General features: G+C 69.7%; 56 protein-coding genes (2 of these 56 running past the window's edge). 16 read left to right on the forward strand and 40 right to left on the reverse strand.

Going from position 1 to position 56421, the window contains the following annotated elements; translation table 11 throughout:
- A protein-coding gene (locus L8M95_RS03540) for a MaoC family dehydratase (RefSeq protein WP_260488000.1) crosses the window boundary here: on the forward strand, positions 1–160 show its final stretch. The gene continues 308 nt to the left of window position 1, outside the view; 160 of the gene's 468 nt are visible here — the last part of the coding sequence; the start codon falls outside the window, past its left edge; the stop codon is at positions 158–160.
- 85 nt (positions 161–245) lie between these two features.
- Positions 246–995: an SDR family NAD(P)-dependent oxidoreductase gene (locus tag L8M95_RS03545; RefSeq protein ID WP_260488002.1), complete on the forward strand. Its 750-nt coding sequence runs from the start codon at positions 246–248 to the stop codon at positions 993–995.
- Positions 996–1077: 82 nt separating this feature from the next.
- Here the strand turns inward: L8M95_RS03545 and L8M95_RS03550 are convergent, their stop codons facing one another.
- The 24 genes from L8M95_RS03550 to L8M95_RS03665 all read right to left on the reverse strand — a co-directional run bounded on the left by L8M95_RS03550 (position 1078) and on the right by L8M95_RS03665 (position 27559).
- Positions 1078–2109, reverse strand: coding sequence for an MBL fold metallo-hydrolase (locus L8M95_RS03550; protein ID WP_312027442.1), 1032 nt, complete (start codon positions 2107–2109; stop codon positions 1078–1080).
- Complete coding sequence (locus L8M95_RS03555) at positions 2106–2432, reverse strand: EthD domain-containing protein (protein ID WP_260488004.1); 327 nt, start codon at positions 2430–2432, stop codon at positions 2106–2108. The genes L8M95_RS03550 and L8M95_RS03555 overlap by 4 nt, the downstream gene beginning before the upstream one ends.
- Before the next feature lie 79 nt (positions 2433–2511).
- Positions 2512–3132, reverse strand: a complete 621-nt coding sequence (locus L8M95_RS03560) for a TetR/AcrR family transcriptional regulator (protein WP_260488006.1) — start codon at positions 3130–3132, stop codon at positions 2512–2514.
- 102 nt (positions 3133–3234) lie between these two features.
- The gene (locus L8M95_RS03565) at positions 3235–4731 is read right to left on the reverse strand and encodes a class I adenylate-forming enzyme family protein (RefSeq protein WP_260488008.1); all 1497 of its coding nucleotides are present in this window, start codon (positions 4729–4731) and stop codon (positions 3235–3237) included.
- Between the two features lie 126 nt (positions 4732–4857).
- On the reverse strand, positions 4858–5925 hold the full coding sequence (locus L8M95_RS03570; protein ID WP_260488010.1) for an alcohol dehydrogenase catalytic domain-containing protein: 1068 nt from the start codon (positions 5923–5925) through the stop codon (positions 4858–4860).
- Positions 5922–6686, reverse strand: coding sequence for an SDR family NAD(P)-dependent oxidoreductase (locus L8M95_RS03575; protein ID WP_260488012.1), 765 nt, complete (start codon positions 6684–6686; stop codon positions 5922–5924). The genes L8M95_RS03570 and L8M95_RS03575 overlap by 4 nt, the downstream gene beginning before the upstream one ends.
- Before the next feature lies 1 nt (position 6687).
- The gene (locus L8M95_RS03580; protein WP_260488014.1) at positions 6688–7452 is read right to left on the reverse strand and encodes an SDR family NAD(P)-dependent oxidoreductase; all 765 of its coding nucleotides are present in this window, start codon (positions 7450–7452) and stop codon (positions 6688–6690) included.
- Complete coding sequence (locus L8M95_RS03585; RefSeq protein ID WP_260488016.1) at positions 7449–8678, reverse strand: acyl-CoA dehydrogenase family protein; 1230 nt, start codon at positions 8676–8678, stop codon at positions 7449–7451. Before L8M95_RS03585 ends, L8M95_RS03580 begins: the two co-directional genes overlap by 4 nt.
- 27 nt (positions 8679–8705) lie before the next feature.
- Positions 8706–9692, reverse strand: a complete 987-nt coding sequence (locus L8M95_RS03590; RefSeq protein ID WP_260488018.1) for a phosphotransferase family protein — start codon at positions 9690–9692, stop codon at positions 8706–8708.
- The gene (locus L8M95_RS03595; RefSeq protein WP_260488020.1) at positions 9689–10903 is read right to left on the reverse strand and encodes an acyl-CoA dehydrogenase family protein; all 1215 of its coding nucleotides are present in this window, start codon (positions 10901–10903) and stop codon (positions 9689–9691) included. The genes L8M95_RS03590 and L8M95_RS03595 overlap by 4 nt, the downstream gene beginning before the upstream one ends.
- Entirely contained in the window at positions 10900–12057 is a 1158-nt protein-coding gene (locus tag L8M95_RS03600) for a thiolase family protein (protein ID WP_260488022.1), read from the reverse strand. The genes L8M95_RS03595 and L8M95_RS03600 overlap by 4 nt, the downstream gene beginning before the upstream one ends.
- Entirely contained in the window at positions 12057–12434 is a 378-nt protein-coding gene (locus L8M95_RS03605; RefSeq protein ID WP_260488023.1) for a Zn-ribbon domain-containing OB-fold protein, read from the reverse strand. The genes L8M95_RS03600 and L8M95_RS03605 overlap by 1 nt, the downstream gene beginning before the upstream one ends.
- A 58-nt stretch (positions 12435–12492) precedes the next feature.
- Positions 12493–13281 carry an enoyl-CoA hydratase/isomerase family protein gene (locus tag L8M95_RS03610; protein WP_260488025.1) on the reverse strand — a complete coding sequence of 263 codons (789 nt, stop codon included), beginning with the start codon at positions 13279–13281 and terminating at the stop codon, positions 12493–12495.
- A 120-nt stretch (positions 13282–13401) separates the two neighbouring features.
- Positions 13402–14511 (reverse strand): ABC transporter ATP-binding protein, encoded by a 1110-nt coding sequence (locus L8M95_RS03615; RefSeq protein ID WP_260488027.1) that lies wholly within the window; start codon positions 14509–14511, stop codon positions 13402–13404.
- Positions 14512–14593: 82 nt separating this feature from the next.
- The gene (locus L8M95_RS03620; RefSeq protein WP_260488029.1) at positions 14594–16267 is read right to left on the reverse strand and encodes an iron ABC transporter permease; all 1674 of its coding nucleotides are present in this window, start codon (positions 16265–16267) and stop codon (positions 14594–14596) included.
- A 98-nt stretch (positions 16268–16365) separates the two neighbouring features.
- The gene (locus L8M95_RS03625) at positions 16366–17418 is read right to left on the reverse strand and encodes an ABC transporter substrate-binding protein (protein ID WP_260488031.1); all 1053 of its coding nucleotides are present in this window, start codon (positions 17416–17418) and stop codon (positions 16366–16368) included.
- Positions 17419–17550: 132 nt separating this feature from the next.
- A complete protein-coding gene (locus L8M95_RS03630) occupies positions 17551–18588 on the reverse strand; it encodes an ABC transporter substrate-binding protein (protein ID WP_260488032.1) in 1038 nt (345 codons plus the stop codon).
- A gap of 236 nt (positions 18589–18824) precedes the next feature.
- Positions 18825–19619, reverse strand: coding sequence for an SDR family NAD(P)-dependent oxidoreductase (locus L8M95_RS03635; RefSeq protein WP_260488033.1), 795 nt, complete (start codon positions 19617–19619; stop codon positions 18825–18827).
- A gap of 62 nt (positions 19620–19681) precedes the next feature.
- The gene (locus tag L8M95_RS03640; RefSeq protein WP_260488034.1) at positions 19682–20656 is read right to left on the reverse strand and encodes a zinc-binding dehydrogenase; all 975 of its coding nucleotides are present in this window, start codon (positions 20654–20656) and stop codon (positions 19682–19684) included.
- A gap of 70 nt (positions 20657–20726) precedes the next feature.
- The gene (locus L8M95_RS03645) at positions 20727–22694 is read right to left on the reverse strand and encodes an FAD-dependent oxidoreductase (protein ID WP_260488036.1); all 1968 of its coding nucleotides are present in this window, start codon (positions 22692–22694) and stop codon (positions 20727–20729) included.
- An 11-nt stretch (positions 22695–22705) separates the two neighbouring features.
- Positions 22706–24022 (reverse strand): FAD-dependent oxidoreductase, encoded by a 1317-nt coding sequence (locus L8M95_RS03650; protein WP_260488038.1) that lies wholly within the window; start codon positions 24020–24022, stop codon positions 22706–22708.
- Between the two features lie 85 nt (positions 24023–24107).
- Positions 24108–25754: an MFS transporter gene (locus L8M95_RS03655; RefSeq protein ID WP_260488040.1), complete on the reverse strand. Its 1647-nt coding sequence runs from the start codon at positions 25752–25754 to the stop codon at positions 24108–24110.
- Positions 25748–26434, reverse strand: coding sequence for a nitroreductase family protein (locus tag L8M95_RS03660; RefSeq protein ID WP_260488042.1), 687 nt, complete (start codon positions 26432–26434; stop codon positions 25748–25750). Before L8M95_RS03660 ends, L8M95_RS03655 begins: the two co-directional genes overlap by 7 nt.
- Before the next feature lie 3 nt (positions 26435–26437).
- Positions 26438–27559 (reverse strand): acyl-CoA dehydrogenase family protein, encoded by a 1122-nt coding sequence (locus L8M95_RS03665; RefSeq protein WP_260488044.1) that lies wholly within the window; start codon positions 27557–27559, stop codon positions 26438–26440.
- 117 nt (positions 27560–27676) lie between these two features.
- On the opposite strand from L8M95_RS03665, the gene L8M95_RS03670 reads away from it, so the two are divergent.
- Positions 27677–28054, forward strand: a complete 378-nt coding sequence (locus tag L8M95_RS03670) for a nuclear transport factor 2 family protein (RefSeq protein WP_260488046.1) — start codon at positions 27677–27679, stop codon at positions 28052–28054.
- A 14-nt stretch (positions 28055–28068) separates the two neighbouring features.
- On the forward strand, positions 28069–28437 hold the full coding sequence (locus L8M95_RS03675; protein WP_260488048.1) for a hypothetical protein: 369 nt from the start codon (positions 28069–28071) through the stop codon (positions 28435–28437).
- An 82-nt stretch (positions 28438–28519) separates the two neighbouring features.
- Here L8M95_RS03675 and glyA read toward each other — a convergent pair whose 3' ends face one another.
- Positions 28520–29824, reverse strand: coding sequence for a serine hydroxymethyltransferase (gene glyA, locus L8M95_RS03680; RefSeq protein ID WP_260488050.1), 1305 nt, complete (start codon positions 29822–29824; stop codon positions 28520–28522).
- Positions 29825–29960: 136 nt separating this feature from the next.
- Between glyA and coaA the strand changes: the two genes are divergently transcribed.
- A complete protein-coding gene (coaA, locus tag L8M95_RS03685) occupies positions 29961–30893 on the forward strand; it encodes a type I pantothenate kinase (RefSeq protein ID WP_260488052.1) in 933 nt (310 codons plus the stop codon).
- Positions 30894–30995: 102 nt separating this feature from the next.
- Here coaA and L8M95_RS03690 read toward each other — a convergent pair whose 3' ends face one another.
- From L8M95_RS03690 to L8M95_RS03730, 9 genes are all read right to left on the reverse strand, one after another.
- Positions 30996–31433 carry a nuclear transport factor 2 family protein gene (locus L8M95_RS03690; protein WP_260488054.1) on the reverse strand — a complete coding sequence of 146 codons (438 nt, stop codon included), beginning with the start codon at positions 31431–31433 and terminating at the stop codon, positions 30996–30998.
- Positions 31434–31477: 44 nt separating this feature from the next.
- Positions 31478–33040, reverse strand: a complete 1563-nt coding sequence (locus L8M95_RS03695) for an aldehyde dehydrogenase (protein WP_260488056.1) — start codon at positions 33038–33040, stop codon at positions 31478–31480.
- A gap of 57 nt (positions 33041–33097) precedes the next feature.
- A complete protein-coding gene (locus L8M95_RS03700) occupies positions 33098–34099 on the reverse strand; it encodes a PDR/VanB family oxidoreductase (RefSeq protein ID WP_260488058.1) in 1002 nt (333 codons plus the stop codon).
- Positions 34100–34127: 28 nt separating this feature from the next.
- Entirely contained in the window at positions 34128–34319 is a 192-nt protein-coding gene (locus tag L8M95_RS03705) for a ferredoxin (RefSeq protein WP_260488060.1), read from the reverse strand.
- A 31-nt stretch (positions 34320–34350) separates the two neighbouring features.
- Positions 34351–35610: a cytochrome P450 gene (locus tag L8M95_RS03710; RefSeq protein WP_260488062.1), complete on the reverse strand. Its 1260-nt coding sequence runs from the start codon at positions 35608–35610 to the stop codon at positions 34351–34353.
- Between the two features lie 56 nt (positions 35611–35666).
- Positions 35667–36137 carry a nuclear transport factor 2 family protein gene (locus L8M95_RS03715; protein ID WP_260488063.1) on the reverse strand — a complete coding sequence of 157 codons (471 nt, stop codon included), beginning with the start codon at positions 36135–36137 and terminating at the stop codon, positions 35667–35669.
- A 319-nt stretch (positions 36138–36456) separates the two neighbouring features.
- A complete protein-coding gene (locus tag L8M95_RS03720) occupies positions 36457–36822 on the reverse strand; it encodes an EthD domain-containing protein (protein ID WP_260488064.1) in 366 nt (121 codons plus the stop codon).
- 77 nt (positions 36823–36899) lie between these two features.
- Entirely contained in the window at positions 36900–38174 is a 1275-nt protein-coding gene (locus tag L8M95_RS03725; RefSeq protein ID WP_260488065.1) for a cytochrome P450, read from the reverse strand.
- Positions 38171–38560: a hypothetical protein gene (locus L8M95_RS03730; RefSeq protein ID WP_260488067.1), complete on the reverse strand. Its 390-nt coding sequence runs from the start codon at positions 38558–38560 to the stop codon at positions 38171–38173. Before L8M95_RS03730 ends, L8M95_RS03725 begins: the two co-directional genes overlap by 4 nt.
- Before the next feature lie 315 nt (positions 38561–38875).
- Here L8M95_RS03730 and L8M95_RS03735 point away from each other — a divergent pair, with 315 nt between their 5' ends.
- Positions 38876–39316, forward strand: a complete 441-nt coding sequence (locus tag L8M95_RS03735) for a nuclear transport factor 2 family protein (RefSeq protein WP_260489147.1) — start codon at positions 38876–38878, stop codon at positions 39314–39316.
- 98 nt (positions 39317–39414) lie between these two features.
- Here L8M95_RS03735 and L8M95_RS03740 read toward each other — a convergent pair whose 3' ends face one another.
- Positions 39415–40515, reverse strand: a complete 1101-nt coding sequence (locus tag L8M95_RS03740; RefSeq protein ID WP_260488069.1) for a tocopherol cyclase family protein — start codon at positions 40513–40515, stop codon at positions 39415–39417.
- A 157-nt stretch (positions 40516–40672) separates the two neighbouring features.
- On the opposite strand from L8M95_RS03740, the gene L8M95_RS03745 reads away from it, so the two are divergent.
- Complete coding sequence (locus tag L8M95_RS03745) at positions 40673–41053, forward strand: PH domain-containing protein (protein ID WP_260488071.1); 381 nt, start codon at positions 40673–40675, stop codon at positions 41051–41053.
- A complete protein-coding gene (locus tag L8M95_RS03750) occupies positions 41050–42525 on the forward strand; it encodes a PH domain-containing protein (RefSeq protein ID WP_260488073.1) in 1476 nt (491 codons plus the stop codon). The genes L8M95_RS03745 and L8M95_RS03750 overlap by 4 nt, the downstream gene beginning before the upstream one ends.
- A 42-nt stretch (positions 42526–42567) precedes the next feature.
- Here L8M95_RS03750 and L8M95_RS03755 read toward each other — a convergent pair whose 3' ends face one another.
- The 3 genes from L8M95_RS03755 to L8M95_RS03765 form a co-directional block, all read right to left on the reverse strand.
- Positions 42568–43260: an MOSC domain-containing protein gene (locus L8M95_RS03755; protein WP_260488075.1), complete on the reverse strand. Its 693-nt coding sequence runs from the start codon at positions 43258–43260 to the stop codon at positions 42568–42570.
- The gene (locus L8M95_RS03760; RefSeq protein ID WP_260488077.1) at positions 43260–44027 is read right to left on the reverse strand and encodes an isoprenyl transferase; all 768 of its coding nucleotides are present in this window, start codon (positions 44025–44027) and stop codon (positions 43260–43262) included. Before L8M95_RS03760 ends, L8M95_RS03755 begins: the two co-directional genes overlap by 1 nt.
- A 125-nt stretch (positions 44028–44152) precedes the next feature.
- A complete protein-coding gene (locus L8M95_RS03765) occupies positions 44153–45226 on the reverse strand; it encodes a 3-deoxy-7-phosphoheptulonate synthase (protein WP_260488079.1) in 1074 nt (357 codons plus the stop codon).
- A gap of 931 nt (positions 45227–46157) precedes the next feature.
- Here L8M95_RS03765 and L8M95_RS03770 point away from each other — a divergent pair.
- Both L8M95_RS03770 and L8M95_RS03775 read left to right on the forward strand, forming a co-directional pair.
- A complete protein-coding gene (locus L8M95_RS03770; protein WP_260488080.1) occupies positions 46158–47408 on the forward strand; it encodes an LLM class flavin-dependent oxidoreductase in 1251 nt (416 codons plus the stop codon).
- Positions 47405–48115, forward strand: coding sequence for a CE1759 family FMN reductase (locus L8M95_RS03775; protein WP_260488081.1), 711 nt, complete (start codon positions 47405–47407; stop codon positions 48113–48115). Before L8M95_RS03770 ends, L8M95_RS03775 begins: the two co-directional genes overlap by 4 nt.
- 120 nt (positions 48116–48235) lie before the next feature.
- Here the strand turns inward: L8M95_RS03775 and L8M95_RS03780 are convergent, their stop codons facing one another.
- Together L8M95_RS03780 and mca are read right to left on the reverse strand one after the other, a co-directional pair.
- Entirely contained in the window at positions 48236–48562 is a 327-nt protein-coding gene (locus L8M95_RS03780; protein ID WP_260488082.1) for a hypothetical protein, read from the reverse strand.
- On the reverse strand, positions 48559–49482 hold the full coding sequence (gene mca, locus L8M95_RS03785) for a mycothiol conjugate amidase Mca (protein WP_260488084.1): 924 nt from the start codon (positions 49480–49482) through the stop codon (positions 48559–48561). Before mca ends, L8M95_RS03780 begins: the two co-directional genes overlap by 4 nt.
- A 135-nt stretch (positions 49483–49617) precedes the next feature.
- On the opposite strand from mca, the gene L8M95_RS03790 reads away from it, so the two are divergent.
- The 6 genes from L8M95_RS03790 to L8M95_RS03815 all read left to right on the forward strand — a co-directional run.
- Positions 49618–50076 (forward strand): DUF4307 domain-containing protein, encoded by a 459-nt coding sequence (locus L8M95_RS03790; protein ID WP_260488086.1) that lies wholly within the window; start codon positions 49618–49620, stop codon positions 50074–50076.
- 148 nt (positions 50077–50224) lie between these two features.
- Positions 50225–50722 carry a transcription elongation factor GreA gene (gene greA, locus L8M95_RS03795; protein ID WP_260488087.1) on the forward strand — a complete coding sequence of 166 codons (498 nt, stop codon included), beginning with the start codon at positions 50225–50227 and terminating at the stop codon, positions 50720–50722.
- Positions 50723–50816: 94 nt separating this feature from the next.
- Entirely contained in the window at positions 50817–53069 is a 2253-nt protein-coding gene (locus L8M95_RS03800; RefSeq protein WP_260488088.1) for an AAA family ATPase, read from the forward strand.
- Positions 53066–54493, forward strand: a complete 1428-nt coding sequence (locus tag L8M95_RS03805) for an McrC family protein (protein WP_260488090.1) — start codon at positions 53066–53068, stop codon at positions 54491–54493. The genes L8M95_RS03800 and L8M95_RS03805 overlap by 4 nt, the downstream gene beginning before the upstream one ends.
- The gene (locus tag L8M95_RS03810) at positions 54490–55716 is read left to right on the forward strand and encodes an SGNH/GDSL hydrolase family protein (protein ID WP_260488092.1); all 1227 of its coding nucleotides are present in this window, start codon (positions 54490–54492) and stop codon (positions 55714–55716) included. Before L8M95_RS03805 ends, L8M95_RS03810 begins: the two co-directional genes overlap by 4 nt.
- Before the next feature lie 41 nt (positions 55717–55757).
- Positions 55758–56421 carry the 5' portion of an acetyl-CoA C-acetyltransferase gene (locus L8M95_RS03815; protein WP_260488094.1) on the forward strand. 557 nt of this gene lie beyond the right edge of the window, so 664 of the gene's 1221 nt are visible here — the first part of the coding sequence; its start codon is at positions 55758–55760; the stop codon falls past the right edge of the window.

The following is a 56421-nucleotide window of genomic DNA, read 5'->3' on the forward strand; positions in this document are numbered from 1 at the left end:
CGGTGACCGCATCCGCGCGCGCGGGCGGGTGGCGTGGACGCGAGAGGCGGCGGCCGACGGGGTCCTGGGATGCGTCCACTACGCGATCGAGGTCGAGGGGCGCGACACCCCGGCGTGCGTGGCAGAGGCCCTGATGGTGGTCTTTCCCCCCGGCGACTGAGTCCCATCCTCTTCTGTACTGAACTCAGTTCAACTACGCTACGCTGGCGGGACATCCCCCGAGACAGCCGGAAAGGGCCTAAGACATGGAGCGTTTCTCAGACAGGGTCGTGCTGGTCACGGGCGCGACCGGCGGAATCGGATCCGAGATCTGCCGCCGACTCGCCGCGGAGGGCGCCGTCGTCGTCGTCGCCGACCTCCCCGGCACCGACCTCGACGCGGCGGTCTCCGCCCTGCCGGCCGGTCCCCACCTGGCCGTCGAACTGGACGTCTCCGTCGAGGCGCACTGGACCGCCGCGGTCGAGCGCGTCACCGAGGCCCACGGACGCCTGGACGGTCTGGTCAACAATGCCGCGATCGGGAGCATCAAGTCCGTGGAGGACGAGACGCCGGAGCACTGGCAACGCGTCATCGACGTGGATCAGACCGGCGTGTGGCTGGGCATGAAGCACGCGGGCACGATGATCGAACGGACCGGCGGAGGCTCGATCGTCAACGTGTGTTCGATCCTGGGCAGCGTCGGCGGGTTCGGCAACAGCTTCGCCTACCACGCCGCCAAGGGCGCGGTCCGGACCATGACCAAGAACGCGGCCATCCACTGGGCCACCAGGGGCGTCCGCGTGAACTCGCTGCACCCGGGCTTCATCGAGACGCCGCAGCTGCTCGAGCGCTACGAGGGCAGCGAACGACACCGCGGGATGCTCGCGGGTACACCGATGGGTCGGCTCGGGACCCCGGCCGAGATCGCCGGCTGTGTGGCGTTCCTGGCCAGCGACGACGCCGGGTTCATGACCGGCACCGAGGTCTACGCCGACGGCGGCTGGACTGCGCGCTGACCCCGGTCCGATAGCACGCGAGCGGGCCCGCGGGGAGATTCCCCGCGGGCCCGTTGCCGGTTCACCGTGTCGACCCGGCCCGTCAGGCGGTGACGTACCGCTGGACGCCGTCCACCGTGACCTCGTCGACGACGATCTCGCCTCGCGCCACCAGGACATCCAGGTGGGCGACGGTCTCGCACACCGCGATCATCTGGTTGAAGCCGTCGAGCGAGGTGAACGCCCGCTCGCGGCGCGTCCACGGCAGCCCCGCCGCCACGTCCGCGCCGGTGGCCCCCTCGCGAGCACGCACCCGGTCGCGCGTCGCGCGCAGCCGGGCGTCGTGATGGTCCAGCAGCTCCCGCACCCGGACGTGCACGCTCCCCCCCACCGCCCCGTGGGCGGGCAGCATCTCGGTATCCGGGCGGTGCAACATCGCCTCGAGGGAATCGAGGTAGTCGCCCAACGGGTTGTCCCACCCGCCGAGCTCGAAGCCGATCGACGGGGAGATCCTCGGCAGGACGTGGTCGCCGGTGAACGTCACACCCAGTCCGGGGTCCTCGAAGACGAGGTGCCCCTTGGTGTGGCCGGCGGTCTGACGAGCCTGCATCTGTCGGCCGGCCACGGAGACCGGCCCCTGCTCGGTCCACTCGTCGGGCATCTCCCAGTCCGAGGCGATCCACGGCTCGGCGAGTGAGTCGATCCTCGATGCCTCGGCGATCTCCGCGGCGCCGGCCCGCTCCAGCACGGCGAGCGAGTCTTCCGGTACGGCGCTGCGCAGCTCATGGAGCGCGCTGAGGCCCGGGCGCTCGCCGCCACCCAGATGGATCCGGCTACCCACCCGGCGGCGGAGCTCGGGACCCATCGTGTAGTGGTCGCGGTGGATGTGCGTCACGTGGACGTCGGTGATCTCGTCCAGACCCACGTCGATGGAGGCGAGACCGTCGCGCAGGATCTCCAGGTTGCCGGGGACGTTCCAGCCGGCGTCGATCAACGAGACCCCGTCGACACCTTCGACCACGTAGACGTTGATGGCGCGCAGCCCGTCCTGCGGCATGGGCAGGGGGATCCGGTGGACCGAGTCGGTCACCGGGTGGCAGCCGAGCTCGGTCCAGTCCGCACCCACGCGGGTCACGACCCGTCGACCATGACCTGCTCTTCGCCCATCACCATGATGGCGCGACCCCCCATGGAACCCACGTGCTCGGCGGCCTTGGCCCACTCCGGGCTCTCGAGCATCGCGTCGTAGGCCTCCTTCGAGTCGAAGCTGAGCACCGACACACCGTCCCAGCCGAGCGAGTGCTTGTTCCCTCCGGTCTCCTTGACGGCCGTGTGCGACCACCGGCGCAGGCCCGGGAGCGGGTAGGTCACATCAGCGTGCTCGCCACGCCACCAGTCGATGAACTGCTCGTGCGTCCACTCCGAGGGCTTGGATGCCATGACGATGAGGTTGTACATGTGGTCCTCCATACTTGAATTCACTTCATGTTCAGCGGCCACGGTAGCACCGCGCCGTTTCCCCTGCCGGGCTACCGGGTCAGTGCACCAGCCGGATGCACGCGCCGGTCACGGACTCCGCGATCTCCGAGAGGGTCCGGTCCCTGCCCGGCCGGTACCAGTTCCACACCGAGTTGATCAGACCCAGGACGTACCGTCCCAGCTCGACCTCATCCCGCTCCGGGAAGTCACCGGACGCCATCCCCTGCGCGAGCAGCCCGCTCCAGTCCCGCTCGACGACGCGCACCATCTCGCGCGCGCGCACCCGCTCCTCCTCCTCCCGCTCCGACGAGCGCGGCGAGGCGAGCATGTCGATGTGGTGCAGCAGGATCCGAGCCTGGAGCGCCTCGCTCTCGGTGATGTCGTACGCGCTCGCGATAGCGGCCCGGAGAGCGGATTCCGCGTCGGGTGCATCCTGCACCGCCACGGCGAACCGCTCGTGATACCGGGTCAGCTCGGTGCTCATGATGGTGAGCAGGCAGTGCGCCTTGGACTCGAAGTAGTGGTAGAGCGCGGTCTGGCCGATACCCACCTCGCTGGCCACCGTGGCCCACTTGGTGTGTTCATACCCGACGCTGCCGAAATTGGCCACGGCGGCGTCGAGGATCACCTTCCTCTTGGAACGTGGCCCGTCGGTCTTGGACTTGGTGGTGGTCGCCATCGTGCATTCCCCCCGTGCTCGGTGTAGTCGTTCCAGGTTAAGCGAAAGTGAGTTCAGCTCACACGGTCTTCGACCAACAGATCCGGCGGCGGATCGCCGCCCCTACTCGTCGGTGACGAGCTCGGCCGCCAGCGAGGCCGCACCGCGGCGGTCGAGCTTGCCCACCCGGGACTGCGGGAGCGCGCTGACCGTCCGGACGTATTCCGGCCACTTGAACTTGGGGAAGTCCGCCGCCTCGAGGTGCTGACGGATCTCGTCCAGGCTCAGCGCCTCGCGTTCGGAGACGACGAGGGCCGCCGCCCGCTCCCCGAGCACGGGGTCGGGCACCGGGACCACACACACCTGGTGGATGCCGGGGATCGCCGCGAGGGCGTCCTCCACCTCGTTGATGTCGATGTTGCGCCCGCCGCGGATGATGAGGTCCTTCTCCCGGCCGCGGATGCTCACGCTTCCGTCGTCGTGGATGAGGGCGCGATCGCCCGTCGCCAGGAACCCCTCGGCGTTGACGTCGGGCGCCACCGGCACTCCCCCTCGGGCGTATCCCAGGAACAGCGAGGGGCCCTTCACCTGGAGGGATCCGGTCTCCCCGGCGCCCAGCGCGGCCCCGTCCTCGCCCACCACGCGCACCTCGGTCCCCGGGAACGGGCGACCGTCACGCCCCAGGCGGGTCTCGACGTCGTCGGACGGGGACGGCGTGGTGTGGCCCAGGCACTCGGACATCCCGAACACCCGCAGCAGGGTCGTGCCCAGCTTGACCTCCGCGCCCCGCAGGGAGTTCTGGTTCATCGGCCCGCCGCCGACCGTCATGGCCTTCATGGCCGACAGCGCCCCGTCGGCGCCGTCGACGAGCGTGAGTTGCAGCGCCATGGTCGGCACCAGCATCGTCCAGGCCACACGGTGCTCGCGCAGGAGTGCGACCGCCGCCTCGGGGTTCCACTTCTCGGACGCGATCATGGGCCCGCCGAGCATCGCCGGCAGGTACATCCCGAAGCAGATCGCGGCAGCCGAGGACAGCGGCACCAGGGCGCCCACGGCGTCACCGGCTTCCAGCCCGACGGCCTCGATGGTGGACCGCCCGGCGTAGCGCAGGGCGTCCTCGGTCTGGATGACGCACTTGGGCCGTCCGGTCGATCCGGAGGTCATGGCCGCGACGGCCCCTCCGTTCCACCGCCCGACCCCACGGGAGACCCCGTCGGCCGGACCGTGGACACCCCACCCGTCCAGGGCCTCGCCGGCCGCGACGAAGCCCTGCTCCGCCAGGCCCCACACCGCGGCGGCGTGGGAGTCGGCCACCACGATGTCCGGCTGGAGGTCCTCCATGGCGATGTCGAACTCGGAGCGCGTCGCGTGACCGCTCATCACGGCGAGCATCCCGCCGGACAGGCCCACCGCGACCGCGGCCGCGACGGTCCGCCACGAGTTGTCGGCGCGGATGAGGACCGTCGACGGGGCGTCCGCCGCGGTGTCCAGCAGCTGCGCGAGGTCGCGGGCTGCGCGCACGACCGCCTCGGTCGAGTGGGTCCCGTCGCCGTCCACGACCGCCACGGCGTCGGGGGTGTGGGCGGCGCGTTCGACGACGTCGCGGGCCAACTGCTTCATGGTGACGTTCTCCTCGGGGGTTGTGGGTGGGGTCCGCGGGCGACGGCGGGCGATGCGGGCGGGGGCGGTGCTGCTGGGGTGCGGTGTGGTTGCGGTCTGGTGTGGTGCGGTGCGCCGGGCGCGCGATCAGGGGACGACGACGAGGCGACCGGATGCCCGGCCGTGACGCAGATCCTCATACGCCTCGAGGACGTCGTCCAGGCCCCGCACCTCCACCACCGCGCTCAGGCTCCCGGCGGCGGCCAGATCGAAGACCTCCCGCAGGTGGTGATGGGGGCCCCAGAAGGGCGCGGACACGCGCCACCCGCGGGGCATCGAACCGGTCTTGTCGACGGTCAACCGCCCGCCGGCGGATCCCACGACGGCCAGTGCCCCGCCGGTCGCCATGAGCCCGGGGGCCGCGTCGAGGGTGTCGGGGGACCCGACGAAGTCCATGACCAGGTCCGCCCCGGTCCCGCCGGACAACTCGTCGACGAGCGAACGTGCCTCGGCGACCGAGCCGACCGCGTGGTGGGCCCCCAGCCGGAGCCCGAGGTCGCGGGCGGCGGCGCGCGGATCCACCGCGATCACCACCTCCGGGGACCGGGCCGCGAGCACCTGGAGCGCGAGGTGGCCGAGGCCTCCGATGCCGACGACCACCACGATCGCCCCCTCGGGGTTGAGCGGCTGGTCGGCGACGGCGTGGTAGGCGGTGAGTCCTGCGTCCGTCAGCGGCGCGAGTGCCGGCCCCGCGGCCGGGTCGACCTCGACGAGGTGGCGGGGCGACGGGACGAGCATGTAGTCGGCGAGGCCGCCGTCGTACCCCGTCCCGCCTCCGATGGGTCCGGTCAGCTCGACGCAGTAGTTGTCGCGGCCGCTGCGGCACTTACGGCACTTTCCGCACGACCAGACGCCGTGCACGCCGCAGGTGCGGCCCACCCAGTCCCCGTCGCGGTCGTCCCCGACGGCGACGACGGTGCCGACGACCTCGTGGCCCAGGGTGAACGGCAGTTCGTACGGCAGGACGCCGGCCGCCGAGTCCATAATGTGCAGGTCGGAGTGGCACAGTCCGGCGGCGTCCACACGCAGCAGCACCTGACCGGGACCGGGCGTCGGGACGGGGATCCGGTCGAGGGTGGGGGCCGATCCCCACTCGTGCAGGCGGACCGCCCGCATGACCTCGGGCAGGCCGGCGGTCCCCGTCGCCCCGGTCATCGTGCGGTCCACCCGCCGTCCACCGTGAGGACGTGACCGGTGACGTAGCTCGAGGCGCCCGAGGCGAGGAAGAGCACCGCCCCGTCGACCTCCCCGGCGCGACCGCCACGACCGAGCATCGAGTTCCGGCGGACCCACCCGGCGGACTTGTCGTTGGTGAACAGTCCGTCGGTCATCTCCGTGTCGAACCATCCCGGGACCACGGCGTTGACGCGCACGCCGCGGCGTCCCCACTGCCCGGCGAGCTCGCGGGTGGTGCCGATGACGGCGGACTTGCTGGCCGCGTATCCGGCGCCCCCGATGGGCGCGGTGGAGACCAGACCGACCACCGACGAGACGTTGATGATCGACATCTCCCGGTCCTCGGGCAGCGCCTTGACGGCGGACACCGACAGGTGGAACCCGGAGGTGAGGTTGACGCGCAGGATGTCGTCGAACTCCTCGGCGGACTCCGTGAGCGCGTCGGGCGGTCCCGGACGACCGGCGTTGTTGACGAGGATGTCCACCGCACCGTTGATGCCGGATGCGGTGGAGATGAGGCGCTCGCGGTCGGCGGGGACCGTGATGTCGCATTCGACCGGCACGACGGATGGCAGGTCCGCGGCCAGCGCGGCGAGACGGTCCGCTCGGCGGGCCGCGGCGACGACGGTCGCCCCGGCCGCGGCGAGGGTCCGGGCGAACCCGTCACCCAGACCCGAGGACGCGCCGGTGACCACGGCGACGCGGCCGGTCAGGTCGAACAGCTCTGCAGGTGAGGCCATCTCAGTACACCGCCGTCCGTCCACCGTCGACCGGGATGAGTGCGCCGGTGGTGTACCCGGCCTGGTCGGAGGCGAGGTGCACGACCATCCCGGCGAGCTCGCGGGGGTCACCGAGGCGGCCGGCGGGCAGACGGCCCACGACCAGCCCGAGGAACTCGGAGTCCCAGTCCGCCGCCATGTCCGAGGCGAAGGCCCCCGGCATGATGCAGTTGACCCGCACCGTGGGGGCGTATTCCTGGGCGAAGGCGCGGGTGAGGGCGTTGAGCCCGTTCTTCGCCGCCGCGTAGGTGGCCTCCTGCGGGCTGGGTCGCTCGGCACCGATGCTGGAGATGTTGATGATCGAGCCTCCCCCGGCCTTGACCATCCGGTCACCGGCCACCGCCATGAGACGGAACGGGCCCTGGAGGTTGACCTCGATCGTCTTGGTGAACAGTCCCTGGGTGACGTCGAGCGAGGTCGGCGCGAGGGGCGCTATCCCGGCGTTGTTGACCACGATGTCGATCGAACCATGGTCGGCGACGATCTTGTCGACCGCGGGCTCGATCGCGTCCCAGTCCCCCACGTGCAGCGCCAACGCGTGCGCGGCGGTCCCGGTCGCCTCGGAGATCTCGCGGGCCACGGCCTCGCACTGGTCGGCCTTGCGGCTGGAGACGATCACGGTGGCGCCGGCCTCGGACAGAGCCAGGGCCATGGCCTTGCCCAGTCCGCGGGTGGCGCCGGTGACCAGGGCGACCTTACCGGCGAGAAGAGTGGACGGGTAGCTCATGCCGATGCCTCCGACGTGGTGGACGGGGTGTACTTCTTCAGCTCCAGGCGGGCCATGGTGCGCAGGTGGACCTCCGACGGCCCGTCCGCGATCTGCAGCGCACGGGTCAACGCGAAGAACCGGCCGAGGACGTTGTCGTCGCTGACACCCGCGGCGCCGAACGTCTGGATCGCGCGGTCGACGACCCGGTGGGCGGTCTCCATCGCACTGATCTTGATCGCCGCGACCTCGGACCGGGCGGCGGCGTTGCCCTGGGTGTCCATGAGCCAGGCGGCCTTGAACGTGACGAGCCGGATCTGGTCGATCTCGATGCGGCTGCGGGCGATCCACTCCCGGATCACGCCGCGCTTGGCGAGCGGTTCACCGAAGGCGACGCGGTCCGTGGCGCGTTGGCACATCATCTCGAGCGCCCGCTCGGCGATGCCGATGGCGCGCATGGCGTAGTGCATCCGGCCGGGCCCGAGACGCCCCTGCGCGATGGCGAATCCGCCGCCCTCCTCCCCGAGCATGTTCGTGACGGGGACCCGGACGTTCTCGAACAGGACCTCGCCGTGGCCGAGCCGGTCGTGGTAGCCGAGCATCGGCAGGTCGCGAACGATGGTCACGCCCGCGGTGTCCGTCGGGACGATGATCATCGACTGCTGGCGGTAGGTGCTCGCCTCCGGGTCCGATTTGCCCATGACGATCATGAACTTGCAGTCCGGGTCGATCACCCCGGAGGCGTACCACTTGCGTCCGTTGATCACGTACTCGTCACCGTCGCGGACGATGCTCGTGGAGATGTTCGTGGCGTCCGAGCTGGCGACCGCGGGCTCGGTCATGGCGAAGGCCGACCGGATCTCGCAGTTGAGCAGGGGCTCCAGCCACTGCTTCTTCTGCTCGGCCGTGCCGTACAGGGCGAGGATCTCCATGTTCCCGGTGTCCGGGGCCGAGCAGTTGATCGCCTCGTTGCCGATGAGCGACCGGCCGACGATCTCCGCCAGGGGGGCGTATTCGAGGTTCGTCAGGCCGGCGCCGAGGTCACCGTGGGCCATGAAGAGATTCCACAGGCCCTGCTCGCGGGCGATGCGCTGCAGGTCGCGCATGATCTGGGGCTGCTCGTGCGGGTTCTCGTTCTCGGCGACCTGGCGGTCGTACACTGCCTCGGCCGGGTACACGTGTTCGTCCATGAACACCTGCAGCTTCTCGGCGAGCTCCGCCGTCCGCGGGGAATACGCGAAATCCATGGTCTGTCTCGTTTCTCGGGTGTCGCGTCAGGCCAGGCGTTCGATGCCGGTGACGATGAGGCGGTTGATCGTGTCGGGGAGGAGTTCCTGGGCCGGGTCATGGTGCCGGCCCTCGCGGTGGCGCCGGAGGTTGTGGCCCATGATCGCGGCCATCTTGAAGCGGCCGAGCGCGTCGAACCAGGTAAAGTCGGTGAGTGGACCGGCGGCGGCGCTGTAGGTGTCGATGAGCTCCTCCGGCGTCGGCAGTCCGGCGACCTCGCGACCCACGCCGGGGAAGTTGGTGCCGTCGGCAAAGACGAGGAACCAGCCGAGCTCGACCCGCGGGTCCCCCGGGCTCCAGATCTCCCAGTCGATGAGCGCGGCCGGCTCGGTGCCGTCGGACAGGATGTTGCCCAGTCGGTAGTCGCCGTGCACCAGCACGGGGTCCACCGCATCGGGGATCCGCGCGGTCAGCAACTCCTCGAACCGCGCGGCGTCGGGGACCAGCTCCGGCGGCACGGCGGCCATGGTGCGGGCCCAACGCCTGAGCTCGTCGGCGGGCGAGAGGACCTCGCCGTCGACCGGGAGAGAGTCCAGCGGTACCGCGTGCAACACCGGCAGGACCTCCGCGGCGCGGCGCATCCGCGCCGCGGCCAGGGTGGGCTCGACGGCCGGGTCGTCCAGGACCGGCTCGAGGGACTCCCCCCGCACCAGGTCCATGGCGAACCACGCCGGCTCGGTCTCGTCGGTGGCACGGATTCCGGGCACGGGCACGTCGGTCCCCGCGAGCGCGGTCATGATCCGGGCCTGACGGAGCATGTCGTGACGCCCGATGGCCTTCTGCCCCGGGGGGACGGACTTGATGACGAACGACTCGTCGGCGCCGGAGATCCGGTAGGTCAGGCCCGAATGCCCGCCGAGCATCGGGTCGAGCGCTCCGAAGGGCCCGGACACGCCGGCCGCCTCGAGCCCGGCGACCACGCGGTCACGCAGCTGTGTCTCGTGGGTGGTCTCGGTGGTGTCGGCGGCGGTCATGGCCTCGGCTCTCTGGGTAGGCCGAGCACACGCTCGGCGAGGATGTTTCGCTGGATCTCGTCGGTCCCCCCGGCGATCCGGTAACCCGGGGCGCCCAGGACGTGTTCCGTCCAGGCCCAGGTGCCCCAGCGATCGCCGCGCACCGCGAGCTCGGGACCGAGCAGGGTGCGTACCGTCTCGGAGGTGCGGGCCATCGTGTCCGTGGCCAGGAGCTTGCCCACGGAGGCCTCCGGCCCGGGCTCGCGTCCGGCCACGACCGCGGCGGCGACCCTCATCCCCACCAGACGCTGCACGAAGCTCCGGCAGATCAGGTCGGCCACCTGGTCGCGCTCGAGGGCATCGAGATCGCGTCCGAGGTTCCGCGCGAGCTCGACCGCCCGGTCGGCGTTCTCGAGACCGAGTCCGCCCGAGTCCAGGCGCTCTGCGGCCAGGACCGTCAGCGCGACCTTCCAGCCGGCGCCGACGGGGCCCAGACGGTAGCGGTCATCCAGCTCGACGTTCTCCAGGAGGACCTCGTTGAACGAGCTGCCCCCGGTCATCTGGCGGATCGGCCGCACCGTCACACCGGGCGCGTCCATCGGCACGATGAACACGGTCAACCCCTGGTGCTTGGGGACGTCGGGATCGGTCCGGCACACGGCGACGCCGTAGTCGGACACCGGCGCACCGGAGGTCCACACCTTCGCGCCGTTGATCACCCAGCGTCCGTCGCGCTCGACGGCCCGGGTACGGACCGCGGCCAGGTCCGACCCGGCCTCGGTCTCGGAGAAGAGCTGGCACGCGATCAGATCGGTGCGCAGGAGTGCCCGGACGTACTCGGCGCGCTGCTCCTCGGTGCCCCACTGCGCGATGGTCGGGGCGATGAGTTGCTGCGTGACCGGGAACATCTCGGTCCGCTGCGGCAGGTCGTACTCCGCCTCCAGCCGCCGGAAGGCCAGGTCGAAGGCGATCGGTAGGCCCCGGCCGCCGTACTCGGCACCCCAGGTCAGCGCGCCGAAGCCGGCGTCGAACTTGGCCTGCTCGTAGTCGCGGCGCCGGTCGGTCTCCTCGCGCTCCTGCTCGGGGGTCCAGTTCTCGAACACCACCACCGCGTCGGAGCCCTCACCCCAGGGTCGGGCCTGGCGCGGCGAGGCGACGGTGGACAGCCAGTCGCGGGCGGAGTCGATGAACTCGGACAGCCCCGCGGGCTGGGTGTCGGTAGCGGCGGTCATCGCCGGCCCCCTTCCAGAACGGTGCAGGCGCTGATCCCGGGCGCGCCGTAGACGTGGGTGAACCCGAGCCGCGGTGCCCCGGGGACCTGTCGGTCGCCGGCCTCGCCGCGCAGCTGGGTGACGATCTCGTGGACCTGACGGAGGCCGGATGCCCCGATGGGCTCGCCGTTGGCCAGGCAGCCGCCGTCGGTGTTGACGGGGAGACGTCCACCGATTTCGGTCTCGCCGCGTTCGAGCATGGACTCCTGCTCGCCGTCCTCACAGAACCCGCATTCGGCCATGTGCATGATCTCCGCCCCGGACTCGGTGTCCTGGAGCTGCGCCACGTCGATGTCGGCCGGGGCGACGCCGGCGGTCTCGAACGCCCGGCGGGCCACCTCGGTACTCACGCTGCTCGGCTCGCCGTCGCCCTGCACGGCGGGGCTGAAGACCTCGAACGACCCGAACGGGCGGGTCCCGGTGGACACGGCCCGGACGGCCACGGCGCGGCCGCCCATCCGGGCCGCCACCTTCTCCGAGGCGAGCAGGATCGCGGCGCCGCCCTCACCCGGGTTGCAGAACATGAACTGGGTGAGCGGGTCGTTGACCATCGGCGAGGCGGCGATCTCCTCCAGGGTCTTGGGATCGCGGCGCCAGGCGTTGGGGTTGATGCTGCCGTTGCGGTAGGCCTTCTCCGCCACCCGTGCGAGCGTGGTCTCGGAGATTCCGTGGCGGGCCATGTACCGGGTGATCTTCATGGCGAAGAACTGGGTGGTGACCATGAGCCCGTGGGTGCCGTACCCCTCGGTGAGGCCCCAGTCCTCGGCCCGCGGGTCGAACGCGCCGCGCGGGTGCTTGTCGAACCCCACGGCCAGGGCCACCTCCGCGGCTCCGGACCGGATCGCGTTGATGGCCGAGACCAGTGCGCTACCGCCTGTGGCGCACCCGTTCTTGACGTTGGTGAAGGGGATCCCGGTCAGCCCCAGGTCGGCGACGAGGGTGTCGGCGAGGCCGGAGCCGTCGCTGCCGCCGAAGGCGATCTGCACGTCCTTCCACTCCAGGCCGGCGTCCGCCAACGAGGTGCGGATGGCGGTCACGGCCATCTGTCGGCCGGTGACCCCGTCCTGGCGTCCGAACTTCGACAGTCCCGCGCCGACGATGAAGACGTCCGACATCAGTTCTCCTCGGTGGTGGTGGCCGCCAGGGAGAAGCGCGGCACGGGATGGGCCTCGACGAGGTGGACCTCGCTGCCGATCAGCTCGGCGGGAGAGGTGCCGTCGAGGAGCGCCTCGACCTTCACGCCCTCGGGCAGTTCGACGTATCCCACGGCGAAGGGGGTGAACCCGCCTGCCGGCGGGACGTAGGGGGGTGACTTGGGCGGGAAGCGCTGGATCGTCGCGGTCCACACCGTCCCGGTGGTGGACAGGTCGATCCCGGTCGTCTCGGCTCCGCCGCAGCGCTGACAGCTCACGGACGCGGGAAACGCCACGGTCGAACAGTGGTCACACCGACTCCCCCGCAACCGGGGCGACTCGTTCTCGTTCTGGGTCATGGTGTGCAGTCCTCCTGTTGTCCTGTGACGTTTCCCGCTCCGTGATGAGACCGTCAGATCAGCGGCCGACCCACTTGGGCTCGCGCTTCTCGAGGAACGCCTGGACGCCCTCCTTGCCGTCGGCCGACTGCAGCGAGTTGCCGACCGCGAAGTGCTCCATGATCATGAGCGACTTGATGTCGGCGTCGAGGCCCTGGTTCACGGCCATCTTGGTGAGCTTCATCATGAACGGGCTCTTGTCGGTGAGCTGTCCGATGAAGTTCTCGACGCACTCGTCGAGCTGGTCGGCCGGGGCCGAGTCGTTGATGAGGTCGAAGTCCTTGGCCTCCTTGCCCGAGAGCAGCTTGCCCGTGAGCATGAGCTCCTTGGTCTTGCGCAGGCCGATCATCCGCGGGAGGCGGTAGATCGGGCCGGCGCCGCCGAACAGGGCGCGACGGATGTGGAAGTCGCCGATCTTGGCGTCATCCGCGGCGATCGCGAAGTCGCAGGAGATCATGAGCTCGAAGCCGCCGGCGGTGACGTAGCCCTCGAGGACCGCCACGGACGGCGTGTTCATCGAGTAGAGGCGGTCACAGACCTGGGCCGAGAGGACGCCGACGTCCATGGCGTTGGTGGTGCCGACGAAGTCGCCCAGCAGCTCGTTGAGGTCGAAGCCCGAGCAGAACTGGTTGTTCACGCCACGGAGGACCAGGACCTTGAGGTCGGGATCGGCGTCGACCTCCTTGATGATCTCGTCCAGGCGGTGCAGGAGCTCCACCGTGACGGCGTTCTTGACATGCGGGCGGTTCAGCCAGACGCGGGCGACGTCGCCGTCCTTCTCCAACAGCACGTGGTCGGTGTCAACCATGATCGTTCCTTTCGTTGTTCCTGAACTGGATTCAGTTCATGTCTACAGGGTCGCGGCGAGTCCGTCAACCCATATCTCGAACTTGGTTCAATTTGGCCCCGAAGGGGCGGTTCGCACAGGTCAGGCGACCGCGGCGAGCTCCTGGAGCGGGTAGATCTTGAGGCTCTCGGAGCGGAAGCTGATGACCACGGGCTCGCCCGGCTCGGCACGCCGGAGCCACGCTCCGTGGGTCGCGGAGGAGGCCCGGAGCCGGTACTTCTCCGGGCCGGCGCCCACCACCACGTCGTAGTGTCGACCACCGAACTCGGCGGACAGCAGGGTGGCGTCCAGGACGATCTCCCGGTCGGACACGTCCTCGTCCGTCCGGTGCAGGACGATGTCGTCCGGCCACAGCCGGGCCGCGATGGCCTGGTGGCCGCCGGTCTCGCAGCGGAGCGGCAGCTCGGTGCCCGCGGCCGTGGTCCACTCGAGCCCCGTGCGGTGCAACTCGAGCCTGTTGGACATCCCGATGAAGTCCGCGACGTACTCGCTCACCGGGTGGTCGAACACGTCCTGGGGTGTGGCGAGCTGCTCGATCTTGCCGTGCTTCATGATCGCCAACCTGTCGCCAAGGGCGAAGGCTTCCGAATGGTCATGGGTGACGAACACCGCGCCGAACCCGAGTTCCGAGTGCAACCGGTGGATCTCGGTGCGGACCTGGTCGCGGAGTAGTGCGTCGAGATTGCTCAACGGCTCGTCGAAGAGCACCAGGTCGGGCCTGGCCGCCATCCCCCGCGCCACCGCGATGCGCTGCTGCTGCCCACCGCTGAGCTGGGCCGGATACCGGTCCAGTAGGTGGCCACAGTCGACCATCCCGGCGGCTTCCTCCACCCGTCCGGCGTTGAGCGCGTCCTTCATCTTGCGCGCCTTGAGCGGGTACGCGATGTTCTTGCGCACGGTCATGTTCGGCCACAGCGCGTAGGACTGGAAGACCATTCCGATGCTGCGCTTGTTGGGAGGGACGTTCACCCGGTTGGCCGCGTCGAACATCGGGTCACCGTCGAAGGTGATCGATCCCTCCTCCGGGGTCTCGAGCCCGGCGAGGCACCGCAGCGTCGTGGTCTTCCCACACCCACTGGGCCCGAGCAACACGAGGAACTCCCCCGCGTCGATCTCCAGGTCCAACTGGTCCACGACGACGTTCGTTCCGTACTTCTTGGTGAGACCGGAGATCTCGATTCTGGCGGTCATCAGACTTCCTCGTAGTCGTGCCGGCGGTGAGGCGCGGCGGTGGGACGTGGGTACCGGGCGGGCGTCGACCCGCGGGCGGGGCTCACAGCTTCTCCAGGACGTTGCGGCCGCCCACGAGCATCGCGACGGCCACGCCTGCGCCGGTCACGGCCGACATGAGGATGGCCATGGCGGCGACCAGCGTGTAGGAGCCGTTGCTCCAGTGGTCGTAGAGCAGGGTGCCCATGACCTGGGTCGTGGCGGAGCGCACCATGAGGGACGCGGCGAACTCGTGGGTGAGCAGGATGAACATGAGCGCGATGGAGCTCAGGATGGTCGGCCTGAGCATGGGCAGGGTCACCCGGAGCATCGTGGCCACCGGGCCGGCACCCGAGACCGCGGAGGCCTCCTCGTACTTGTCCCCCATGGAGATGAGCGCGGTGAGCTGCATCCGGGTCGCGAAGGGGATCATCAGCACCACGTAGACCAGGACGATCACGGCCTTGGTGCCGTAGAGGATCAGGGGCGGCTCGGTGTAGGTGAGCAGGAACCCGACGCCGAAGATGACCGCGGGGATGCCCATGGGCAGGGCGGTGACGAGGTCGGCCAGGGTCCGCAGGATCTTGAGGTCCTGGCGGCGGACCATGAGGTTGGCCACGCCGAACCCGATGGGCACACAGATGAGGACCGCGATGATCGAGGTCACGACACTGGTGACGACCGAGTCGACGATGCCGGGGGTCGAGATCAGGGCCTCGTAGTTGGCGAGGGTGAACAGGTCCCAGGACAGCTCGCCGGACCAGTACGGCGTCAGCGAGACGATGATGACCCCGGCCAGCGGGAGCACCAGTGCCACGAGCCCGTAGACCGCCACGATGACGGCCGCCCACGGCGAGGACCCACCGACAGGGGCGAACGACTTGCCCCCGTGGGTGACGAAGCGGGACTGGTTGCCGAGCAGCACCTTCTGGCCGAACACCACGAGGATGCCCACCACCACGAGCGGCGACCCCGCGGCCGCGGCGGCGGCGAAGTTGATGGGCGACTCCGACGCACGGAGGTACATCTCCGTCGCCAGGACCTTGACGCCCTCGTTCTGTCCCAGCAGCAGCGGGGCGGTGAACTGCCCGAGGCCGAGCAGCAGCGCGACGCCCGCCCCGTAGATGAGCGACGGCCGCAGCAACGGCAGGACGATCTTGAAGAACGTCCCGATTGTCGTCGACCCGCTGATCTGCGCGGCCTCCAGGTGCTCGCCGCTGATGTTCTGCATGCCTGCGCTGACGAACAGGTACACGAACGATGTGAGGCTGAAACCGGTGATGATGATGATCCACGTCGGGCTGTAGACGTTCACCGGCCCGGACTGGAGGTCACTCCACCAGGGCAGCATCCGGAGCAGGATGTTGATGTAGCCCGGCCCGGGCGAGAGCAGGAAGGCGAAGCCCACGACGTTTGCCACGGACGGGATGACGATCGGCAGGATCGGCACGAGCCGCAGGAACCCCATCCGGCGCGGGAGCCGGGAGGTGGCAAAGGCGAGGACGGTCCCGCAGACCATCGCGATCACCAGAGAGAAGAACGCCAGGGCCGCGGTCGTCTGCAGGGTGTCCAGGATGTCGGCGCGGCCGTACTGGGACCGGTAGCCCCGGGCACCGTTCTCGAACGCCAGGGTCTGCAGCTTGATCAGCGGCCACACCACCAGGTACCCGAGCACCAGGATCAGCGGCAGGTAGATCAGGCGCTGGCGCCATATCGCCTTGGAACCAAGACCTGTCATGTGGGATCGACCTCTGCTTCGTCGTGCGCGCGGGCGGGTGTCGGCCATGGGCGGCGGGCCCGCGGGAGTTGCCGACCGCTGCGAGGAACTGAGGAGCGTCACCGTAGGAACTTCTGCTCCCACTCGGCCTGGAACTGCTCGACCGACTCGGGGTCGAGCGTGTCCGGGTCACCGAGTTCGACGTCCTGCGCGGTCACCGTCGACCCCGGCACACCGGTTCCGGGGACATCCGGGAGCACGGAGAGGTAATCGGCGGAGATGGCGGCCTGACCGGCGGGCGTGAGCAGGAAGTCGGCGAGCAGCTGCGCGGCGTTGGGGTTGGGCGCCGACGCCAGGACGTGCGAGTACCACGGGACTCCCCACGGCTTCTCCGGCAGCGCGAACCCGACAGGGGCGCCCTTGTCCTGCTCGGTGACGATGTTGCTGGCCGCCATGGGGGCCGCCCAGACCTCACCGGAGGCGAGCGCCTGCGTGATGGCCACCGCGCTCGGGTAGACGCGGGGCTTCACCGTGACGAGGCGGTCGAGGAAGTCGGCGCCGTAGTCGACGTCGATCTTGCGGTACATGTCGACGTAGGTGGCGATCCCGTTGGGGTTCTGGATGCCGACCTTGCCCTGCAGTCGCGGGTTGAGGACGTCATCGGGGGTGCTGAGCCCCTCGGGGACGTTGGTCGTGTTCCAGCCCAGACCGAAGACGGTCGCGCTGGTGAGGAAGAACTTGTCCTCGATCACGCTCTCGGCGGCGTCGTACTCGGGGTTCTCGATCGCGGGTGCGACCACCTCGGCCGAGTAGTCGGTCTCGAGACTGCGGGAGATCCATCCGGCGTCGGTGGTCATGTGCACGTCGGCGACACCGGACCCGGTCGAGTTCTCCACCTCGATCTTGGGCAGGATGTCGGCATCGGTTCCGCGGACGTAGGTGAGCGAGATGCCCGGGTACTCGGCCTCGAACGCCTTCTTCAGCGCCTCGAGGTTGTCCGGGGAGTGCGTGGAGTAGATCGTCACGCTCCCCTCGTCCCGGGCTGCCGTGACGATCTCGTCCCATGAGCCGGCGAGTTCGGAGCCGGAACCGGAGCCGGAGCTGCAGCCCGTGAGGATGAGGGCGAGCGCAGCCCCGCTGGCGACGGCGGCCTTGATCTTGGGAAAGCTCATCGCTTTCCTCCTTTCACGACTCACCCGAGCGAGTCGAATTGAACTAGATTCAGATGGAGAATATGACGTGTGTCACCCGTATGCAAGAGCGAGCGGACGTTAACTTCCGGGGACCCACTTACGGGTGCGGAGTCACCTGAGGAACTTCTGCTCCCACTGCGCGACGTACTGCTCGACCGCCTCGGCCTCGAGCGTGTCCGGGTCGGCGAGATCGAGGTCCTGGGCGACGACGTCCGACCCCTCGACGCCTGTTCCGGGGATGCCCGGGAGGGCCGCGATGTAGCTACGGGACAGGGCCTGCTGCCCCTCGGGCGTGATCATGAAGTCGGCGAGGAGCTGGGCCGCGTTGGGGCTGGGCGCGGCGGAGAGCACGTGTGAGTAGAAGGGGATCCCGATGGGGTTGTCGGGGAGCGCGAAGTCGACCGGCGCGCCCTTGTCCCGCTCCACGAGAACGTCCATGGAGGCCCCGGGGGCGGCCCAGACCTCTCCGGAGGCGAGCGCCTGCGTGACGCCCGGTCCACTGGTGTAGACCCTCGGGTCGAGGGTGGAGAGCCGGTCGACGAAGCCCGCCCTGTAGTCGATGTCCATCCGGCGGTAGATGTGGACGACGGCCGGATACCCGGCCGGCGTGACCACCCCGACCTTCCCCGTGAGTCGCGGGTCGAGGAGATCCTCGGGGGCCCGCAACCCGTCGGGCACGTGGGTGGTGTTCCACGCCAGGCCGATCGACGTGGCGCTGGTGACGAAGAAGGTGTCGTCGAGGACCCCGTCGGCCGCCCGGTAGTCCGGCTGGTCGATCGCGGGCGCCACCACCTCGACGGAGTAGTCCCCCGAGTCCAGACTCCGGTGGATCCACCCGGCATCGGTGGTCATGTGCACGTCCGCGATCCCGTTTCCGGTCCGGCTCTCCACCTCCACCTTGGGGATGAGGTCGGAGTCGGTGCCGCGGACGTACGTCAGGGTGATGCCGGGGTACCGCGCCTCGAACGCCGCTTTGAGCGCCTCCAGGTTGGCCGGGGCGTGGTTCGAGTAGAGCGTGACCGCCCCCTCGGCCGTCGCCGCCTCGACGATCTCGTCCCACGATCCCCCGAGCTCCGGACCGGATCCTTCCGCGGACCCACACGCGGTCAGCGCCACCATCGTGGCGAGAGCGGCGGCCGCGGCCTTCACGCCCCTGCTCCTCCCGCCCGTACTCTTCACGCCCGTACTCTTCACGCCCGTGTCGGCTTTCATCCGAGGCCTTCCTGCTCTCACGAGTCCACTGACTTGAACTCACTTCAGCAAGAGTATGACAACCGTCACACCGTGGTGGCGAATCGCCGTGATCCCCGCGAGACCGCGGGGCGGCACGCGGGGCGGTCTCTCGGGAGCAGAACGCTGGCGGCACGCGGGTGCCGTCACCCCCGTCAGACGGTGAAGCGCCCGCCGTTGCTGAGCAGTACCGCGCCCACGACGTTCGAGGCCTGGTCCGAGGCGAGATAGGTGATGTTGTCGGCGAGCTGGTCGGCGGTCGCGTAACCGAACGCGCTGCCCTCGTTCATGCGCTTGCGGACCGACTCGGGGGTCCGGGCCGCCATCGCCGTGTCGACCGGGCCCGGCGCCACGGTGTTGACGCGGATGCCGAAGTGGATGACCTCCTTCGCCACGGACTGACAGAGGGCGTGCACGGCCGCCTTGGACGAGGCGTAGTGCGGGTAGCCGACGAGGGTGTCGAAGGCGGCGGACGACCCCACGGTCACGATCGCTCCCCCGCCGGTCTCGCGCATCGCCCGCACCGACTCGCGCAGGACGTGGAACGTACCGTCGAGGTTGACCGCGTGGATCCGGCGCCACGTCGAATCCTCGACGCGCGTCAGCACGTCGAGGGGCTCGTCCTTCTCGGCCGCCTCGTAGATGTGGCCCTTGGCGATCGGATCGTCGATCCCCGCCGCGTGGACCACCACGTCCAGGCGCCCGTCCGCCGCCACCACCGACTCGACCAGCCGTCTGACCGCGTCGGGATCCGCGACGTCCACCCCGTGGGCGGCGCCTCCGATCTCCTCGGCGACCGACCGGGCCGCGTCCTCGGCGAGGTCCACCACGTGGACGCGGCGGGCACCGTCGGCGGCGAGCTGCCGCGCGACGGCCGCGCCGATCCCCGAGGCACCTCCGGTGACGAGCGCGACCTTGCCCTCGAATCGCTGCTGTTGTGCTGTGGTCATGATGTCCGTCCTGTTCTGTTCGCCCGGTCTCGCCGGGTCGGGGTGGGTGAGGGGTCAGCGGGTCACATCGACACGACGAGACGTCCGGTGACCCGTCCGTCGCGAAGCCGGTCGATCCCCTCGGGGACCCTGTCGAAGGTCAGGTGTTCGACGGCCGGCGTGATCCGTCCGTCCGCCAGGTACCGGTACACGGCGGTGATGTCGTCTTTGGTCCCGCCGGAGGACCCGCGGATGACGGCCTTCTGGTGGATGACGTCCGCGGTGACGAGCTCGGAGGTGTGCGCGCCCATGCCGATCATCACCACGGTTCCGCCCACCCGGATGGCCCGGACCGCTGCCTGCGCCGTGGAGCCGAACCCGGCGAAGTCGATGACGGAGTCCAGGCCCGCGCCGGCGAGTTCGGCGGCATCGCCCACAACCCGGGTCACGCCGAGGGACTCCCCGAGTTCGCGCGCGGCCGGGCTGGGGTCCGCGGCGTGCACCTCGGCGCCCAGCAGCACGGCGATGCGCGCGCCCACCTGTCCGAGACCGCCGAGCCCGATGATCCCCACCCGGTCGCCGGCCTTCACGCCCGCCACCACGGCCACGCCGTGGTGCGAGGTCATCCCGGCGTCGGTTCCCAGGGCCCCGAGCTCGTAGGACAGGCCGTCCGGGAGCGGGACGAGGTCGGCGGCCGGCGCCAGGTGGTAGGCCGCGTATCCGCCGTCGCGGCCGTATCCGGGCACCGTCGCGCCCAGCGGGTGGACGCCGCACCGGTCCCCCACCGCGATGCCCGTGACCCCGGACCCCACGGCGACGACGTCGCCGGCGATCTCGTGGCCCAGCGTGATGGGGTTCCGGTGGATGTTCTCCGCCCACGACGGCTCGTCCAGCTCCCCCACGTCGGAGTGGCACATCCCCGCCGCGCGCACGCGCAGCAGCACCTCGCCCGCCCTCGGCCCGGTCACCGGCACCGTCGCCAGGGTAAGGGGCCGCCCCGTTCCGGTCCACTGCCAGGCCTGCATCCGAGCGGGGATCCCCGTCGCGTTCGTGTCCACTCCCACCATCCTTCTCGTCTGTGTCCGTCCGGTCGTCTGTGTCCGTCCGGGCGTGCCGGGCCGGGCCCGGTCAGATCTCCGCGCCGAGCCGGTAGCCCTCGGCGATGGCGTGGCTGATCCGACGGGGCGTGAGCGCGTCGCCGATCACGCTGACGTCGTCCCGGCGTCCCAGCGTCCGGGCGAGGCCGTCCACCGCGACGCGCGGCCGGTGCCACACCACGAGGTCCGCCTCGAGCGGCGAGACCTCGCCACCGAAGACCGGGACGAGTCGACCCACCTCGTCGTCGTCGTTATCGTCGGCGCCACCGCCGCCGGCGCCGGGCAGTTCCAGCCCCGTCGCCACGTGGAACCGCGCCCCGGCCGAGCCCAGGCGCCCGAGCATGGGCCCGACGCTCTCTGCCGGCACCCGGGAGGCGAGTGCGGTGAGCGGGGTGACCACGCGCGTGTCCCAGCCCCGTGCGACCAGGGCCTCGGCCGCGCTGTAGGCGGGCCAGAACCCGTCGCTCTCGTCGTAGACCACCGCGCGCCCCGGGGCGCCGGGGATCGCGCCGGTGAGGACGTCGTCCACGGTGACGACGGCCGGTCCGCGCCCGCCCGTCGGCGCGGGGCCGGGGCGGGATCCGGTGGCGACGACGACGTGGTCGGCGGCGTCCACGAGTTCGGCCAGATCGTCGGGCGCGATCTCGGCTCCCAGGTTGACGTCCACCCGCAGGCGGCGCATCTCCCCGGCGAGGTAATCGATCACGTCGATGATCGTGGCCCGGTGCGGCGAGGCGGCGGCCACCCGCACGGCGCCGCCGAGCTCCGCCGCGGCCTCGAACAGGGTCACCCGGTGCCCACGTCCCGCGGCCACCCGCGCCGCCTCCAGCCCGGCGGGACCGCCACCGATCACGAAGACGTCCTTGGGCGAGGCCGCACGGACGCCGACGCCGGGGTGGCGACCGCGGCCGATCTCCGCGTTGACCGCGCAGTGCAGGTGCGGGTCGAACGCCCGGCAGTCCTGGTTGATGCCCAGGCAGCCGCGGATCTCGGTGAGCCGGCCCTCGGCCGACTTATTGGGCAACTCGGGATCGGCCAGTAGCGCGCGGGCCATGCCCACCAGATCCGCCTTGCCGCTGCGGACGACGTGGTCGGCCGTGGCGACGTCGCGGATGCGCTGACCAACCAGCACCGGCAGACCGGTCTCCGCCCGCACGCGGGCCGCCGAGTCGACGGCGACGGCGTCCGGGTGGGACGCGTCCTTGACGTACTTGCCGCGCGTGCCGTGGGTGATGCTGAAGTAGTCGACCGACCCCGAGTCCGCGAGGTGGCGGGCGATCCGCACGCAGTCCTCGATGTCCATGCCGCCGGGGATCTCCTCCTCCCCGCTGAGGCGGACGCCCAGGACCATGTGTGCGGGCATCGCGTCGCGCATCACGGCCACGACCTCGTCGAGGAACCGCATCCGGCCGGCGAACGAGCCGCCGTAGGAATCGGTGCGCAGGTTGGTGGCGGCCGACATGAACTGGGCGGGCAGGTACCCGTGGGCGGCGTGGATCTCGGCGCCGTCGTACCCGGCACGGGCCAGGTTCGCGGCGGACACCCGCCAGCCGTCGACGATGTCGGCGATCTCCTCCACGGACAACTCGTGCGGGGGGTAGGCGTCACGGACGGTCTTCAGCGCGGACGGGGCGCTGGGCGGCGAGTCGGATTCCCCACCGATGAACTCGCGGCCCAGGTGGACGAGCTGGCCGATGATCTTGGCGCCGTGACGGTGCACCGCCGCCGCCTTGTCGGCCAGCGCGGGGACGACCTCGTCGATGTAGGCCTCCACGAGCTTGCGCGAGCGCAGCGTGGTGGTGGGGTGCACGACCGTCGCCCCGCCCACGATGAGGCCGACCCCACCCTGCGCCAGGCGCTCGAAGTGGTCCTGGTCCCCGTGGGTGGGAACGCCGTCGGTGGCCATGCTCGTGCCGGCCGGCAGCGCCACCAGGCGGTTGCGCAGGGTGAGCGGGCCGATCGAGAACGGGGAGAACGCGGAGGGGAACGGGGTGTCCACGCGGCGGCCCCTCAGGCCCCGGCGGCGGCGTCGCCGGCCCGCAACCCGAACACCAACGCGGGGGCCAGGCCTCCGGCGTAGGCGCGTCGGTAGACGCCACCGGTGTCCGAACCGGCGGCGAGCAGCCCCGGGATCGCCGTGCCGTCCTCGCGCAGGACGGAGGCGTCGGCACCGATCCGGATCCCCACGAACGGGAACGTCACGGCCGGCGTGGTCTCGATGATGTAGTACGGACCCCGGTCCAGCGGGGCGAAGTCGTACTCGCGCGGGGGCACGACCTTCTGGCCGGTCTCGTTGACGCGGCGGATCCCCTCGGCGATCTTCGCGCCGTCGTATCCCCACTCCTCGGGCAGGTACTCGAACTCCTCCAGCGACTCCGCCAGACCGCAGCGCCCACCGCGCTTGGAGGCCTCGGTGTACTTGTCCACGGCGACCGCGCCCTCGACATAGGAGCCACAGATCCAGTCGCGGTAGACGCGCTCGTCCGCGATCAGCAGGCCGCGTGCCTCGAGCTGCTCCATCAGCGCCATCGCGGTGAGGTGGTCCCCCTGGGTCTCGTCGACGAACCGCTCGCCGTGGAGGTTGAACAGGAGGGCGTGCTCGGAGTAGTACAGGGACAGGCCGACGTAGTCGCCGGAGTCGCGGAACGGCAGGCCCGACGGGATGAGGTGGCCGTAGAAGCCGGCGTCGGGCAGGCCGATCGCGGCGTCGACCGACTCGGCGAGCGCCAGTCCGCCGCCGTCACTGTGGGGGTTGGACCGCAGCGGGAACGACGAGGCCAGGGGATGCAGGTGCTTCTCGACCAGCTCGGTGTTCGCCTGGAACCCGCCGGTGGCGAGCAGGACGTGGCCGGCCCGGATCTCGCGGGATCCGCCGTCGGCGGACCGGACCGTCGCCCCCACCACCGCCCCGTCGGAGGTGAGCAGGCCCTCCACCGTCGTCCGCGTGTGGATCTCTCCCCCGGCCGCCTTCACCTCCCGGGCGCAGGCGTCGAGGTACTGGTTGGTGTCGAAGGCGTGGCCGATCCCGTAGCGCAGGACCGGGACGCCGTCGGCGCACTCGACCCCGCGGCCGCGGATCCAGTCGAGCCCGGCCGGGAAGTCGTCGACCACCGCGTTGCGCAGGTCCTCCTCCCCGTGGGGGTTGATCTCGGCCATGATCTGCCGGGTGGGCGCGGTCCAGGCATATCCTGCGAATCGCGCGGATCCGCCGATCTCCCCGGCCTTCTCGATCACGACCACACGGGCGCCGCGGGACGTCGCCCGCGCGGCGGCGGTGAGGCCGGCCATGCCGGCCCCGATGACGAGAAGATCGACGGCGTTATCCATGGGCACTCCCGGTTGCATCGTGACTGTGACGGTCCCCACCCTAGCACCAACCTGAAGTCAGTTCACTTTGTTTCCCGCGTGGGGGTCAACGGTTTCTCGCATCCACCGCGGTGAGCCGGGGGCCGGAGACCGAGTCGGCCAGGGACGCGACCCGCAGACGCAGCCGGGTCTCCGGAACCGTCAGTCGATCGCTCTCCTGCTCGGTGAACTCGGCGACGCCGCTGACGACGTAGGTCTCCACCAGGAGCGACGGATCGGTCCGGTCGCACTCGAGACGCCAGCGGCGGCCCCCCAGGCGCAACCGCGACCGACGCAGGTCCCTCATCGCCGCCCGGAACTCGGCCTCCCCCGCCGGCGGGACGCGGTACTCGTACGTCACGAGGACCCGGTGCGACGCCGCGGCGCCGGTCGCGGGCGTCCCGGACTCCGGGGAGCCGAGCCCCGGCGGCGTGGTGACGCCGTCTCCGGCGGCGAGCACGGGTTCGATCCCGGACTCCGCGCCCAGGCCGATCACCGCCAGGGAGACGCAACTCAGCGTCATGATCGCGGCGGCGGCGAGCAGTGCACCCTGCAGCCCGATCGCGTCCGTCACCACGCCCCACAACAGCGACCCCACCGCCTGGGTGCCCTGGAAGATGAGCAAAATGAACGCGATCAGCCGGGGCCGGACCCAGTCGGGGAAGAACTGATGCCCCATCGACATCCAGGTGCTCTGCACACTCACCCACGCCGCGCCGGCGAAGAGCATCGCCACGGCGACCAACGCGGTCGAGGTCGACAGCGCGAGAACCGCCAGGGCGAGGCCGTAGACCAGCGCCCCGATCGCGGCGAACACCGTGACGCGCAGGCGGCGCCGGAGCCCGCCGAACCCCACCACCGCGACGACGGCGCCGGCCCCGATCAGGGCCATGATCGCGCCGAAGCCTGCTGATGACATGCCCAACCGCTCGTGCACCGCCAGCGAGATCAGGGCCCACAAGGCGCTTGACGGGATGCCGAAGAGGAACAGTTGGAACAGCAGGCGTGTGGTCCACGCGGAGTAGGTGACGAAGCGCAGGGCCCCGACCAGCTCCGGCAGGATCGGCCGGCGGGGTGCCGTCCGGTCGGGGGAACCCCGCTCCCGCAGCCACAGGGCCAGGCAGCAGCCCGCGGACAGGACGGCGACCACGGCGAAAGTCCACGCGGCACCGACCACTCCCAGCCCGATCCCGGCGAGGAGCGGCCCGACGGACCGGGCCGTGTTGAACACGGCTCCGTCGACCAGCGCGGCGGTGGGGATGAGACGCCGGTCCACGGTCTCGGGCAGCAGCGACTGCCAGGACACGCCCACCGCGACCAGCGCCACCCCCACGAGGACCACCGTGACGATCATGGGCGCGGAGCCGTCGGCGCCCGTCACGGTGAGGACGAGCGCGGTGAGCGCCGCGAGGGTGGACAACGCGGTGGCCCCGGCCATGAGCCGGGTCCTGGAGGCGTGGCCCGCGACCACTCCCAGTGGGAGCGCCAGGACGAGGAACGGCACCGCCATGGCGGCGGGGGCGAGCGAGATCACCGACGCCGGCTCCCCGCGCTCGGTGAGCACCCACTGCACCGACACGACGTGGATCCACACCGCGACGGCGTTGGCCAGCTGCACGGGCATGAGCGCCCGGAAGGCACGCTCGCGCCAGAGCGCCGAGGCAGGGGATGTGGCCGGGTGCGGCGGCGGAGCGCCGGGCCCGGAACTCACCATGTGTCCCAGTGGATGAACTCCTCCGCCGGGGGCCGCCACGCCTGCTTGAACGCGGTACCCGTGTGATGGGCGACGGGGATCATGCACACCTGCTCGACCACCGCCGGGTCGATTCCTGCGATCCGTGCGACCTCGGCCTCCCGGCCCAGCGTCATCCCGGTCCAACAGGTCCCCAGTCCGCGGAGGCGGGCGGCGAGCATGAAGTTCCACACGGTCGGGTAGACGGTCCCCAGGCGATGCTTGGCCGCCAGCACGTCCCCGTCCGCGAGCCGCGGCGTCAGACACGGGATCACGATGGCCGGCACTCGCGACATCACGGTCGCGAGATGCTCGGCCGAGTCCCGGGTACGACGGCTCTGGGCCGCGTGTCGGGGGTCGGGATCGACGCGGTTGAACAGTCCGGCCTCGCTGGTGCGGTAGAACCGGTCGAACTCCTCCCGGTAGATCGCGCCGATGGCCGCGATCCGGTCCGGGTCGCGCACGATCACGAACTCGGTGCGCATGAGGTTCGACCCCTGTGGCGCCTGGAGAGCGTCGGCCACACAGTCCCTGAGTAAATCGGGTTCGACGTCACGGTCCAGGTCGAGCCGCAGACGGACGGCCCGGGTCGTGGTGATGAGTTCGTGCGCGCCGATGTGCTCCAGCGCGCTCCCGCTCGTGTCCGCGGGCCCGGCCGCCACGACTCAGACCCCGACCAGGTCGGCGACGGCGCGGCGGGCCTCCCGGCCCCCTCCGAACGCCCCCTCGTCCCCGAGGACGCGACGCAGGTAGAAGTGGGCGGAGTGTTCCCAGGTGAAGCCGATCCCGCCGTGCAGTTGGATGGCCTCGTAGGCGCTGCGGGTGGCGGCGTCGGCGCACACGGAGGAGGCGACGGCCACCGCGATCTCGGCATCGGGGGCGTCGGGCTCGTCGAGGATCGCCATCGCGTACATCGCGGCGGCGCGGGCCCGCTCGCGGTCGACCAGCATGTCGGCGAGCCGGTGTTTGATGGCCTGGAACGACCCGATGGTCCGGCCGAACTGCTGACGCTGCTGCACGTAGGCGACCGTGGCGTCCACCAGATGTGAGGCGATCCCGGCGTGCTCGGCCGCGAGGGCCGCGGACTGAACGCGTCGGAGTTCGGCGAGCACCTCCCCGAGCCGCTGCGGACCCACGATGACTCGTGCTGGTGCGCCCGCGAGGTCCACGTCGGCCCGCCGTCGGGTGAGGTCCATGACCTCCCTGGGGTGACGGGAGGCGTCAGCGAGGTCGATCACCGCGAGGACGTCGGAACCGTTGTCGGTGGCGACGACGACGAGGTGGTCGGCCGCGGCACCCCAGAGCACCCCCTCGATCTTCTGCTCGGCTCCCACCCCGCCGTCGCCGTCGAGGGCCACGGTCGCGTCGAGCGCCACCGCGAGGGTGGCCCGCCCAGCGATGACGTCCCCGAGCAGCCCGGAGATCGCGTCGGTGTCGTCCGCCCGGACCAGGGCCCGGCACCCGACCACCGCGCTGGCGAGGATCGGCTCGGGCAGCAGTGCGGCACCGGTCTCCTCGAGCACCACCCCGAGGTCGCCGAAGCCGAACCCGTGCCCGCCGAGCTCCTCGGGGACCGCCAGGGCGGAGATCTCCAGCTCGTCGTTGAGGGTGGCCCACCTGGCCCGGGAGAAACCGGGGTCCGTCTCGGTCGAGGTACGCACCTGCTCGTGGGTGGCGTGGCGAGCGACGAACTGGGCGATGACAGACCTCAGCTCCTCCCGTTCCTCGGAGGGGAGGATGATCGAGGGATCAGCTTCTGGCTGGGCCGTCCGACGGTGCTGGGTCACGGGGTTCCTCCACTTACGCTGCAATTGAGCCGAGTTCAGTTCATCCCATGACAGCACGGTGAGCCGCGTCACGCAAGCCCCTTGAAAACCGGGCGCCAACTGAACTAAGTTCGATTCATGTCGCTGACCGAATCCACGCTCGTCTCCTATTACGCGAAGATCGACGCGGGCGACCTCGACGGGGGGCTGGAACTCCTGGCGCCCGGGGTCTCGTTCGCCATCATCCTCCCCGGCGCCGCTGTCCGTGGCGAGAACCGACAGGGGGTACGCGAGTACCTCGAGGGCCGGGGCCCGGTGGATCGTCGCCACGTCCCCACCCACGCGACCCGTGAGGGTGAACTCGAGTTCGTCTACGGGGCGGTCGTCGAGGACGGGGTGACCATCACCGGGCACTTCCTGGCCTCCGCGAGGATCGGCGACGACGGACTGATCGCCGGGTACCAGGTCGCCTTCGACCCGGAGCTCGGGCTCGTCTCCCCCACCCTCGACCGATGAACGGAGCACCACCCATGTCCACCGACACCCCCCTGCTGCACGCCTGGTTCGAGATCATGGACTCGGACGACCCCGACCGGGTGCTCGACCACATCACCGACGACTTCCAGCTGTCCATCCTCTTCTCCAAGGGCGAGTCCGCGGCCGAGTTCGACGGTGACCGCGCCGGTCTGGTGGTCTACCTCGAGCAGCGTGAGAAGAGCGTCCTGACGCACCACATCCTCAGCGGCACCCGCGTCGGGGACACCGAGCTGTGCCTCGGGGAGACCCGCAGGGACGGCGAGTTCGAGGCGAGCTTCAACGCCAGCGCCCAGCTCACCGAGGGCGACAAGGTCCGGCGCCTGCTCATCTGCCGCAGCCCCAAGGTCCGCTTCACCGACTGAATCACCGCCACCGGGTCACCCCCGGGACGGCAGAAACCCCCGCAGCCGGGCTGCGGGGGTTTCTCGTCTACGCGGGGGCGCGTCAGCCCAGGATCTTCCAGTCCTCGAGCCCCTCGTACAGCGGCTTCGACGCGGCCAGCGCGGACACGCGCTCGCGCAGGGCGGTGACGTCCGCACCCGAGCCCGCGGCCAGCGCGGTGCCGATGATGTCCGCGACCTCACGGAAGTCGGCGGTCTCGAACCCGCGGGTGGCCAGCGCGGGCGTGCCGATCCGCAGGCCCGAGGTCACCATCGGCGGACGCGGGTCGAACGGCACCGCGTTGCGGTTCACCGTGATGCCCACCTCGTGGAGGAGGTCCTCTGCCTGCTGGCCGTCGAGCTGGGAGTCGCGGAGGTCGACCAGCACCAGGTGAACGTCGGTGCCGCCGGTGAGCACGGAGACGCCGGCGTCACGGCAGTCCTGGGCGGTCAGCCGCTCGGCGAGGATCGCGGCGCCCTCGAGGGTGCGCTGCTGACGCTCGCGGAACTGCTCGGTCCCGGCGATCTTCATCGCGGTCGCCTTGGCGGCGATCGCGTGCATGAGCGGGCCGCCCTGCTGGCCCGGGAACACCGACGAGTTGAGCTTCTTGAACAGGTCGAGGTCGTTGGTGAGGATCATGCCCGAGCGCGGCCCGCCGAGCGTCTTGTGCACGGTGGTGGACACGACGTCGGCGTGCGGGACGGGGCTCGGGTGCAGGCCGGCGGCCACGAGGCCGGCGAAGTGGGCCATGTCCACCCACAGCTTGGCGCCGACCTCGTCGGCGATCTCGCGGAACTTGGCGAAATCCAGGGTCCGCGGGTAGGCCGACCAGCCGGCGATGATGACATCCGGCTTCTCCGCCAGCGCCATCTCACGGACGGTGTCCATGTTGACCTGCATGGTCTCCGGGTCCACCTCGTAGGCGGCGACCTCGTAGAGCTGGCCGGAGAAGTTGAGCTTCATCCCGTGCGTGAGGTGCCCACCGTGAGCCAGCGACAGGCCCATGATCTTGGAGCCCGGCTTCGCGAGCGCCATGAGCACCGCGGCGTTGGCCTGGGCGCCCGCGTGGGGCTGGACGTTCGCGTACTTGGCGCCGAAGACCTCCTTGGCGCGGTCCCGCGCGAGGTTCTCCACCACGTCGACGTGCTCGCACCCGCCGTAGTAGCGCCGGCCCGGGTAGCCCTCGGCGTATTTGTTCGTGAGCACGGAACCCTGCGCCTGCAGGACCGAGCGCGGCACGAAGTTCTCCGACGCGATCATCTCGAGCGTGTCTCGCTGTCGTGCGAGCTCGCCGGCCATCGCCTCGGCGACCTCCGGATCGAGCTCGGACAGGGAGGCAGTGAACACGTCGGTGTTCGGGTCGGTCATCGTTGCTCCTCGCGCGTGGGCTTCTCACTGCGTACGAATCGTGTGGGGCCACGGCTCGTCTCGTCGTCGTCGTCAGTCTAGTGCCACGCCACCCTGACACCCCCTCCCCCGTGGCCACCTGCCACAATCGGGAACCGTGAGCAGACATGCCGGCGACTACACGCCGTACGTCGAGTTCGACCGCCGGAGCTGGCGGCGGCTGCGTCGTGCGATGCCCATGGTGCTCACCGAACAGGACCTCGAGGGCCTGCGCGGCCTCGGCGAGCACCTCGATCTGGACGAGATCGCGGAGATCTACCTGCCACTTAGTCGACTCATCCACCTGCAGGTTTCCGCCCGGCAGCGGCTGTTCCAGTCGACCAACCTGTTCCTCGGCGAGACCGTGGACGCCCCCATGCCGTTCGTGATCGGGGTGGCCGGATCGGTGGCGGTCGGTAAGTCCACCTCCGCCCGTGTGCTGCGCGCGCTGCTCACCCGCTGGGACTCCCACCCCCGGGTGGACCTCATCACCACCGACGGTTTCCTCCACCCCAACCGCGAGCTCCAGCGGCGTGGGCTGATGCACCGCAAGGGCTACCCGGAGTCCTACGACCGACGCGCCCTCCTACGGTTCGTCACCGAGGTCAAGTCCGGTGCACCGGTCGTGCGTGCCCCCGTGTACTCACACACCAAGTACGACATCGTGCCCGACGAGTTCATCGAGGTCCGCCGCCCGGACATCCTCATCGTGGAGGGCCTCAACGTCCTGCAGACCGGGCCGCGCCTCATGGTCTCGGACCTGTTCGACTTCTCGCTCTACGTCGACGCGCGCATCGAGGACATCGAGCAGTGGTACGTCGAGCGCTTCCTCGAACTGCGCAGCACGTCGTTCTCCAACCCCAACTCGCACTTCGCGCACTACGCGGACCTGTCCGACCAGGCGGCCCGGCTCGCCGCCCGCGAGATCTGGATGTCGATCAACCGCCCGAACCTGGTGGAGAACATCCTGCCGACCCGGCCGCGCGCGACGCTGGTGCTGCGCAAGAACTCGGACCACTCCATCCAGCGACTGCGTCTGCGCAAGATCTGACGCCGGGCCGCGGGCTGTGGGCCCCGGATAGACGACAGGGCCGCAGCCCTCGCGAGGAGGAGGGCTGCGGCCCGCGATCAACGGGGTCCAGTCGTTGTTCTCCTAAAAGGTGCGTTCCGGCCAGAGGAACTCGAGCCGGACACGGGAGATCAGCCACTCCCCGTCGACCTTTCGATACTCGTCCTGATAAATCCCCAGGTAGAACAGTGGGTTCTCGTGCCCGCCCGGGGAGCTCAACGTGCCCTGTCGAGTGAGGTATTCAATCAGGTACCAGCGGCCCTTGGCCGTGTTTTCTCCCGTCAGCTCGATCCACGGATTGGTGACCGCATGGATCGCGTTGTAGGGCGCACCGACCTGCTCGGCCACGGCGGCGTAGTTCGCACGAATGGTCTCCCTGCCCACCCAGTCACCGCCGTACTGCTCGTCGAACTCGCAGACCGCGTCCTCGGTGAAGATCGAGCCGAGCTTCTCGATGTCTTGGTTGTCGAAGTAGGCTGAATAGGCCAGCCGCAGATCCTTGATCTCCTCGATCGCCAGCATGCGGTCGATCCTGTCCTGCCTCGACATGTCAGACGCCATGGCGATCAGGCTCCCTTCCGGACGCCGGTTGTCACGACGTCCGCCTGCTCGACCACCGACTCCGGGATGATCATCGACGGATCAACCGAGATGGTCTTGGGGATGAGGTACCCCTCCAGGCCGGCGACACCGTGCTCACGACCGATACCAGACTGCTTGAAGCCGCCGAAGGGCGAGTTGAAGTCCGCCGAGAAGGAGTTGACGGAGAACGTTCCGGTACGGATCTTCCGCGCGATCGCGAAACCGCGCTCGACGTCGGTGGTGTAAACCGAGCCCGCGAGACCGTAGCGGCTGTCGTTGGCGATCCGGATCGCGTCCTGCTCGTCCTTGTAGGCGACCACGGCAACGACGGGACCGAAGACCTCCTCCTGCGCGATCTCCATGTCCGGGGTGACGCCGGTGAGCAGCGTCGGCTCGACGTACCAGCCCTTGTCGAGCCCCTCGGGCACACCGCCGCCGAACGCCACCGTGGCGCCCTGCTCTACGGCGCGCCGGATCATGCCGAGAACACGCTCGCGATGGGTCTCGGTGATGAGCGGCCCCATGTCCACATCAGGGTCGTGGGGGTCCCCGACCTTGATGTCCGCCATCGCGGTGACCAGGCGGTCGACGAGATCGTCGTGTCGAGCCTCGGATACCAGGAACCGGCTCTGGCACACACAGCTCTGCCCGCTCGAGGGGATCACGCTGACGCCCAGCAGAGTCGGCACGGTCGTGTCGAGGTCGGCATCGTCCAGGACGATCGCCGCCGACTTGCCGCCGAGCTCCAACACGACCGGGCGGATGAGCGAGCCGCACTCGCGCCCGATATGCGACCCGACCGTGGTCGATCCGGTGAAGCTGACCATGTCGACGTCCGGGTGTGAGACGAGGTATGCGGACTCCTCGGGGCCGGCCGCCACGATGTTGATCACGCCGGGAGGGAATCCGACCTCGTGGACGAGTTGGCCCAGCGCGAACACAGCGAGCGGGTCGGGCTCGGGGACCTTGATCACAACCGTGCAGCCCGCGACGATCGCTGGCGCGACCTTCTGCGAGGTCCCAGGCATGGTGAAGTTGTAGGCGACCATGGTCGCCACCACGCCCACCGGTTCCTTCACCACGAGCGCCTGAGTCTCGTAGGGCATGATCATGCCTCCCGCCGAGCCTCCGGCCAGCGGCCCGAGGTCGGCGGTCCGGACCTCTTGGAACGGGTAGTTCCGGCCCACCTCCGCGTTGTAGTTCCAGTGCAGGGTGGGCGCCACGGCTTGGTAGACGTCCGCGAGCATGCGGGTGCACCCCAACTCGTCCACCAGGAGTTCGGCCATTTCGTCCTTGACCTCGTACAGCCTCGTCGCGAGCGCCTCACACAGTGCGGCGCGCTCCTCGACGGGCCGCGTGGCCCAGTCGGTCTCGTAGAACGCGCGCCGCGCGGCCTCGACCGCCGCATCGATGTCGCCGCGTGTCGCCCGGGGCACATCACCGATCGGTTCACCGGTGGACGGGGACACGACCGTGAATTTCTCGGTCGAGTCCGTTGACCGCCACTGTCCGTCGATGTAGAACTCGCTGTAGCTCCTGGGGAGCATCGATCCTCCTGATTGCATGTGATGTGGCACGGGGTCTTTCCGTGACCAGGGCGGGGGCTAGAGGTCCAGTACGAGGCGGGGACAGGACGCGCGCGAGACGCAGATCATCATGGTCTCCTGCGCCGCCTGCTCCTCCGGGGACAGAACGACGTCCCGGTGCTCGGCGGTGCCCTCCAGGATCGGGGTCTCACAGGACCCACACGTCCCCTCGGTGCAGGACGTCGGCACGTAGACGTCGGCCTCCGTCACCACCTCGAGGATCGTCTGGTCCTCCCCCACGTGAAGCGTGATCCCGGTCTGCTCGAGCACGACCTCGAACCCGGTGTCGGCCGACGTGTCGACCTCCACCGCCGAGAACCGCTCGAGATTCAACGTGCCCCGGGGCCAGGACATGCACTGCTCCTCCACAGCTGCCAGCAGAGGTTCGGGGCCACAGCTGTAGACGAGGGTCTCCTCCGTCGGCGTCCCGAGCACAGCCTCAAGGTCGATCAGGCCGTTGCGATCCGCCGGCCAGAAGGTCACCCGGTCGCCCAGCGCCCTGAGCTCGTCGACGTACGCCATCGACGCCTCTGACCGACCGCCGTAGACCAGTCGCCAGTCAGCGCCAGCCTGCTCGGCGGCCCGCACCATCGTCAGTATCGGGGTGATCCCGATGCCACCGGCGATGAAGAGGTACCGAGGTGATTCGTGGAGCGGAAAGTGGTTCCGCGGGCCCCTCACCTCGACCTTCGATCCGGGTTCGAGTGACTCGTGGATCCGTCGAGACCCGCCCTTGCCTTCCGGCTCGAGGAGGACTGCGACCCGGTACGACCTCCGGTCCGCGGGATCACCGCACAGGGAGTACTGCCGGATGAGGTCGTCGTCGAGGACCAGGTCGACGTGCGCGCCGGGCTTCCAGGCGGGGAGATCGAGGCCGGCGGCGGACTCGAGGACGAGTTCGACGACTCCGTCGGCGCACTCTCGCCGACCGGCGATCACAGCGAGGAGCGAGGCGTCGCCCTCGGGGAGATCGCCGGTATCGACGAGCGGGTCGTGCAGTGGTTCCTGAACCATGGTCATCTCTAACTCACCTAGTCGTCTAACTCAGTTACTCGCGCACGATCGAGATCGCGGCTTCCGGGCACGCCCTGACGAGTCGGCGCGCCGTCTCGGGAGACATCTCCGGGGCGTCCTCGCGCACCACGCCGCGGCCGCGCTCGTCCTCGGCGATGTAGTCCGGCTCGAGGGTGTAGCAGCGGGCGTGGCCCACGCAGAACTCGTAGTCGATCTTGACCTTCATGCTGTGTCCTTTCGGGTTTCCGGCGTGGGCCTCAGCGAGCCGACGCGGCAGGGATGATCTCGTCGACCGATACCTCGAACTCGGTGAGTCCGCGCGTCGGCATGGAGTGGGTGTGGATCTCCTGGTCCGGGACGAGTGCGATGCCCGGCATGCGGGTGAGAACCGCGGTGAAGGCCACCCGCAGGAAGATCCGGGCGAGGTTCGACCCCAGGCAGCGATGGATGCCGGCCCCGAACGAGACGTGGCGCTTGTTCTCGCGGTGCACGTCCCAGGTGTCAGCATCGGGGAACACCGACTCGTCGCGGTTGGCCGAACCCGGGAGGTTCCAGATCTTGTCCCCGGGCTTGAGGTCGTAGCCGTTGAGTGTCGTTTCCTTGGTGACGGTCCGCTGGGTGAGCGTCACGTTGACGAACAGACGCAGAGCCTCCTCGATCGCCTCATCGAGTAGGGACATGTCGTCCTGGAGCTCCTTGAGGTCGTCGGGATGCGTGGCCATGTGGTGGATCGTGCCGCTCAACACGGTTCCGGTGGACTCGAGTCCGCCCAGGGTGAGCGCAATCATGATCTTGAGGAGATCGCCGTCGTCCGGGACCTCGCCGCCGGGCCTGCAGTTGGACAGTACGGTCACGATGTCGTCATCGTCGCGCGGGTTGGTCCGCCGTTCCTGGAGGATCTCGTTGAGCGCTTCGGTGAGCTTCCCGAAGGCCTCGACCGCCCGCTCGGGAACGATCAGCGCATCTTGCGCCCACTCAGAGAATTGGATGATGCGGTCGCTGTCGGCGGGCACGCCCAGGATCACGGCGAAGATCGCCCGTGCCTGCAAGGGGCGGACGAACTCGTCCATGACATTGAAGGTGGTGCGCCCCTCGAGTCCCGTGAGCAGGTCGTCCGCGATGCTCTCGATCAGCTCGGCGTGCGCTTCCATCTTGTTGAGCGTCATCAGCGGCTCGAGGATCTTGCGCCACTCGCTGTGGACCGGCGGGTCGGTGTCGAGCGGGACGAAGGTGGGGTCATCATTCGGGTCGTCGTACCGACGGTCGGCCAGATGTGAGGCGGCGCGACCGGACTGGAAGGTCCTCCAATCACGATGGATCTTCCACAGGTCCTTGTAGCGGGTCACGAGCGGGACGGTGGTGTTGCCCTGCTTGTGGAAGGCGAGATCATGCTCCTCGCGGAGATGCTTGAGGAGCTCCAGGTTCTTCTCGTTGTACTCCTCGGACCACATGTCGACGAACGGGCACTTCGGCTGGTCGGCGACGACAGTGTTCGGATCGGGCAGTTCCTTACCCATTTTGGTGTTCTCCTTGGGGCTTGAGGGGATGAGGGTGTCGGCGGCTCGCCGGGTTGTCAGGACCTGAGCCCCTCGGGCAGGAGCTCCGACTCCTCCGCCTCCTGCAGGGTTCCGCCGAGTGCACGGAACAGGATGATCGAGTCGTAGTACTCGACGAATCGAGCGATCTTGCCGTCGCGGCAGACAAAGCGCGAGATGTACTCGTTCGTGTACTGCACACCGCTGCGGAGCTTCATGTCGCTCTTGTAGGTGGCGATCACGACGTCCGGGTCCGAAGCGAGGGTGTCCATCTGCATGTCGTGCAGGTTCTCTGAACCGTCGATCATGTGGTCCCGAGCCTGGGCGAGAACCTCCATGTACGCGTCGCGACCCACAGTCTCGCGCTCGAACGTCGGCGGACGGAACGGGAGTTCAAAGACGACGTCCTCGGTTGACAGGTCCCGCATGGTGTCGATGTCCCACTTGTTGAGCGCATCCGTGTACGCCTGCACCAGGTCCAAGTTCTTGCCTCGTCGATCGTCTGACATGTCGTACCCCTCCGTACATCCGAGTTGAATTCACTTAGGGCGACTGTAACCTCCGCCACACTGTGATGCAAGACATATTGACTAAATACTTGGAAGTCCTCGCTTGTTCGCACAGCGAACAAGTTCGCAGGTCAGAGCTATTTCCGAATGTTGCCAATGGTCCTTGCTGGTAGGCCCGGAAATTTGCTGATGCGACACCCAAGAGGACAAGCGTCCATTCAAGTGGGAACCTCGGAGCGCTCCGAGGCGCCTTCCAGGCAAGCAGAACGGGCCCGGGGGGTGCCCCCGGGCCCGTTCTGCCTCGTCGTCGGACAAGGCCCTACTCGCGGCCCTCCTCAGCTACCAGCTGGACTCGCGACACGTCGTACACATCGATGTGCTGGACGAAGCCGGTGTTGTCGCCGTTGGCGGCCGCCCACCCCTCACTCTCAGGTGCCTTGGCCAGCGCCTCCTGCGACTCAAACGCCATGATCGAGAACGCATCCGGCTTGGGGGCCCCTTCCGGGAGCCCCCAGTTCACCATCGAGTTGTTATTGAGGAAGGTGTGCCACCAGGCCACGCCCGGAATGGACTTTCCTATGTCGGCGTGCTTGCTCAGGTAATGGTCACGGAACTCCTCGGGGGAGGTACCCGCCCACCGGTAAAGCGCGAAGAGATACGTGGGCTGATTCTCGATGTGGGCCATTTTCCGGTCCTTTCGGATTTACGCCGGCAGCGACTGACCTGCCGGGCTTAGGGTCTGGGGGTGATACTGGCGCCGGGCTAGGCGACGAACCGCACCGGGAGCGCGGCGGGCCCGTAGAAGTTGAAACTCTTCTTGGCGGCCGGATCCGGGTCCACCAGTTCGACGCCGGAGAACCGGGTGATGATCTTCTCCAGCACCATTCTCAGCTCCATGCGGGTCAGCGACGTACCGGGGCAGACATGCGGCCCGCCGCCGAACGCGACGTGACTGGCCGCGAGCTGCTTCCGGTCAATGTCCATGCGGTCGGGGTCCTCGAAAACCTTCGGGTCGCGGTTCGAGGTACCCATACCTACCCAGAGCATGTCGCCGGCCCTGAGCTGCTGTCCGCCGAGTTCGATGTCCTCGGTGACAGCTCGGAACGACCCCTGGACCGGGGAGAACATGCGCAGCATCTCCTCCATGAACTGCGGAATCCGTTCGGTGTCCGCCTTCAGTTCGGCCCACATCTCAGGATGGCGGCCGAGGTACTCGACCATCTTCGACAGGGCGGTAGCCGAGGTCTCGCTGCCACCGACCATCGTCAGCTGGAGCACTTGGAACAAGTCGTCCCGGTTGAGCGGGCTCTCGCTGGCGGTATTGAGTTTCACGATCCTCGAGATGAGGTCTTCGGTCGGGTTCACCTCCCTGTCATCGATCTGTTTGTTGCAGTAGGCGTCGAATCCGTACCTGGTATCGACGAGCGCCTCGATCTGCTCGTCGGTCTGGTCAGGGTTACCGACCATTGAGTTGAACCCCTCGGTCCAGTCGAGCATCTGAGGGACCATGTCCCGCGGGAATCCGAGGATGTCGGCGATGACAGTCATTGTGTACTTGTTGGCGAAGTCATCGACAAACTCGACCTCCTCGCCGGCATCGACTCCGTCGACGAAGATGTCCGCGGTCTCCTCGATGCGCGGAGCCCAGGACTTGAGCGCGTTCGGCGTGAGCGCGCCCATGATCAGCCGGCGATGGCGACCGTGCTCAGGCGGGTCGGCGAAGAGCAGGACCTTCCGGTCACTCGACCCGTAGTCGTCACCCAGTTCCTTCTTGGCCCCGGGACGTTTGGCAGCCATCTCGACCATCCGCTGCCACTCATCGGAGACCTGCTCCCCCAGCATCTTCTTTGTCGAGAACACCGAGGCATCTTTGAAGACCTTCTGTGCGTTCTCGTGGTCGGCCACAACCCAGAACCCCAGGGCGTCACTGCGAGAGACCGGGCATTCCGAGCGCACCTCGTCGAAGGCGGTGTGCGGGCACTTGAGTTGCTCGGCGTCTAACCCGAAGAATTTCTCGTACTCGTAGCTGGTGGTCACCTGACGCCTCCGATGTGCGTGAAACCACTGACGAAGTCGAAGGTCCTGACGCTTCCGAAGCCCTCCAGTAGACCGTGAAGCTCGTCGTTCATGGGGCCGTAGATCCGCAGATCCAGCACATCGACGGTCGACATGAGCTGCCCGATCTTGTCCTGATCCATCTCCTTGAGGTGCCGAAGCATCGCGTCGGCGTCCGCATAGTGCTCGTGGGCGAAGAGGATCCGAGCCTCCTCATCCAGGTAGAAGTTGTGGCCGCGAATGTGCTCCCCCTCGGCCGAGGAGCTGGCGCTCACCTCGGCGAGTATCGCCCGGAGATCGTCGATCGTGACGTCGTCGTGGATCTTCATTTCCGAGGTGGCTCGAACCTCGTTGCTACTGTCCGCCATATCGGCATCCCTTCGAATGAATTGAACTCGCTTCTGGACCATATGTGACGAACAGCACACTGTCAACGACGGAGCCCGCACTAGCCTTGGGCGAAGAACACGCAGGTCAAGGCGCAATTGTCGTCGATTTGCTCAAGTTGTCTACACGGTGCCGCCTCCACCACTACGGTTCGGCGCAACTTCAGTTCAGGTCCTACCGCGCCTGAACGCACCTCCGAGAGGACCCCTCATGAGCCCAGAATCACCCTCCGACGCCATAGTCCAGATCACCCACGGGCACTCCGCCGCCCTGACCGCATCCGGCAAGGCTTGACCATGGCTCAGCTATCCGAAACCGATCGGTGGGAGATCTTCACGCTCGGATCCCGGTACGCCCATGCGCTGGATCGCCGCGACTGGGCTCAACTTGCGATGGTCTTCTCCGAGGACGCGGTGATGGAGTTCGCCGGGCTCCCTTCAGCGACCGGCCCCGAAGCGATCGGGCGAGTCTGCGCCCGGGCACTGGCCCCGCTGGAGGGGAGCCAGCACCTCGTCGGCTCCCCTCTCGTGGAGTTCGGAGCCGAGTTCCATTCCGTGTCGTACTACTTCCACGCCCAGCACGTCCGGATCATCGACGGAGACCTCGCCCTCTTCACCGTCGCGGGAGGCTACGACGACCGCGTCGAGCGCCGCACTGAGGGATGGCGAATCGTCCATCGTCGACAGACGGTCTCGTGGAGCTCCGGAGACCCGCGCGTAATGGAGGGTGTCGACTGAGACGGGCGCGCGAGACGCAGGTGCTCTGCTACAACTCGGACCATTCCATCCAGCTGCTGCTCTTGCGCACAACCCGACAACGCGCACTCAGTGCACAACTACACCGGCGGCGCCCCCGTCTCGCCCTCCGGAACACCCCGCCGCCGCAGCTCGGCCTCGGCCCGGTCGAGTCCACCGTGCTCGAGGGCGGCCAGAGAGCTCCGGTCCGACCACACCAGCCGACCGTGCCGTCGCACCTCCACCTCGAGCTCTCCAGCGAGGTGCTCGATCGACCCGGCGGAATTCCGTTTCTCCGACGGCAGCGGGACCGGCAACACGTGCGCACGATCCAGGGGCGAACGCCCGCTGATGCGCACCTGCCAGCCGTAGCCGCGACCCTCGAACTCCCACCGCTCATCGGTGACCCCGGCGCGGACCGGCGAGACCACCGGGTTGCCCAGCCGGATCACCTTCCCGCCGGGTAGTCGCACGACAACGGCCGTCACCTCGGTGCGCAGGGGCCCGGAGTGGATCTGCCCGCCGGCGAACGCCACGCACGTGTTCGGCTCGGAGAACGCCTGCGCCTGCCCCCACCACCACGAGTCGGGGAAACCCTCGGCGCCCCAGTTCTTTTCCCCGTACACCTCGGCGCCGGCGAACTCCCAGCGCTCGCCGTCGAGCTCGGCCCACCCGGAAGCGCGACCGCCGAGCAACCAGGGATGCCAGTACTGGTTGAGCGCGGGGACGGACTGGAAGATGCTCGAGCCGCCGACGGCGTGGTGCGGCCACTGCACCGGGTCGGTGATGTCCACGTGCAGGCGAGCGCCCTCCCCCATGTCGACGCGGACCCCGTCGGGTCGGTACTCGAACAGTTCGCCGGAACGGGCGCCGATCCGGCCCGGGTCGGCCCAGCCGTCGGGCGCGGCCATGAGGCGCAGCGTGGAGGACGACGAGAACGACGACGACGACGAACCCCCGTCTCCGTCCCTGCGCGACCCACCGGCCTCGATCGGGATCGGCGCCTCGTCGGAGGCGAGCCCGAGCGTCGCCCAGTGCCCGTCGGGTCCCCGGTTGACCCCGATGAGGGCGATCACGACGCGCCCGCGCTCGCGGTCGGTGACGCGGAGGAAGTACCCCTCCATGGCCACGTCGTGTGCGCGGAGCGGATCGCCGAAGGGCAGGTCTGCGCCGGTCGCCCGGTATCGCCGGAGGAGTCCCATGCGGATCAGCGTCCCATAATCGGCTTAGGGTGGAGCCGTGAATGCGACTCAACTCGGGACTCGACTCGGCCTCCGTCCGCCCCGGAATCACGTCGATCCCCGGTGCCGACGATGGTGGACGGCGCAGGTCGCGCTGTGGACGCTCTGGCCCCTGCCTGTGCTGTTCGTACTGGGCCTGCTGCTCACCCCGTGGCTGCTCGCAGCGGCGGCCGTGTGGGCGGTCCTCACCGTCGCCGCGCTTGTCGTGGTCCCGCGGGTCCGGTGGGCCATCCACCGCTGGGAGGCCACCGACACCGCTGTCTACAGCCGTAGTGGGCTGTTCTGGGAGGAGTGGCGGGCGGCTCCCCTGTCGCGTGTCCAGACCGTCGACAAGACCCGCGGCCCGCTCCAACGACAGTTCGGACTCGCCACCGTGGTGGTCACCACCGCCTCGTCCAAGGGCGCGGTGCGCATCAGCGCCCTCGACGCAATGCAGGCCGAGGAGATGGCCGACCGACTCACCCTCCTCGCCGAGGACGATCAGCGGGACGCGACATGACCACCCATGACGACGGTTGGGTACGCCTGGACCCCCGAACGATCCCCGCCACGACGACGGTGGCGGCCGCCGCGTTAGCCGCCACGGCGGTGCCAGTCGCCCTGGGCATGCTGCTCAGCGGCCTCGGCCTCGGCTGGGTACTGCTCTGGACGGTAGGAGGCACCCTCGTCGGTACCGCCGCGGCCGCCGTCGGCGAGACCGTCCGTCTGGCTGTCACCCGGTACCGGGTCGATCCCCACCGCATCGAGCGCCGCGTCAGCTTCCTATCGAGCACCACCACGACACTGTCCACTAGCAGGGTGCGCAACGTCGAGATCTCCGCGGACATCGTCCAACGCCGGCTGGGCATCGCCACGGTCCGCCTGGCCAGCGGCGAGACCGACGGATCGCGTATGACCCTCGGCGCGCTCGACCGCGTGGCCGCCGAGGACCTGCGTCGACGCCTGCTCGCCGAACGGGCCACCACCGACACCAGCGAGATTCTCCGCCTCGACCCGCGGTGGGTCCGCTACGCCCCCGCCAGCGTCATGACGCCGCTGTTCGGCCTCCTGGGGATCGGGCTCGTGCTGCAGGTCGCCGACTGGTTCGGCGCCGTCCCCGAGGTGCTGGCATGGATCTGGAACCGCATCGGCGGCCTGCCGATCCCCGTCATCGCTGTCGGGGTCCTGGTGCTCGCCCTCCTGGCGGGGACGATCGCGTCGGTGGCCCTGTTCATCGAGAACTGGTGGAACCTACGACTCGACCATCACGAGGACGGATCACTGGAATTGCGGCGCGGTCTGGTGGTGGGTCGTCACACCACCTTCGACGGCCGGCGTATCCGAGGAGTGACGCTCCACGAACCCCCGGGGTTCCGCGCTCTGGGCGCCGCACGGCTCGATGTGATCGCCTCGGGCGTCGGTATCGGCAAGGACGAGGACGGCAAGCAGAAGCAGAGCCCCGGGCTCGTACCTGCGGCGCCGCGCGACGTACCGACCGGCGTCGCCCGGCAGGTTCTCGGGGAGCCCGTGCCCACCGGTCTCGTCGCCCATCCGTCCGCCGCTCGCCGCCGCCGACTCGTACGCGCGACCGCGGTCATCGCCGTCCTCACGGCCGTGGGGCTGGTGCCGGCGGTGATCTGGGTGTGGCTCTGGTGGGTCCCCGTGCTCGCGTTCGCGACGAGCGCGGCCGTGGCGCTCTGGGCCGCCGTCGACAACGCGCGAGGGCTCGGGCACGCGGTCACCGGAGGGGTGGTAGCCCTGCGCAAGGGGTCGCTGCTGCGGCGCACGGACATCCTCGAGCGCGAGGGGATCCTCGGCTGCAACATCCGGCGCTCACCTCTCCAGCGGCGCGCCGGACTGGCCACCCTTGTCGTCACAGCTGCTGGCGGCGGCGGTGCCTTCCGGTTACCCGACGTGGGCCTCGAGCAGGCGCCCGAGTTGTGGCGTACCGCGGGTCCGGTGTGGGACCACCTGGCCGAGCCCCGCAGCTGAGCGATTCCGCGGCCGAGCCACTCCGCGCGGGCGCAGGCCCGGTCAGTCCGCGTCCACGGGCCTGTCGTCGGTGGCCGGATCCAGCTTCCGGACCAGACTGGGCGCCAGGTCGGACAGCGCGTACTCGTCGAGGAGCCGCCGGGCCTCGTCGTCGTCGACCCCGGCGAAGACCCGCCCGATCGTGACCCCGTGCGTGGGCACGGCGACCACCCGGATCTCATCCCCGGCCTCGACGGGGCCCGCGGTGAGGACCCGCGCGTACGCGCCCGGCCGCCCGCCCTCGGTGAAACGACGCACCCAGCGCGGCTTGCCCACGTGGTGGCCGAAGGTCTGACACGGGATCCGCGGGGTGGTGACCTCCATGCGCAGGCGGCCCACCTCCAGCACGGTGCCGATCTGCAACTGCGAGGTGTCGACGCCGGTCACGCGCAGGTTCTCACCGAAGAACCCGGGTGGGATCGGGCCGCCGAACTCCGGCTCCCACTGCTCGACGTCGGACTCCGACAGCAGGTAGACGGCCTTCCACATCCCTCCGTGGTGCTGGCGGTCGGCCTGCACGTCACCGTGGAGTCCGTACTCGCGCACCTGGACGGGTCCGTCGACGGGCCGCTTGTCGATCGCCGTGACGCCGACCCGGCCGGGCACCTCGATCAGGTGGTCGACCACGCACACGGCGCGGACGGTGAACACCTCGCCCACCCCGACCGGTGCCCGCGTCGCCTCCGCGTCGGCCATCACTGTCCGAACCGGCGGTTGCGGGCTCCGTACTCGCGCATCGCCCGGAGGAAATCCACCCGCCGGAACGCGGGCCAGTACGCCTCGGTGAACCAGATCTCCGAGTACGCGCTCTGCCACAGGAGGAAGCCCGAGAGCCGCTGCTCGCCAGAGGTGCGGATGACGAGGTCCGGATCGGGTTGGCCCGAGGTGTAGAGGTGCTCGCCGATGCCGTCGACGGTGATCGCGTCGACCAGCTCCTGCCCGCTGCAGCCCTTGTCGATCAGTTCCTGGACCAGCTCGCGGGCGGCGTCGGCGATCTCCTGCCGCCCGCCGTACCCCACCGCCACGTTGACCTTGACGCCCGGCCTGCCGCTGCTCACCCGCTCCGCGTGACGCAGCCGATCGGCCAGCCAGTCCGGGAGCACCTCCAGGCGCCCGACGATCCGGACCTCCCAGTTCTTGCCCGGGGCGGTGATCTCGTCCACCACGTCCGCGATGATCTGCAGCAGTTCATCGAGTTCCTCGGCATCGCGACCGAGATTCTCCGTGCTGAGCAGGTAGATGGTGGCCACGTCCACGCCGAGGTCGTCACACCACCCCAGCATCTCGGCGATCTTGACCGCGCCCGCCCGGTGACCGTGCGCGACGTCGGTGAACCCCGCCTCCTTGGCCCACCGGCGATTGCCGTCGCACATCACCGCGACGTGACGCGGCAGCTTCGCACCCTCGAGCGACGAGCGCAGTCGCGCCTCGTAGATCGAATACAGGGGGAAGGAGACGGCCACGCGAAAAGGGTACCGCGCGCCGCCGCCTGCCCCGTCGTGCCCCTCGCCGGTCCGGGCCCGGCCGGCGAGCCGCCGGCGAGCGGCCGACGAGCGGTTAGCGAGCGGCCCGCGAGGTGCAGTGGGGCTCAGCCGCGTCGGCCCCGCCGGACGGCGGTGGCGAGCGCGCGCAGGCTGTCGGCGGTGGTGTCCCACCCGATGCACGCGTCCGTGACGGACTGGCCGTAGACCAGTTCGTCGGCCTCCACCGACTGGGCACCCGGCTCGAGGAAGCTCTCGATCATCAACCCGGAGATCCCCGGCTCCCCCGCGCCGATCCGCTCGGCGAGCTCGGCCACGACCTCGGCCTGCCGCTCGTGCGACTTGCCCGAGTTGGCGTGGCTCGCGTCCACCATCACAAGACCGGGCAGCCCGACCTTCCCGACCGCCGCCACCGCCGAGGCGACGGACTCGGGATCGTGGTTGGGCCCCGCGGTGCCACCACGCAGAATCACGTGGCAGTCGGTGTTGCCCGCGGTCTCCACGACCGCCGCGCGCCCCTCGGCGTCGGTGCCGAAGAAGACGTGCCGCGCCGCCGACGACCGGCAGCCGTCCACCGCGACCTGGACCTCGCCGTCGGTCCCGTTCTTGAAGCCCACAGGCATCGACAGGCCCGAGACGAGCTGGCGGTGCACCTGGCTCTCCGTGGTGCGGGCGCCGATCGCGCCCCAGGACACGGCGTCGGCGATGTACTGCGGGCTGGTGGGCTCGAGGAACTCGGTGCCCACGGGCAGGCCCAGGTCGAGCACGTCGAGCAGCAGCTTGCGGGCGGTGCGCAGGCCGCGCGGGATGTCGTAGCTGCCGTCGAGCGCGGGGTCGTTGATGAGACCCTTCCACCCCACCGTCGTGCGCGGCTTCTCGAAGTACACGCGCATGACGATCAACAGGTCCTCGGCCGTCTCCTCGGCCAGCGCCGCGAGTCGCGCGGCGTAGTCGAGCGCGGCCTCGGTGTCGTGGACGGAGCAGGGTCCAACGACCACGATCAGACGGTCGTCGCGGCCGGCCAGCACATCGGCGACCTCGGCGCGGCTGCGCTCGACCAACGCCTCACGGGCTTCGCCCAGCGGGAGCTCGCCGAGGATCTCGGTCGGCGTCGGCAGCGGAGAGTAGGACAGGACGCGCCGGTCGGCGGTCTGGGTGGGATTCTCGGCGGTGATGGTCACGGCTGTGCACTCCTGGCGGTGTGGTCGTGGCGGGCCGGATGCCGTGATCTCTTCGGTGCCCTGTGACTCGCGCACCCGGACCCGCCCTCTGGAAAGGCGGGAGGCGGCGACCATGGTGGTCACCGCCTCTGGGCTCCGGGTGTCGAGACGTCCGACTAGCGGACGCGTGCGCTCGCGGCGCGGGCTCCACCCGGAGCCCACATAAAGCGCCAATATGCGCGAGCGTTCGACATGGCTGACACCGTAGCAGACGGACCCGGGCCGGCCGGAGTCACCCCGCAGCCGCTCCCGCGCCTGGCGTCTTGCTCGCGCGCCTGATCGTCCAGGGCACAGCCGCCCGCCGCCATGGCGTCTGGCGTGTACCGATGCGCAGGCGAGACGCCATCCCCACGGGCGGCTGCGAATCCGTCCACGCCGGGGCCGCCAGGCACGCCGCGGCCCGCGCGGCTTGATGCCGACCGGGCGTCAGCGTTCCCAGGTGGTCGACCGCCGGGCCACCTCATGGATCGCGTCGATCTCGCGCAAGCCCAGGCGACGCGGTTGAGTCGTGAGGAATCGGCCGATCCCCCGTCGCGGGACAACAGCAACCGCACCGTCTGCAGGCTGGGCCTTCACCGTGAAGCCGCGTCGCGCGCCCACGACCGCTATCAACCCGATAACCGGCACCGGGAACCCGACGTGCTCTGCGAGCATTCGGGACGCCCGCTTCGCCTCGAACCTGCTGTTACGGACATAGGGGACTCGTCGACCGTTCACCATGACGGTGTCTTCGCGGCCCGAAGTCGTTCCGCGCGACAAAGGGTCACCGGACTCGCTCAGAGTCGAGGCCGGGCGGCACCCGACATGTGAGGGGGGAATACCGCGTCCCGGCCTTTTGTTTGACATGTCAGCAAGTTACGATGGGATCACCAACAGACGAGAGGCCATCATCATGCAGTTCGGAATCTTCAGCATCGCCGACATCACCCCGGACCCCACCAGCGGGCGGATACCCACCGAGCACGAGCGGCTGGAGTCGATCGTCGAGTACGCCACTCTGGCCGAGCAGGTGGGCCTGGACGTCTTCGCGCTGGGTGAACACCACAACCCGCCGTTCGTGACGTCCTCCCCCACCACGACCCTGGGCTACGTCGCCGGCAGGACCTCCGAGATCATCCTGTCGACGGCCACCACGCTCATCACCACCAACGACCCGGTGAAGATCGCCGAGGACTACGCCATGCTGCAGCACCTGTCCGGTGGCCGGGTCGACCTGACGATGGGCCGCGGGAACACCGGGCCGGTGTACCCGTGGTTCGGCCAGGACATCCGGCAGGGGCTGCCGATCGCGATCGAGAACTACGAGCTGCTCCACCGCCTGTGGCACGAGGACGTCGTGGACTGGGAGGGCAAGTTCCGCACGGCGCTCCAGCAGTTCACCTCGACCCCGCGCCCGCTGGACGGCGTCGCTCCCTTCGTGTGGCACGGATCGATCCGCTCGCCGCAGATCGCCGAGCAGGCCGCGTTCTACGGTGACGGCTTCTTCCACAACAACATCTTCTGGCCGATCCACCACACCAAGCAGATGGTCGAGCTGTACCGCCGCCGCTACGAGCACTACGGGCACGGCTCCGCAGACCAGGCGATCGTCGGCCTCGGCGGCCAGTTCTTCGCGCGCGCCAACAGCCAGGACGCGGTCAACGAGTTCCGCCCGTACTTCGACAACGCCCCGGTCTACGGCCACGGCCCGTCGCTCGAGGACTTCACGGCCCAGACCCCGCTGACCGTCGGCTCGCCGCAGCAGATCATCGACCGGTACATGACCATGCGCGAGCACGTGGGCGACTACCAGCGCCAGCTGTTCCTCATCGACCACGCCGGCCTGCCCCGCACGACCGTGCTGGAGCAGATCGAGATCCTGGGCACCGAGATCGTGCCGACCCTCCGCCGCGAGCTCGACGCCCTGCGCCCGGCCCACGTGCCGGACGGCCCCACCCATTCGGCGCGGGTCGCCGCCCGCGACGCCGATCTGGCCGCCGCAGGCGATCCCGCCTACTCCGACGCCTACCGCTTCGGAACCGGTGACAACTGGACGGGCCTCACCGCCGAGGGCGGGCAGCTCGCCCAGGAGCAGTCGCTGGCCCGCGCACGCCGGAACCAGGCCCGCCTCGCCGAGGCGCCGGCCGGGAAGGAGTCCAAGTGACCACCACGCACCACGACCATCCCGGTAGCACTACCGAGCGACCGCTTAACCTCGTCGTCGTCGCCGCCGGAACCTCCGTGCCCTCCAGCACCCGGATGCTCGCCGACCAACTCACCGTCGCGACCCGGGACGCCCTCGCACGCCACGGCCGGGCGGTCGACGTGACGGTCCTCGAGGCGCGCGAACTGGCGCACGAGGTCGTCGACGCCACCTTCACCCGCTTTCCCGGGGAGAAACTCTCCGCGGCGATCGACGAGATCGGCCGGGCGGACGGACTGATCGCGGTGACGCCGATCTACAACCAGTCGTACTCGGGCCTGTTCAAGTCACTGTTCGACGTCATTGACCCGGGCACGCTCGCCGGGGTGCCGGTCGCGCTCGGCGCGACCGGCGGGACCGGGCGGCACTCGCTCGCGGTCGACTACGCACTGCGGCCGATGTTCGCCTACCTCAAGGCCGACATCGTCCCCACCACCGTGTTCGCGGCGGCGGAGGACTTCGGCGCCGTCGCCACCGACGGGGAGGAGGACTCACTGCGCACCCGTACGGCCCGGGTGGGCACCGAGCTCTCCGATTACATGCTGAGGTTCGCGGGGGTCACCGCCGGCGCGGTGGCACCGACGCGCGCGGACTCCGGTCGGGGACGCAAGACCGACGACGACGAGTTCAGCGACTTCGTCCCGATGGGCGACCTCCTGGGCCGCTGAACCGGCGGGCAGGTCCCGCCCCATCACGATCCGCCCTTCAGACGTCGATTCGCTCGCGGGACCCGCAGGGCGGATCGACATCTGAGGGGCGGATCGTGTGCTGGATTCGGAATGTCGGGCTCAGCGGGGGTCGGGCTGCCCGTCGGACTGAGACAGGGGCGGGACGGCTCCACGGTCGGTGCCCTCGTCGGCGAGCTGATCCGGCTCGGGGTGCTCGGCGTCGAAGCTCTCCGGCAGGTTCTTGATGTGCTTGTTCATGTTGCGGATGAGCAGCACGGTGGCGATGAGCAGCAGCAGGATCACGGGAATGCCGATCGGCGAGGCCTTGCCGAACTCCGGCCCCACCGGGTTGTCGTTGTACCCGGGCGTACCGGGCGACTGGTTCTGCGCGAGCACCATCACCGACTGATACGCCAGGATCTGGACGTCCGGTCCCAGGGTGATCATCGTGCGTCCTCACTCGTGCTCGGGCCGACGGGGAGCGCGACGTACGGGTCGACTCCCGCGAACAGGTCTGTCTCGTATTCTCCCTCACCGAGCTCAGGGAAGCCCACCCGGCTGGCGGCGAGCTCGAACTCCTCGGTGGGCCACACCCGCTGTTGCATCTCCACGGGTGCGGCGAAGAACCAGCCGTTCGGGTCGATCTGAGTGGCGTGCGCCAGCAGAGCAGAGTTGCGCTGCTCGAAGTAGCCCGCGCACTCCACCCGTGTGGTGACCCGCTCCATGATGTCCGGGCGGTCGCCCCATCGGGACAGGAACTCCTCGAAGTGGCGGACGCCGTCGCGGGCGAACAGCTCCTCGTCCAGCAACTGGAGACGGCTCTTGGGGAAGCCGTGGGTGTAGTAGACCTTCGCGATCGCCCACGGCTCGCCGGCATCCGGATACCGGGCGGGGTCGGCGGCGGCCTCGTACGCGGCCATCGACGCCGAGTGCACCTTCAGGTGATCCGGGTGGGGATACCCGCCGTTCTCGTCGTAGGTGATCATCACGTGCGGGCGGAACTCACGGATCCTGCGGACCAGGGCCTCGGTGACCTCGTCGTCGTCGGCCAGTGCGAAGCACCCCTCCGGCAAGGGCGGCGTGGGGTCACCCTCCGGCAACCCCGAGTCCACGTACCCCAGCCAGTGGTGGTCGACCCCCAGGATGTCGGCGGCGCGCGCCATCTCGCGCACCCGCACGGCGGGCAGGTCCGCGGTGATGTCGGGGCGGTCCATCGCGGGGTTGAGAATGTCACCGCGCTCACCCCCGGTGCACGTCTCCACCAGTACGTGGACGCCCTCGGCGGCGTACCTGGCCATGGTCGCCGAGCCCTTGGACGACTCGTCGTCGGGGTGGGCGTGGACCGCCATCAGCCGCAGACCGGCCATCGGAGCACCTGCCGTTCTCTTCACGTAGTGGATGACCGCACCATTCTATGGGCGGCGAGGTCGGCGGTGCCCGCGGCGGGCCCCGGCGACGACCCCCGACCGCTGACCGCGCGCCACCCGGATACCCTGGCTCCCATGAGTGAGCCGAGGTCGGACGCCCCGTCGCAGCACCCCGTGGGCCCGCCCGCCGACCGCTACGGAGACGCCGACCGCGGGTCGCGCGTGATGGGCAAGGTCATCGCCGTGGTGCTCGCACTGCTCGTGGGCGGCCTCCTGGTCGCGGGCGTCTACACCATGTGGAGGCTCAACCAGACACCGGACATCACCGGCGAGGCGATCGGGGTGGAGGTCGTCGACGACACCCGGGTCGATCTGTCGTTCACCGTCACCCGGGAGGAGCCCGGCACGCCCGCCTACTGCATCGTCCGGGCCCAGGAGGAGTCGAAGGGCGAGCTCGGCCGGCGCGAGGTGTACGTCCCGCCGTCCGAGAACAACACGATCCAGATCGACGCCTCCGTCTTCACCACCGGGCGCGCGTTCGTCGCCGACGTCTACGGGTGTGGCGACGACGTCCCCGACTACCTGCGCCGGTAGGGCCAGGGACGGGACCGTCGTCGGGTCCAGCTCCGCCGGCCGACCGGCGGCGGGCCCTGTGTTAGAATCGGCGCATCAGCACGGCCCCTATCTACGCGGGGCCGTGTTTTTCTTACATCTACGCACGCGAACAGATTGGAGTGCGCTCATGGCGAACGACACCCAGGTCCACTGGTTGACCCAGGAATCGTACGACCGCCTCATGGCCGAGAAGGAGGCGCTGATCGCTAACCGTCCGGTCATCGCCGCCGAGATCAACGAGCGGCGCGAAGAGGGCGATCTCAAGGAGAACGCCGGCTACCACGCCGCGCGTGAGCAGCAAGGCCAGGAAGAGGCCCGCATCCGGACGATCGACGACCTGCTGGCCAACGCCCAGGTCGGCGAGACGCCCACCGAGTCCGGCGTCGCGCTCATCGGCTCCGTCGTCCGCGCCTACTACAACGGCAACGAGGACACCAAGGAGACCTTCCTCATCGGTACCCGCGGCGAGGGCTCCGGCAAGGACGACCTGGAGATCTACTCCCCCGAGTCCCCGCTGGGCAAGGCCGTGCTCGGCGCCAAGAACGGTGAGTCCCGCGAGTACACCGCCCCCAACGGCAAGAAGGTCTCCGTCACCATCGTGACCGCGGAGCCGTACCAGAGCTGACCGGCCCCGACCGGACCCGGTGGTAGGTTCTTCACGAATGTCGGGTCGCCTTCTGGCGGGCCCGAATCCGCCCCGGCGTCAGCAGGAGTTCCACGTGTCAGACGGTTCCCAGGACAGGCCCCACGGCCCGGCCCCGACTATCGAAGCGGCGGCCGGGCGGGTCCTGGGACCGGCACTGCGGACCGGTCAGTCCCCCTTCGAGGACGACCTCTACACCTGGACGCCCGAGGTGGCCGAGGAGCTGGCCCGCCGTCTCGACGCGGACCCCGAAGAAGGCACGGCGGGCGCGGCGGGCGCCGCCGCATCGGGGTCGACCCGCTCCCCCGTGATGCAGGCCCTGCACGATCAGCTCGAGGGCGCCCCGCGCCCCGTGGTCCTGCTCGCCGCGGAGCTGCTCTTCATCCAGCAGTTGCCCCTGTCCACGGTCACGGCCCGCCTCAAGCGCGGCCGTGTCCGGGACGTGCTGTCCTGGATCGAGGACGCCCCCGAGATCCCGGCCGATCTGGACGAGGTCCTCAGCGAGAAGGGCCCGCTCACCGGCGGGCTGGGTTTCAACGTGCAGATGCGCGAGCACCTGCGCTGGCTGTGCTCGTTCGTCATCCACTGGGCCGAGCTCGACGCGTCCGTCCGCGACGCCGCGCTCTCGGACCCGTGGGAGTTCCAGCGCGCCGCCCGTTCCACTCCCGGTGACTGGCGGGCCATCCGCTACAGCCTCCAGTACCTCGTGTGGCCCGGGTACTTCCAGCCGATCGTCAAGCACGAGCACAAGACCCGCATCCGCGACGCGTTCGCCGACCTCATCGGCGGCCCGTCGGGCATCGACGAGCTGGACATCGACCAGGACCTGCACCGGATCTCCGAGGTCCTGTCCGCGCAGCTCGGCCAACCTGTCGACTGGTACCGCGGGTCCGTGGCCAACCAGTGGCAGCGCCACCGCGACGACCACTCTCGGCGCGCCTGGCTCGTACGGCCCGGCCGGGGCGGCGTCGGTCAGGCAGGCCAATGGGTCGCCCAGAACCGCATCGCGTTGCCCGCCTCGCACCTTCCGCGGATCCCCGCGCACGCCAGTCGCCTCGAGGTGTCCCAGGCCGTCGAGCAGGGCTACCCCCACCTGGACTACCAGGCCCGGTTCCAGCTCACCGCCGAGCTGCACACCTTTTTGTCCCGGATGAACCCGCAGGACGTGGTGGCGACGGTCGCCGACGCCAAGCTGCACCTGGGCACCCTCACCGACGACCTCGGCTACGTCGACGACGGCGGCCAGCAACTCGAGCGCTCGGTGCTGTGGAGCGCCGTCACCCTCGACCTGGAGACACTGCCCAGCCCGCTGTCCGAGCTGATCGGCGAGCCCGGCACGGTCGTCGACCTCACCGACGGACTCGACGCGATGCTGTCGGCCATGCACCCCGGCCGCCACTCCGCGGCGTCGCAGGTCGCCGAGGCACCCGCCGCCGGCGCGGTGCCGACCCTGCCCGAGGTCACCGAGGAGCTGGCCGACAGCCTGCACATGCCCCGCGCGGAGCTGCAGGAGATCGTCGACACCCTGCAGCAGAGACAGCAGATCGTGTTCTACGGCCCGCCCGGCACCGGCAAGACCTTCCTCGCCCAGGAGCTGGCCCGCTTCCTCGCCGGCCCCGACGACCCCAGCCGCGTCCAGCTGGTGCAGTTCCACCCCAGCTACGCCTACGAGGACTTCTTCGAGGGCTACCGGCCCACGCTCACCGAGTCGGGCCAGCCGGGCTTCGCCCTCCAGGCCGGGCCGCTGCGGCGCCAGGCCGCGCGGGCGACCTCGGAGTCGGGTCGCGAGCACCCGAGTTTCCTCATCATCGACGAGATGAACCGCGCCGACCTGGCACGCGTGTTCGGCGAGATGTACTTCCTGCTCGAGTACCGAGATCGGACCGTGCTGCCCCAGTACTCCCCCGACACCTCGTTCCGGCTGCCGCGCAACCTGTTCATCATCGGCACCATGAACACCGCCGACCGGTCGATCGCCATGGTCGACGCCGCCATCCGGCGACGCTTCGCGTTCATGGAACTGCACCCCGACACCCCGCCGGTGGCCGGCGTGCTGCGCCGCCACCTGGAGGCCCGCGGCGTGACGACCGAACCCGCCGAGCTGCTCGAGGCGCTCAACTCCGAGATCGACGACTCCGACCGCGACCTGCGCATCGGGCCGTCATACTTCATGAAGGACCAGGCCACCGAGCCGGGCGGACTCGAGGCGATCTGGCGCTTCGACCTGCTCCCGCTGCTCGAGGAGCACTACTACGGACGGCTCACCCGGGCCGAGGTGCACGAGCGATTCGGTCTCGCGGCACTTCGCCGCAAGATCGGGCGGGCGTGACCGCACCCTCGACCGACCCGGGGGCGTCGACGGCGCCGGCACAGTCGACGGCGTCCACGGTGGCCCTTGAGTTCGACGAGTTCGACCGCCGGGGCCGGCTCGTCACGCTCAGCTGGGAGGGCGCCCAGCACCTCTCGCAGACCGGACTGGTGGAGGTGCTGCCCGCCGGCCGCGACACGTGGCGGCTCATCCCCTGCGGCGCCGTGGGTTCGGTCCGGGTCGAGGGCCTGTCGGTGCGGGTCATGCCCGCCGCGAGCCTGGGGCTGACGCAGCTGTTCTTCCTGCTCGACCACGCGGCCGACGACCCCTTCCTCGCCTCGTCGGTGCAGGCCAGGGACGACGACGAGCTGTGGACCTCCGTCGCCGAGTCCATGGCCCGGTTGGCGCACCAGGCGCTGGCCCCCGGACTTCTGCGCGGGTACCGCAGGGTCGACGAGGCGCTGACCACGGTGCGCGGCAGGATCCGCCTGGGTGACCAGATCCGCCGCCATCCGGGCATGACCATCCCACTCGAGGTCACCTACTCCGAGTTCACCCCGGACATCGCCGAGAACCGCATCCTGCGCACGGCCGCCCACCGCCTGCAGTTCCTGCCCGAACTGCCCGACGCCACCCGCCGCCGACTGGCCATGGTCGACGCTCGACTGTCGGATGCCACACTCATCGGCCAGGGCTCACCCGTGCCCGCGTGGACGCCCAGCCGGCTCAACGCCCGCTACCAGGACGCGCTCGCGCTGGCGGACCGCATCGTGCGGCGGATCTCGGTGGAGGTCGAGGACGGCCACGCCGCCTCGGCGGCCTTCGTCACCGAGATGCCGTCGCTCTTCGAACGCTTCGTGGAGGCCGAACTGACCGCCGCCCTCGACGGCCACGGGGGCCGACTGCTGCAGAACCCCGTCGTCAATCTGGACTCCGGTACCGAGGCCGGTGACGCGCCGTCGGGGCGCCACAGCGCGCCGCCCGACGACGGTGACCACATCTCCGTGCGCACGGGGTTGGTCTACGAGGTCGACGGCGAGCCGGTCACCACGTTCGTACCGACCTATCCCACGGACCGCCGGGCTCGCGCCGCCGAGCACTATCGACTGTTGGCCGCCTGCACCGCGCTCGGGGTGGATCGGGCGTACCTGGTCTACCCGGCCCAGCGGCGCGACGACGCCCCCCAGCCGCGGCGGATCGTGCACACCGACATCTCGATCGTGGAGTACCCGGTGGACCTCTCCCGCGGCCCCGCCGAGAGCCAGCGGGCTATCGTCGAGTTGGCCGAGCACGCCCGTGAGCTGGCCGCACCGCCCGCCGCGCGCCACCGAACCGAATCGCGGCACCGCACCGGGTCACGTCATCGCACGGAGCCAGGTCACGGCACAGGGTCAGATCACAGCACAGGGTCACACGACGCCGAAGGGAGACGACACGCCCGATGACCGACGCCGACGACGCCTCGCGACGCATGTGGATGAGCCTCGGGCTGGCAGCCGTGGGCACGGTGGGGGCGTACCGCGGCGCGTACGAGGTGCTGGCTCAGCAGGCCAGGATCGCGCGCCGGGTGATCCCCAAACCCACCTCCCGGCCCTATGAGGGCGACGGGCTCTACCGACCCGGGGCCCGCTCCCCGGAACCGTGGCGGCCCGGCATGACGTGCGACGTGCACATGATGATCTTCGGCGACTCGCTCGCCGCTGGCCTCGGTGCCGACTCCCCGGACGAGCTGCCCGGCGTGCTGCTGGCGCGCGGCCTGGCCGAGGAATCGGGCTGGAACGTACGGCTGAGCATCAAGGCGATCGTGGGTGCCACCTCCAAGGGACTGCCCGGGCAGGTCGAGGCCATGCAGATCGCCCACGGCGACCCTGACATCTCGGTGATCCTCATCGGCGGGAACGACATCACCTCCCGCAACGCGATCGGCCCGTCGGCTCGCCGGGTGGGCGAGGCGGTTCAGGCGCTGCGCGGGAACGGCTCCCACGTCGTGGTGGGAACCTGCCCCGATCTGAGCATCATCAAACCGGTCCCCCAGCCGCTGCGCTCGGTCATGTCCGGGCTGAGCCGGCGTCTCGCCGCCGCGCAGGCCGTGCAGGCGCGCAAGGCCGGCGGCGTCCCCGTCTCGCTGGCCGAGACGCTCGCGCCCGAGTTCCACCGACGCGGCGAGAGTCTGTTCTCGCCCGACCGCTTCCACCCCAACTCCGCCGGGTACGAGCTCGCCGCAGGGCTGTTGTTGCCCGCCGTGTGCGTGGCCCTGGGTGTGTGGGACGAGGTGCCCGAAGACCTCCGGCCCCGCGGCGCCGACGAGGCCGCCGCCTCGCTCGTGGAGGCCGAGCGCGCAGCCGACGAGGCCGGGAATGCGACCGAGCACGCAGCTGAGCCCGCGGTCGACGAGGGCACGGACGTGGACGCGCGCGACCGGTCCGCTGCGCACATCGAGCACCGCGAGTCCGTGGTCGCCCGTCTGACCACACGCCTCACCGACTTCGTCCGCACCCACGAGGATGCGGACGACGGGGAACGGAACACGTTCCTGCATAATGAGGGCGTGGACGGTGACCCAGAGAACACGGGGTACGCCCGCGTGGCCGCGGACACACTCCGCCGCCGTAGCCGGATCCTGAGGCTGACCCGCTCGACGCGGGACGACCCGGACCGGCAGGACTGATCCGACCACAGCAGCACTCACCCGCAACGAAGGAGCTTTCCATGCCGGAAGCCGTGATCGTCTCGTACGCCCGTTCCCCCATCGGGCGCGCCAACAAGGGTTCCCTCGTGGGCATCCGCTCCGACGACCTCACCGCCCAGATGGTCAAGGCCGCACTGGACAAGGTCCCCGCGCTCGACCCCACCCAGATCGACGACCTCATGCTGGGTTGTGGCCTGCCGGGTGGCGAGCAGGGCTTCAACATGGGCCGTGTCGTCTCCGTGCTCGCCGGCCTGGACACCGTTCCGGGCACCACCGTGAACCGCTACTGCTCCTCCTCGCTGCAGACCACCCGTATGGCGCTGCACGCGATCAAGGCCGGCGAGGGTGACGTCTTCATCTCCGCCGGTGTGGAGACCGTCTCGAACTTCGCCAAGGGCACCGCCGACCACTGGCCGGACACCCACAACCCGATCTTCGCCGACGCCGAGGCCCGCACCGCCAAGCGCGCCGAGGGTGGCGCCGAGACCTGGACCGACCCGCGGGTGAACGGCCAGCTCCCGGACGTCTACATCCCCATGGGCCAGACCGCCGAGAACGTCGCCCAGATGACGGGCATCACCCGCGAGGAGCAGGACCGCTGGGGCGTGCGCTCGCACAGCCGGGCCATCGAGGCCATCGAGCGTGGACACTTCGCCAACGAGATCTCCGCGGTCACGATGCCCG

This window comes from Dietzia sp. B32, assembly GCF_024732245.1.
Taxonomy (GTDB): Bacteria; Actinomycetota; Actinomycetes; order Mycobacteriales; family Mycobacteriaceae; genus Dietzia.

What these genes read in the sequence shown, in the direction of transcription:
- L8M95_RS03545 (WP_260488002.1), top strand. Translation starts at nt 246, where the DNA reads ATGGAGCGTTTCTCAGACAGGGTCGTGCTGGTCACGGGCGCGACCGGC.
- L8M95_RS03555 (WP_260488004.1), bottom strand. Translation starts at nt 2,432, where the DNA reads ATGTACAACCTCATCGTCATGGCATCCAAGCCCTCGGAGTGGACGCAC.
- L8M95_RS03560 (WP_260488006.1), bottom strand. Translation starts at nt 3,132, where the DNA reads ATGGCGACCACCACCAAGTCCAAGACCGACGGGCCACGTTCCAAGAGG.
- L8M95_RS03565 (WP_260488008.1), bottom strand. Translation starts at nt 4,731, where the DNA reads ATGAAGCAGTTGGCCCGCGACGTCGTCGAACGCGCCGCCCACACCCCC.
- L8M95_RS03570 (WP_260488010.1), bottom strand. Translation starts at nt 5,925, where the DNA reads ATGACCGGGGCGACGGGGACCGCCGGCCTGCCCGAGGTCATGCGGGCG.
- L8M95_RS03575 (WP_260488012.1), bottom strand. Translation starts at nt 6,686, where the DNA reads ATGGCCTCACCTGCAGAGCTGTTCGACCTGACCGGCCGCGTCGCCGTG.
- L8M95_RS03580 (WP_260488014.1), bottom strand. Translation starts at nt 7,452, where the DNA reads ATGAGCTACCCGTCCACTCTTCTCGCCGGTAAGGTCGCCCTGGTCACC.
- L8M95_RS03585 (WP_260488016.1), bottom strand. Translation starts at nt 8,678, where the DNA reads ATGGATTTCGCGTATTCCCCGCGGACGGCGGAGCTCGCCGAGAAGCTG.
- L8M95_RS03590 (WP_260488018.1), bottom strand. Translation starts at nt 9,692, where the DNA reads ATGACCGCCGCCGACACCACCGAGACCACCCACGAGACACAGCTGCGT.
- L8M95_RS03595 (WP_260488020.1), bottom strand. Translation starts at nt 10,903, where the DNA reads ATGACCGCCGCTACCGACACCCAGCCCGCGGGGCTGTCCGAGTTCATC.
- L8M95_RS03600 (WP_260488022.1), bottom strand. Translation starts at nt 12,057, where the DNA reads ATGTCGGACGTCTTCATCGTCGGCGCGGGACTGTCGAAGTTCGGACGC.
- L8M95_RS03605 (WP_260488023.1), bottom strand. Translation starts at nt 12,434, where the DNA reads ATGACCCAGAACGAGAACGAGTCGCCCCGGTTGCGGGGGAGTCGGTGT.
- L8M95_RS03610 (WP_260488025.1), bottom strand. Translation starts at nt 13,281, where the DNA reads ATGGTTGACACCGACCACGTGCTGTTGGAGAAGGACGGCGACGTCGCC.
- L8M95_RS03615 (WP_260488027.1), bottom strand. Translation starts at nt 14,511, where the DNA reads ATGACCGCCAGAATCGAGATCTCCGGTCTCACCAAGAAGTACGGAACG.
- L8M95_RS03620 (WP_260488029.1), bottom strand. Translation starts at nt 16,267, where the DNA reads ATGACAGGTCTTGGTTCCAAGGCGATATGGCGCCAGCGCCTGATCTAC.
- L8M95_RS03625 (WP_260488031.1), bottom strand. Translation starts at nt 17,418, where the DNA reads ATGAGCTTTCCCAAGATCAAGGCCGCCGTCGCCAGCGGGGCTGCGCTC.
- L8M95_RS03635 (WP_260488033.1), bottom strand. Translation starts at nt 19,619, where the DNA reads ATGACCACAGCACAACAGCAGCGATTCGAGGGCAAGGTCGCGCTCGTC.
- L8M95_RS03650 (WP_260488038.1), bottom strand. Translation starts at nt 24,022, where the DNA reads ATGGATAACGCCGTCGATCTTCTCGTCATCGGGGCCGGCATGGCCGGC.
- L8M95_RS03655 (WP_260488040.1), bottom strand. Translation starts at nt 25,754, where the DNA reads ATGGTGAGTTCCGGGCCCGGCGCTCCGCCGCCGCACCCGGCCACATCC.
- L8M95_RS03670 (WP_260488046.1), top strand. Translation starts at nt 27,677, where the DNA reads ATGTCGCTGACCGAATCCACGCTCGTCTCCTATTACGCGAAGATCGAC.
- L8M95_RS03675 (WP_260488048.1), top strand. Translation starts at nt 28,069, where the DNA reads ATGTCCACCGACACCCCCCTGCTGCACGCCTGGTTCGAGATCATGGAC.
- glyA (WP_260488050.1), bottom strand. Translation starts at nt 29,824, where the DNA reads ATGACCGACCCGAACACCGACGTGTTCACTGCCTCCCTGTCCGAGCTC.
- L8M95_RS03690 (WP_260488054.1), bottom strand. Translation starts at nt 31,433, where the DNA reads ATGCTGGCGATCGAGGAGATCAAGGATCTGCGGCTGGCCTATTCAGCC.
- L8M95_RS03695 (WP_260488056.1), bottom strand. Translation starts at nt 33,040, where the DNA reads ATGCTCCCCAGGAGCTACAGCGAGTTCTACATCGACGGACAGTGGCGG.
- L8M95_RS03700 (WP_260488058.1), bottom strand. Translation starts at nt 34,099, where the DNA reads ATGACCATGGTTCAGGAACCACTGCACGACCCGCTCGTCGATACCGGC.
- L8M95_RS03705 (WP_260488060.1), bottom strand. Translation starts at nt 34,319, where the DNA reads ATGAAGGTCAAGATCGACTACGAGTTCTGCGTGGGCCACGCCCGCTGC.
- L8M95_RS03710 (WP_260488062.1), bottom strand. Translation starts at nt 35,610, where the DNA reads ATGGGTAAGGAACTGCCCGATCCGAACACTGTCGTCGCCGACCAGCCG.
- L8M95_RS03715 (WP_260488063.1), bottom strand. Translation starts at nt 36,137, where the DNA reads ATGTCAGACGATCGACGAGGCAAGAACTTGGACCTGGTGCAGGCGTAC.
- L8M95_RS03720 (WP_260488064.1), bottom strand. Translation starts at nt 36,822, where the DNA reads ATGGCCCACATCGAGAATCAGCCCACGTATCTCTTCGCGCTTTACCGG.
- L8M95_RS03730 (WP_260488067.1), bottom strand. Translation starts at nt 38,560, where the DNA reads ATGGCGGACAGTAGCAACGAGGTTCGAGCCACCTCGGAAATGAAGATC.
- L8M95_RS03735 (WP_260489147.1), top strand. Translation starts at nt 38,876, where the DNA reads ATGGCTCAGCTATCCGAAACCGATCGGTGGGAGATCTTCACGCTCGGA.
- L8M95_RS03740 (WP_260488069.1), bottom strand. Translation starts at nt 40,515, where the DNA reads ATGGGACTCCTCCGGCGATACCGGGCGACCGGCGCAGACCTGCCCTTC.
- L8M95_RS03750 (WP_260488073.1), top strand. Translation starts at nt 41,050, where the DNA reads ATGACCACCCATGACGACGGTTGGGTACGCCTGGACCCCCGAACGATC.
- L8M95_RS03755 (WP_260488075.1), bottom strand. Translation starts at nt 43,260, where the DNA reads ATGGCCGACGCGGAGGCGACGCGGGCACCGGTCGGGGTGGGCGAGGTG.
- L8M95_RS03770 (WP_260488080.1), top strand. Translation starts at nt 46,158, where the DNA reads ATGCAGTTCGGAATCTTCAGCATCGCCGACATCACCCCGGACCCCACC.
- L8M95_RS03780 (WP_260488082.1), bottom strand. Translation starts at nt 48,562, where the DNA reads ATGATCACCCTGGGACCGGACGTCCAGATCCTGGCGTATCAGTCGGTG.
- mca (WP_260488084.1), bottom strand. Translation starts at nt 49,482, where the DNA reads ATGGCCGGTCTGCGGCTGATGGCGGTCCACGCCCACCCCGACGACGAG.
- L8M95_RS03790 (WP_260488086.1), top strand. Translation starts at nt 49,618, where the DNA reads ATGAGTGAGCCGAGGTCGGACGCCCCGTCGCAGCACCCCGTGGGCCCG.
- greA (WP_260488087.1), top strand. Translation starts at nt 50,225, where the DNA reads ATGGCGAACGACACCCAGGTCCACTGGTTGACCCAGGAATCGTACGAC.
- L8M95_RS03810 (WP_260488092.1), top strand. Translation starts at nt 54,490, where the DNA reads ATGACCGACGCCGACGACGCCTCGCGACGCATGTGGATGAGCCTCGGG.